The organism is uncultured Treponema sp., from assembly GCF_946187725.1.
Classification (GTDB): domain Bacteria; phylum Spirochaetota; class Spirochaetia; order Treponematales; family Treponemataceae; genus Treponema_D.
Map to the genome: position 1 here is coordinate 1 of NZ_CAMHSK010000023.1, position 42,897 is coordinate 42,897.

Here is a 42,897-nt window from a genome sequence, read left to right on the forward strand (position 1 = left end):
ACGCACGACCTTTCGCTTAGGAGGCGAATGCTCTATCCAGCTGAGCTACGGGATCATTAAACCAGAACGGAACAATAAAGTTCCGGACAGTCTTAATTTAATGAAAAAACCACCGCGCGGGGCGATGGCTTCATCCAATTCTGATAATTGAATTACTCGGCTGCTTTTGGAGCACCAGCGTTTGCAGGAACTACAGTGATTTTCTTTGTAACGAAACCTGAGCGGTAGCAGCGTGTGCAAACTTTCAATGTTTCAGTTCTTCCGAAATCTTCTGTCTTTACCTTGATGATGTTTGGTTTCCAAGTGTGGCGTGTGTGGTTGTATGATTTACTAACTCTGTTGCCGTGCTGAGAACCTTTTCCGCAAATATCACAAACTCTAGACATGATTTATACCTACCTAAATTAATATTTACAAATTAAGTTCAAGTATTTTACGAAAATACACAGTTAGTGTCAATATGCGGAGAAAGATTTATTAGACCTTTCCGCTCTCCCTTTATTTAACGACCATGACCTTTCTTGTCTCGTCGATGCCGCTTCCGCTGACACGAATGAAATAAAGACCACGCGCAACAGGATTGCCGGCGTTGTTTTTTCCGTCCCAGTAGAAATAATGCGTTCCGGCACTCAAAGTTCCCTTAGAAAGCCGCTTAACGATGTTTCCGTCAAGAGTCATGACATAAATGTTCAGGCTGCCGGATTTTTTCATATCAACTTCGATTGAGCATTTTTCTCCGATTCCGGCATTGATTACATTATTCAGGACTGAAATGCCGCCCCTCTGTCTTGTGATGTCGCTCACAGAGAATGACCACAAATCGAGGAAAGAAAAGTCTTTTGCCTTGATTTTCTCCACAGGCATTCTGAAAGCATAAAGCGGTGTTCTGCCGGTAGTTTTATCGCCGTCATGGTTTATTGTAATCGGAACAGCATCCCCGTTTTCATCAGTCTTCAGAATCTTAAAGAAGAACTGAAATTCTTCACCAGGGGCAAAATTATAATCAGCATTTGAAAGAGTCATGTTCAATAAGTTTTCAGAACCAGAAACGGCCTCAAATACAGGATTACCCGAAAGCGGCGAAGGATTGTAAGAACTTGCCAGAGAATAGAAATTTGCCTCAAGCCAGATTCGCCATTCAAGCCCGGTCAGGAGATTGAATTTGTCGCTTATCCAGGCTGTGCGGAGATTCTTTTTATTGTCGATTACAAGCTCAAGGGTGCGGTCTTTTTCAAATTGAAGCTGGAACACAATATCATGATTTGAACGCAATTTGCTGTAATTCTTTCCTTCCGCACTGAAATCATGGACGGCATAATCACTTGAAAGAGGAGCAAGACCTGTTCCATAGGCGGTTTCTTCATTCCAGCCTTCATTTTCATCAGAAAGGGAATAAGCATAAAGCACATCCACTGCATTCACGGCAAAATCACTGATTGCATGACAGGTGTGGAACGGAATTGAATTGCCGGTTCTGTCCTGGAAATATGAAGCGACCGTCACGCCCGCAAAGGTCTCAAGCAAATCGCCTTCATCGTTAACCCGAAGCCAGATTCTTTCGACATCGGAAAGGGCAATATTTCTGTTCAAGGTGAAAAGAAGAGCCGTATAATCATCAGAATGAACAGCAAGCTCAACGCTCTCCACAGAAATTGAATCGTCTCCAGAAACAAGGGCTGTCGTATCAATATCATCATCGTCCGAATACACGAATTCGACATTGCTCTTGATTTTTTCAAGCACTGAGTCCAAATCAGAATGAAGCGAAAGTTCCTGCCCTTTGTAGGCAAGAGGTTTTGTAAACACGACATAAATTTTGTTCTCGCCCAAAGGTGAAATCGTTATCGAGAATGACGGTGGCGTTATGTCCACAGATTTTATCGTTTTTACTGATTTTCCGCTGTCTGTCTGCACGAGACGATTTCCTGCCAAATCAGTGATGAATGACTTTTCAGGAGAATAGGTCACGATGAAGCCCGTGCGAATCGGAAGCTGAGAATCGCTCTCATTCAAGTTGAGCGCGATGTACAGGCCGTCATCTTCGGTTGAAGTAAGGGTCAAATTCTCATTTCTGAAAAGCATACTCTTTACATTTTGAGAAATCTCATCAGCAGCGAAATTCCTCTCCGATGAATATTCACCGTCAATTTTGTAGACATAAGTAAACGCACCAGAAGAAGAAGCAAGGCTTGAGCGTCTGAGTCCGCCGTGAGTCATATTTGAACCCGAAGAAAAGGCTCGCTGTCCACCAGTCGTTTCAGGCCCGATATGATTTTGAAGAACGGTGCCGTTAAAAGTCCAGCCCTGCTGAGAAATCCATCTGTATTCATCATCAGCGCTATAATTCTGCTTGTTGTCAAAAAGGTGCATTTCGATTTTATCAAGGTAAGCGCTCGTATTCGATTCAACGGTTCCAACAATCTCGTAAATACGGTCCTCGCCGTCACCTTCTGTCCATGAATTGCCTTCAGACGCAAGATTCGTGACATAAGGAGCAAACACTGGCGGCAAGCAATCCCAATCGCCGTAAAGAGAAGATGGCGAATCAGAAATGCGGTCATTTACAGAGATGATTCTTGACTCGTTGTTTTCATCAAGCGTGTTTTTGAGAGGATTTCCAGACTCATCTTCGGCAAGGTCCGTGATGTATGAATTTTCGCGTACAGTGACTTTTCCACCCGGAGTTTTTGAAGAATCAATATAGCCAATCCAGTTGTTAAATGAAGAAGAGCCGTACGAAACAGGATTTTCTGAATCAACATAGCCCGCAACTGAAATTCTTATGCGATTTTTGTGAACAGATTCTTCGGAATCAGCGTTAAGAGAGAATTTTCTGTAAAGAGCGTGAGGCTTTGCGTTGTCGCTCTCGTGTGAATTTCCGTTTTTCCAGCCAGAAACAAGTTCGCCTGAAGCAAAAGAAGCAAAACCCGCGACATAAAGACCGCTTCCCTCTTTTGAAATTGCACCTCCGTGAGATGAAGCGGAATCAAAATCTTTCTGAGCCTGAACATTCTGATTAAACTCTTCGCTTCCCGCGCTCAAATCACCGATATCAACCGGCTCAGAATACCTGAACTCGATAAAGTTGTGAGAATCGTAGTATTTTTGAGAAGATGCCTCACCAGTGTTCTTTGAATGAAGTTCCTGACCTGTAAACACATCCGTCAGAACAGGGCGTGCCTTATCCAGCGGTAGATATTTTTCAGCAGAATCATAAGATGAAGAATCCTCGTCTTTCCAAAGACCTGTGCCGTAATTTCTGCACATCGTTTTTCCTTCAGCGGCGTAGAAAAGGCCTTCCATCAAAGACAAATCGATTTTACGGGTGCGGTGAGTTCCGCTTCGGTCCGTGCTGTCTTCTTCACCATAAGATTTGCCAGTTGCATCCGTGTTCCAGCGGTATTCAGATGAAGCGACTTTTAGATAAAGTTTCGTTCCGGCAGGAATGTCTTTGTTTTTCCATTCAGATTCAGAAAGCGGCACCGAACATGAAGTTCCGTCGCTCTGAGTATAGAAAACGCCGTCAAAAGCAAGCTGTCCGTCATCGTAGAAAATTCCACCGTTTTCAAGAGAAGAAATCAGAGAAATCGTATTTGAAAGCTCCGAATTCGAATTTTCAAGAGCCATATCAAATGAAAGGCAAAGAACCGAATCCGAAACCGAATAAGCCGAAGTGATTTGAGGATGCGCGAACTGGAAGCCTGAATTTCCGCCCTTATCAAAAATATTCTGTGAAAGAGCCGCCGTAACGAAAGCATTTCCTGATGAAGATGCGGCCGCACAGTTCGTGACGCTTGAATTGAAAATCACTGCAAAAGGCATGCCCCACTGATTTTCCGTTGCAACCGATGAATAATTGAACTGCGGATTTGATGAAGACGAATCAGGCAAAATCAGATTGAAATCAGTAAAATCAAGTCCGTTAAGATAAAAATTGCCACCAACAGAAAGAGTTGCGCCTGAAGAAGAAAGTTTGGAATCAAAAGCAGAATGCGCCCTGTACAAAAGCGACTCCGAAAGAGGATATGCAAAACGACTGTCGCTGCCTGAATAGCGCGGATCATCTTCTCCGTAATTTTCACCGAAAGCCACGAAATTGCCGCCAACCGAAACACTTTCCGAGCAAAAAATCACTTCGCCCGAATAAACAGTGAGATTTTTTTCAAAAGATAGGGTGCTGACAATCGAAATTGAAGACAGACTGTCAATGTCAAAATAAACATCACTTGCAAATGAGAGCGAAGAAGCCGATTCAGCTTTCCATACGCGGTTTTTGTTTCCATCAGCAAGAATATAGCCCGACTGAGATTTTATGCTTACATTTCCTTTTGAAACGACATCTGCTTTAAGGTAAACATTTTTTTCTGCCGTGACATTACCGCCAAAGAACGCATCTGAAAGAATCGTGAGTGAATCCGTGCCAGCCAAAGTTGAGTCAAACGAGACAGAATTACTTGCCGCATCAAAGACAATAGCATCAGCGAGCGAGACGGATTTTTCATATTCCTGTGCACCGCTTGTTGTAACATTTCCTTCTATAATAACATCGCTTTTTACAGAGAGAGATTCGCAAGCACTCTCACCCAAAAGTCTGAATCTTTCGCCATTTGAATCCGCACCCGAAAGTACGATTTTTCCACCAGAAACGACTTCAACGCCACTGGCAAATGTATTCGCCCCAGAAAGCGTGATGTCACCGGCCGGGCTGCTCTGATTTCCCAAAATCACTTTGCCAGAGAAAATGTTTGCCCCGGAAAGAGTGATTGATTTTCCGCTTCCGTTTATGATTAAAGTTTCGCCTGAAACCGAAATTGCTGAAGAGACCGAACCTTCTGAATTTTCAGTGAATTCGAGCTCCCGATAAGCATTGCCCCAGTTGAGCGAAGTTCCGAAATTTCCGTAATATTCAAAGGTTCCAAGTGAGGCGACATCAGGCTTGTTTATTATCTCGGAAAGATTTTCTGAGCCGCTCATTCGGATTCGTGAATTTTCTGAAATATTAAAGATGTTTACGCTGAGATTTTTTCCTGCAAAATCAAAAACTGCGTCATTTTGAATGCTGAGGGTGCTTGAGACACTTCGATTTACATCAAGGCCGTCTTCAAAAACCGTAAATTCCCTTGATTCAAAGGCAAGATTTAAGTCTTCCGTGAGTTTTGGATAGTTATTGCTTTCAACAGCGGGAATTTCTACAATCGAATAGCGGCCTGGAATTACCTGAGGCATCCAGTTTGATTTTTCGCGCCATTCAGAATCAGTTGCACCAGTCCAGACATATTTTTGACCAGCAAAAATCCAGTTAGTGTTTTCACCGCCGTCGATGTTGAATTCGTCAAGCGCATAGATTATGATTTCATTTTCGCTGTTCGAGTTTTCAATCTTTGTGTGGGCGATGCTTGTATTTTCAGCAGGAACAGAGATTTTCCATTCGCCGTCACCAGTCAACAAGATTTCCTGCCCTGCACTTCCGCGCGTTATGATTTTTTCCGTGACGGTCTGAGTTTTGCCTTCAGCGAATCTGGCCGTTTTTCCAGCCCCAAGGAAGGAAAGGAGTCCGAAGGTGTTTGAATCAGAGAAGGTCGCATTACCGGAAAATTCTGCCGTGCCGAATGTGTTTTCTGCTGAAAGAATAGCGTCACCCCGGAAAGAAGCTGCATTAAATGAGTTAGATGCAGAAAGGGTCGCGTTGCCCTGAAAGTCTGCGTCATGGAATGAGTTATTGCCCAGAATCGAAGCCGTGCCACTGAAAACCGTAGCGTAAAAATCAGAATTTCCTGTAAGGGTGGTGGCATTTCCTGAGAAAAGAATTGAAGAATCTTCGTTCGCACTAAAGCTTCCCCGATTCGTCCAATTGCCAGTGACAGTAAATGAGCCTGAAGCAGAAAGAGAAGAATCAGCTGAAATTTCAAGATTTTCGAACTCAGCCGTGAGCGAAGAAGAAATTGTGATTTTCTGGGGAGAAGTGCCCTTGAAAAGGAAATTTTTATCTGCCGTAAATGTTCCGCCTGCATCCACAGAAAAATCGCCAGAAAGAGAAAATTGCTCCAAAGCAGAAAGAGTTCCGCCTTTGACAGAAAGATTGCCGCCTGCCTCAATTTCGCTTTCAGATACCGCAATTCCTGAAATCACAAGATTTGCGTAGTCCAGTCCAGAAGGAGAAAATTTTGTGACACTTTGAGGATTTTCGCTCGTGCCACCCGAATACAAAACCCTTCCGCCATGCAAAGTATCGTTTACAGGTGAATTGCCGTCCGTGATTCGCTCGGAGCCTGCATATTCAATCGTTCCGTAGTTTGAGAAAGTTCCTCCGACAGAGAGTGAAGCCGTGTCTGAAAGCAAAATGCTTCCATAAGTGATAAGGTCCTCTGTAACAGAAAGCGTTTTTGTGCCTGAAAGCGTGAGTGAAGCGTCTGTGCCGGAAACAGAACCGATTTCAAGCGATTCGAGAGTGATTCCATCGACATCAGCATGAGGATAGTTCGTTTTTCCACCCGGAATTGAAGCTGCTTTGCCGTAGGTGTTATATGAAGCAAGTCCAGGTGCAAGATATGACTCCCAGTTATCATCATCCGACCAGGAATCATTTTTTGCTCCGCTCCATACGAAGTCGAACTCATATCCAAGATTCCAGCCATTTTTGAAAACCTGAGCGAAATACAACTGTCTGTCCGTTCCATTTGCGGGTTCTGAACTGGTGTTCTCACCGGAATATGCTTTGTGAGAGCCATAGAATACCGAATCACCCTCACGGATTATGATTTTTCCACCGATTGAAAGATACTCTGCAATGAGATTTGAGGCAGGCACGACAAGTACTGAATCCGCAGCACTTGAAAGCGAAAGAAGATTTCCATCCGTGCCTTTGAGCGTGAGATTTCCGCTTACGGATTGGATTGTTCCGCTTCCGAAAGTGAGCGTTGCCCCGCCCGCCTCGCAGGTAAAGTCCGTGAATGTGTTTGAAGCAGAGAATGTCGCGTTTCCTTCAAAAAGTGCATCGTTAAAATCAGTGCTGCCTGAAAGAATGGTGTCCGCGCCTTTGAAAGTGACCGTGCTCTTGTTTGCAGTGAATGAACCGCCGTTCGTCCAGTTTCCCGCCACAGTGATTTCATAATCATCGTCCGAAGAAGAGCCGAATGCGAGCGAGCTTTCAGAATCAATCGTCAAATCAGAAGTAAAAATGATTTTTCTGTCTGAATCACTGCTTCCTGTAAACATGAGCGTAGAATCGCCTTTGAAAGTGACCGCTCCGCTGTAATTCTGACTTCCGAGCGTGCTGACATTTCCTTTCAGAACCACTGAAGTACCTGTCATGCTGCAATCGCCGCCTGCGCTTAAATTCCCTTCCAGAACCACTGAAGCACCACTCATGCTGCAATCGCCGTCTGTGCTCAGATTTCCTTGTAAAAGCACAGAATTTCCGCTCAGAGAAAGGTCATCGCTTCCAGAGGCATCAGAGGCCAGAGTGAGGTTGCCACTTGCAGAAAGTGAAACCGTGCCTGAGAAAGCAAAATCATCTTCAAAAACAAGATTTGCCGCCCCACTGATTGAAGCCGAAGTGATTTCAGAAGTTCCATTAACCGTTAAGCTTTTTCCGTTTCCGTCCAAATCAGCTGTTGCCGTAAAATCTTCCCCGACGATAATGTCTCCTGCAAGAATCGCATTGGATGAAACCACAAGATTTGCGTAATCCGAAGAGAAGTTCGTTACGATTTGAGGATTTGCGCTGCTTCCGCCCGAATAAACGACGGTTCCACCGTGAGTGCTGTCGTTCAATGGATTTGCGGTCGGTGTGGCTCTGTCCGTGATTCGCCCAGTTCCGCTGTAGGCTATCGTGCCGTAATTGATGAGCGAGCCTGTCGAAATAGAAGCCGAGCCTGAATGAGCGATTGTGCCCCAGTTTGTCAGTTCGTCTGTTATCATGAAAGAATTTGCTCCAGAAAGAGAGATTTTTGCATCAGATGAAGCTGACTCCCCGACAAGCAGAGATTTGACAGAAATTCCTTCAGTATCAACAAGAGGATAATACGCTTTGCCGCCCGGAATTGTGACTTCTACGCCCGATGTGCTGTTTGAACTTAATCCAGGTGCAAGTTCTGATTCCCAGTTTGAATCTTTTGACCATACATTGTCAGAATCTTCGCCCTTCCATCTGTAGAAAAATTCAAAACCAAGATTCCAGCCATGTTTGAAAAGTGTCGCATAATACGAAGCCAGTGAAGTTCCGCTTGCAGGTTCACTTGTTTTGTCATCCAAAAGATAAGCCGTGTGCGAGCCATAAACAACATCGCTTTCTTCGCGAATCCAGACATTTTCGCCAATTGAAAGATAAGCCGCAGTGAGATTTGAAGCAGGAACGACAATCGCAGATTCAGAATCACTTGAAAGAGAAAGAAGATTTCCGGCCGCCCCTTTGAGCGTTATGTTTCTGCTTACGGATTGGATTGTGCCGCTTCCGAAAGAGAGCGTTTTTCCGCCCGCCACGCAGGTAAAGTCCGTGAATGAGTTTGAAGCAGAGAATGTCGCGTTGCCTTTGAAAGTTGCCGTGCCGAAGGTGTTCGCTGCTGAAAGTGTTGCGTCGCCATTGAAGAGTGCCGAAGCGAATGAGTTTGAATCTGAAAGTGTCGCGCTACCCCGGAATTCTGCGTCGTGGAATGAATTCGCATCAGAAAGAATTGCGTTGCCTTCAAAAAGTGCGTCATAAAAGTCCGTGCTGCCTGAAACCGTGGTACTGCCAGTGAAAGTGACTGTGCTCTTGTTTGCAGTGAATGTGCCGCCGTTCGTCCAGCTGCCTGAAACCGTGATGCTTAATGAATCGTCCGCGTTTGCTCCTGAAGCAAATTGTGCCCCGGAAGTGATATTAATAGAAGAAAGTGAGATGTCTTGTGTCTGACGGCAAATTCCTGAAATCACGAGCTTTGCATAATCCGCAGATGAAGAAGAGAATTTCGTTACGGTTTGAGGATTTGCACTTGTGCCGCCTGAATAAACGACGGTTCCGCCGTGAGCACTGTCATTCAATGGATTTGCAGTCGGTGTGGCTCTGTCCGTGATTCGCCCGGTTCCGCTGTAGGCTATCGTGCCGTAATTGATGAGCAAACCTGTTGCAGGAGAAAGCGAGCCAGAATGTACGATTGTGCCGTAATTTGTAAGCTCATCTGTTACCGTAAAAGAGGTCGTATTTTCGAATGTAAGGGTGGCAACTGATTCAGCCTGTGTGCCGATTTCAAGGCTTTCAAGGGCAATTTCATTGACATCGACAAGAGGATAGTTGCCGCCACTGATTTCAGGAATAACGACTTTTGCGCCAGTAGAATTTTTTGAGGCAATTCCCGGAGCCAGATTTGATTCCCAGTTTGCATCGACAGACCACAAAGTCGCCCCTGAAGAAGAACCGCCAACCCATCTATAGACGAATTCAAAGCCCAAATCCCAGCCGTTTTGCAAAAGTTCTGCATAGGCAGTTCCATTGTAAGGAACGCTTGTTTTAGAAACAGAATATGCTTTATGAGAGCCGGCAACGACATCTGTGCCAGGATTCTTTATCTTAACATAGCCACCGATTGATAGGTAATCAGCCGTGAGATTTGAAGCAGGAACGACAATAAATGATTCAGAATCACTTGAAAGAGAAAGACGATTTCCATCCGCACCTTTGAGCGTGAGATTTCCGCTTACAGTCTGAGTCGTGTCGCCTGCGAAAGTGAGGCTTAGCCCGCCAGTCTCACAAGTGAAAGCACTGAATGTGTTGTCGCCACTAAGGACAGTTTCCGCATTGAAAGTCGCCGCCTGTGAGAATGTGTTGTTGCCGCTGAATGTGCTACTTCCTGCGACCGTGACCGGGCTTGAAAAAGTTATCGTGCCGGAAGCTCCGCTAATCGTTGTTGAAGAGTCAGCCGTTCCAATCGTGATTCCGCCTTGAGCCGTGACCGAATATCCGCTTTGAACAACAATTGTTCCGGTCAAAGCGAGTTTGTTATAAGTAAGATTTGTGATTGGCTTTACGGTTCCAGTTCCGTCACACGCATAATGCCATGTGCCATTCTCAACTGTAGCATCAGCAGGAAGCGAGACAGTTTCCGTGCCTTTTAGAACAATCGTGCCCGAATTTGAAAAAGAATCCGTTACAGAAAATGCCTTTCCGTTCAGCGAAAGCGAATTGCCCTTTGAGACCGTAATTTCTGCAATCGTGACATCTGTGGTAAGTTCAGGCTGACTTGCGGGAGCTAGCGCATAGACAACGATTCCAGTTTCATCTGGAACAACGCCATCTTCCCAGTTTGAAGTGTTTGCCCATGATGATGATGAAGCGGAGCCTTTCCAGGTGTAAGTAAGACCAGGAAGATTCCAACCGTTTTCGAATACAGTTGCATAATCTGCTGAAGTCGTACTGTTGGTTACAGTAAAAACTCGTGGGTCAATATTACTTGTCGAATTGCTGATTTTTATCGCACCACCCAAAGAAAGATATGAACCAGAAAAATTTAATTTATCAACAACAATCCGCCCGGTACCCTTTACATCAATACGATTTGATTCATCAGCTCCATTCAGGGTCAAAGAATTCGAACCAGCTTTAAGCATACCGTTACAAATTAAATCGCCTGAAATTACAAGATTGCTTGAAAGTGTCGTAACAGCCACAGAATCAACCGTAACCTTTTTGATTACAGAAGAAGCCAAATTGCTGACCGAAACAGCGCCGGAACCAGTAAATTCAATGAGTCCTGTTGAATTGATGGTGTCAGCAACAGTTAGCCCCTCCGTTTTGATTGTGCCAGTGTTTGTGGCACTCGTTACCGAGACAGTTGATGATGTAATCGTGCCACCGTTTGTGACATCCGTTACCGAGACAGTCGGTGATGTAATCGTGCCGTTGTTTGTGACCTTTGGACAGTTAAGAGTTGATGAAAGAACGGTGCCGCTTGAACCCACCGAAACACTAGAGGTAGCAGAAACTGTACCAAATGAAAGTGCAAGGCTGGTCGCGTCAAGAGTTCCATTTACCGTATATGAGGTGGGCATATCGTTTGGTCCATCCGTAAAAGTCTCTGTGACCTTTAGAGTCTTTCCTTCATTTATAATTACATTCGTACCACTGTGTGGATAAAGTTTTGCCGTATCAACATCGCAGTCAATAGTGAGCGTGCCTTTTACTCCACCAGTCGAACTTACACGGTCAAGTTCAAGTTTTGTACAAGTGAGTTTTCCGCTGCCGGTAATTGTGACAGAAGAATCAGTCGCTAAGTAAGGAACAACCGCAGGCTCCGTGTGCATCTGGATATCACTAACAGTAACCTCGCCAGAACCTATATCTAAAGTACTCGTATTGCCAAGATAAAGCGTATTGAAGTTTTGCTCAGTGCAAGTTGTGAATGTTTTTCCGTTTGTAAGGAAATAGATTTTTCCGTCTTTATGCTCGAAGTTTCCACTGGACATTGCCGAAAAATCAGCATTGCCATAAAAAATCGTGTTTGCACTTGATGCCGTGAATTTGGAAGAGGCACCGCCTGAATAATCACCATTAAAAATAACGGTAGCATTGCTGCAATCAATCGAACCATTATTTGTAACATTTCCATTAAATGTAAGCGAAGAACTTCCACCTATACTCGTCGTGCCAGAAATTACAAGGGAACCATTCACAGTTAAAGCCGCACTGTCTGCAAGACTAAAATCCGTGACGGCCGAAGTTGATGTAAAAACCGCCGTTTCATTGGTCACATGCCCCGGATATGTTCCCGCAGTAACTTTCTGCCATTTTCCATCGCTGTCTTTTGCACGCCAGTTTGTGCTTTCTGTCCAGGCATTGCTTGTCACACCAACCCAATAATATGTATCAGTAGAAATTTCATCATCATCTTCTGTAACAATAACACTAGACGAATCTGGAATTACATTAGAGTCTAATTGATAAGCTGCTCCATTATCTGTAGTTGCACCAGAAACATCAAAACTTCCGTTTCCAGTTATATCCGTAGTTATTCCGGCATCTCTATCAACATAATACGATCCCTCGACTTTAACGGAAGCATTATCAAGTACAAGATGAGTTTCTACATTATTCGCAACATCATACATTACAGTTATGTATAAAAGACCTGAAGAACCTGAATTTTTCAATATTAAAGTTGCTTTTTTTGTCGTAGATTCGTCATTTCTTCCACCAAGATAAAAGTTCCCGACCGTGAGCGTATACCCATTCAAATCAATCGTGACATCAGCGTGAATCCATAGATTATCAATGCTCGTGTTTCCAACCAGCCTGATAGTTGCATCGGGTGAGGTGATGTCTAAAGTTCCGCCATTTCCAAGAGTCCCACTCCACTCCGTTCCCCACCCCGCAATCGTGCACAGGAAGAAAAGCGCGGCGAAAATCATTTTCTTTCCCGCGAAGCTTTTTCGGTCTGGTGCGGGGGTTTTGGCCTGATTTGAGAAAGTTGTTTTTATCGTTGTGAGCATCGTGAATAAGGATTTTACTTTCATCAGTTATTTCCCGGGAGAATTTTGAAATTGGCTGATTCGGCTGTCCAGGTTTCGTCGGAATTGCCGCCGAGAAGAAGAACGAAATGATTCTTGTTTAAAGCGTATTCGCCGTCATAAGGAATTACGAGTCTGTTTCCGCTTGTCGTAACCCGAACATTGTCAACGCTCCATTCATAAACATCATAAGAACCAAGCGCCTCAAAAATCATCTGCTCGTTTTCATCATCAATCGTGCACTGAAGTTTGGATTCGCCAAAGAAGCTGGCCCGCTGAGTCCATTTCGCATACAAAGTCAAATCCGAATCAACATAAATTATCGCACCGTCGGTATAGGTGACATAACTTGCAAGGCTTGAAGTGCTCCATCCCGCAAAAATATTACCTGTCTTCGTAAATTCATTTTTTGGAAGTTGCTGCGGAACTCCGTAAGTGAATTCCATGCTTTCCATTGAACCTGAACTTGCGTCGTTGCCGTCAAAGGTCAGGGTGAATTTTTTGGGCTCCCATTTTGAATAAACAATCGTGTCCGAAATGATTTCCGTTGAAAAATCAAATTCATAATCAACTTCGCTCAAGTAATATGAATCAGAATCCCAGCCCAAAAAGATATAATAATCAGAAACAGGGTCTTCAGGCCTTGTTGCCCGCTGTTTCCATTGAACTGTCTGCACATCAAGTTCTGCACCAGTCGTTAAGTCAATAAAAGTTACGGTAAATTCCTTAATCTTCCACTGCGCATAAAGATTTAAGATTCCGCTCTGCCAGTTTTCGAAAGAAATCGATTCACTGTCAACATGAGCCCTTCCATTTCCTTCTGAATCCGTATTCCATGAGATAAAATCATATCCTTCCTTTTGGAATTCATTGAAATTAAGCGTAACAGGAATTTCAGAGAATTTGATGATTTGAGTGCTCATGCTGCCGGTCGCATCTTCGTCATTCGCAAAATAAGAGACGGTGCATGTCTGTTCAATCCATTTTGCGTAAATATCGATGTCTGAAGTGACAGGACTTTCAAAATCATATTCATCACCAAGCGTGATTCCGCCGTCGCTTGAAACATACCATCCCGCAAAATCGTAGCCGATGCGGTAAGGTTCAGCAGGTTCTGGCACTTTTTGATTATGAGTGATGTAATAGGTTGTACTCGGCACATCGGTCAAGTAAAAATTCACGCTATAGGTGAGGATATCCCATTGAGCATAAAGCGTCACATCTTCCGTAAACCAGTTGTATTCCGCGATTTCGGTTCCGTCGAGATAGTAATTTTTGCCGCTTCCGTCCGGCTTCGTGTTCCATCGGCTGAAAGAATAACCTTCACGGCTGAAAGCATTTTCCGAAAGATTTTTGGGCAGGTCACTGAATTTGAAGATTTGAGCGTTCATGCTGCCGGTTGCATCTTCCGCGTTCGCCACAAATGTTACGGTATAAGACTGGACATTCCATTTCGCATAAAGCACAAAGTTTTCTGAGACAGGAGTTTCAAAATCATAGGCGTTTTTGCTTAAAGTTTCGCCGCCGTCAGTTGAAGTGTACCAGCCCGCAAAATCATAGCCGGTGCGTGAAGGTGCTTCTGGAGTTCGAGCACGGCTGTTCCATTCAATAATCTGACTCTGAACAAAACTTCCGCCCTTTGAATCAAAATCCACGATATAGCTTACGATATACCATTGCGCATAAAGAGTCACGGTCTCAGATGAATGGCTCGGATAATTGCTCTTTGTGATTGATTCGCCGTCCAAATAGTAAGTTCCGCTTCCGTCCGCGCTTGTGTTCCAGCCGCCAAAAGTGTAACCGTCGCGTGAAAGTGTTGACAGAGGAAGATTTTGAGGGAGCTTGTCAAAATTGACTTCAACGCTGCTCATTGAGCCGGTTCCGCCGTTTGCGTCAAAGATAAGCTTTATGTCGTTTCGGAGCCAGAGCGCATAAAGCCGTACAGTTGAGTCTTTTTTGTCAGAAAGATTGGGGATTCCATAATCTGAATTCGGAATCACTTCGCAGTCTTCGTATAACGGACTTGATGCAGGCTGATTTTTACTCAATGCCCAGCCGTTGAACGAATAACCTTTTCGAGAAAGCCCCAGTTTTTCTGCAGAAGGCAGGGCTGTCTCTTCATCGAATACAAAAGGATATGATTCGGACTGTGATTTTTCGCCGGGGAAAGTGCCGCCGTTCGCATCAAAAACAATGTTATAAGTAATCGGAACCCATTTTTGGACATAAAAGCTTGCAGAATCAGAAGTTACGATGATTTCAGTTACATTTCCGCTTCTGTCGCCGGTGTCGGTCTTTATGTTTGCAGGAAAGTCTTTTGAAAAAGTCCGCGGATTTTCATAGAAAACCCAGCCGTTCAGCTCATATCCGGGCTTCATGAGCGCAAATCCTTCTGAATCAGTTGCTGGCAAATCCGAAGCAGAAAGTGTTTTTCCAATCGGGAATGAAAGCGTCACAGAAGAATAGCCGGAACTTTCGTCTGGCGAGCAGGAGTAGAATGTGTATTTTGCAGTAAAATCATCGTCCAAATCATAAGATAAATCAGCAGTTGCATCACATGAAAGAAAAATCACGGAAATCAGGCTTATGAATAGAGAGAAAATGAAAGCTTTTCTGAGCAAATTGAGGATTTTCACTTTTGCCCCCTAAAACCTGAATCCGACGCAGGCGAATGGCGTTAAAAAGCCCAGCTGCGAAGACGATGAAACGACATGAGAAAAATCAATGCCTGTCTCAAAGACAATGCACTTCCACGGAATGTAAAAAAGCGAGATTCCTCCGGTTAAGGCAGGATAAGTATAGCTTTTGTCCTCTGGTGAGGGCCTGCTCGGCAAAGAAGACGATGTATTGTATTTAATCGTTTTCTGAATAAAATCAGCTCCGAAGCCGGCCTTTGTGCAAAGGAACAGAGAATCAACCAGTTTATGCTGCCACAAGAATTTTACATCAAAAATTGCAGATTTCAAGTCTGCGGAATAAAAATTGTTTTCTTTTTCAAATTCAAGCCCCAGGAAATTCAGCTCAAAACCGAACCTATTCGAGTCCGTTTTTCCATAAGGAAGTGCCTTTGCCCTGAAATTCAGTGCCGGAGTCATCGATTTGTCATAATTTTCTTTTATCGTTCCGTCGTAAAGATTTAACGCATAGCCCAGGCCGCCTTCAAATGAAACATTCTTCCATATATAGGGGCGCTTTTTACGCTCTTCTTTGGCACGCTTTTTGGCCTCGGCTTTGGCCTTTTTTTCAGCGGCAATTCGTGCGAGTTCTTCAAGACGAGCCTTTTCTGCAGCCTCTTTTTCACGCGCAATCCGCTCTTCTTCACGCCGTTTTTCGGCTTCAGCCCTTTCTTCTGCAAGACGACGCTCCCTTTCAATCCGCGCAATCTCTGCCTTTTCACGCTCCGCCTTTGCCCTTTCTTCTTCAGCAAGTCGTGCCTTTTCCGCCGCTTCTTTTTCGGCAAGGATTCTCGCTTCTTCGGCCAGTTTTGCCTTTTCGGCTTCTTCTTTTTCGCGAACAATTCTTTCTACTTCACGGGCACGCTCTTCTTCAGCAACACGGATATACTCATCCATCTTGTCCGAAAATTCCTTGCGCACTAGCTCTTCACGCTCTTCAACCGCAGTCTTTTTAATCAGCTCAACTTCCGCCGCCGTGTAAGTTTTTTCGCCCTCAACAGTAATCACATCAGAAAGTGAAGAATATCCGCTCACATTCGTTACGCGAAGCCGCCATTTTCCGGGAGGCACATTCTTAAAATCAAGGTGAGTCACAGAATCCGTCTCAGAGGCAGATTTTTTCATTTTGACCCGATCGCCCGCCCGAATCGTTCCCTGCAAAGATTCACTTACAAGCTCGAATTTTGAGTTCGAATTTACATCGTCAATTTTAACATCGAGAGCAACAGCCCCGCCGTCTTTCGGAACTTTCACATTATCTTCTATATAGTTAATCTTTGGCTTGTTTGCCTTGTAGACTTCAAAATTCGTCCATGCAGAAACACCGGCTTCCTTTCCCAAAAAATCATAGGAAAAGACCCTGTAGCGGTATTTTGCAGGTGGAAGAGAAATTTCGGTCGAAGTCTTGTCCGTCGTGATGAACTGAGATTTTCCGTCCGCAAGGCTCTGAATCTCGACCTTGTATTCAAGAGCGTTTGCGTTGCTTTTCCATTCGATTTTCTGATAGAAAGTGCCTTCTTCGGCAAAAAGAGGAATCGCGCACGCAAAGAGAAGCAAAAGAATCAGCGTCTTCAAAACGGTAAGATTCAGGTGAGAAAGCTTATTTTTAAGGAGAAAGTGTTTTTTAATTTCCATACATTTTCCCCGGCTTTACGCCCTCAACTTTATCAGGAGAGGCAAAATCAATTCGGAAAATTTGAGAAGAAGCCTTTCCCCGCTGCTCAAGATAACCGTCTTTTGCATAAGAATAAGGAGTGACCGTCCATTCAAAAGTTCCGACATCAAGAATCGACAAGTCTTTTATACGGACATTCGATGCCTTTGTATTCCGCTCGCTATAAACAGTTTTTCGCGTTCCGTCTGCCTCGCGTTTGTAAAGAACGAAGGTGTATGCGGTCGCGCCCGGAACTTCTTTCCATGTAAATTCAATCGCACGGTGTTTTTTAAGATAATCGCCGCCCATGACGAAATTTGCTGCCGGTGCAACAAGTTTTGGAGAAGAAAGGGCTGGCGTTGGCCCGACGGTGAATCGCATTGTCTTTGAATCGACAGGAATTCCTTCACGCGTGCTGGCCGCAATTTTCCAGAAGTAAGTGCCTTCTGTGAGGCGGTTGAGTGAAAGCGTATTCTTTGTGGTTTCAATCGTATTTATGACTTTTAGGCTTCCGTCTCGCTGCGCTTTCGATAAAATGAAGCGGTAGACTGAAACCTTGTCTTTTCCCGAAATCCAGCTGAAAACAACAGAATTTCTGAGGGCAGAAAGTCCCTGAATTTTCGTATCATAAGCAGGACTTTGAGCAAGAATCGTTGACGGGGCACGAACGCTGAAAGAACGCTCGTTCGGAACGGAAATTCGTGTCTCAGTTGCGACTGCCTGAACAGAGCAAACATAGCTTCCATCTTCAAGAACGAACTGCGCCGAATTGTCTTTGATGCCGTCCTTTTGCTTTACGATTTCGCCGCTTGCCTTAGTGATTTTGATTGAATAAGACTCTGCATCTTCAACGGTTTTCCATGCGACAGTAACAGGAGCGTAATTGTAGACCATGATTTCCTGATTCTGTGCGGGCGAAACGATTTCGGGCGGAGAAAGTTCTGAAAGAACAGTGAACATACGGCTCTGCGTAAGGGCAGAAAGTCCGCCGTTTTCATCACGCACACCCACGCGCCACCAGTAATTTCCTGCAGGCAGGCTCATGTTGTCGAGAACAGAAGAATTTGTCGAGCGTTCAATTTGAATCTTAGTGAATGCGGGCGATGGAGAAATCTGAATGACGGAAACCGTGTTCGCCTTGTCATATTCGTCAGAAAGTTTCCACATGAAAGCCATTGCCGTAACCTTGGGGCCTTCAACACTGAAATTTTCCGGCGGATAAAGCAATTTGTTGTCCTGAATCACATAGCGCACAACGCGGAAAGAGCGGACTTCAGATTCAGGATTCATATCGTCAGCATCAAGGGAATGCCGTACAATCTTCCAGTAATAAGTTCCGTCGCGAAGCTCAGCAGGTGTAAATTCACGGTTAAAACGCGTGTCACTTGTCCTTGCTGAATAAACCGTGTTGGTGAAGGCTGAATCCCTTGCAATCATAAGTTCAAAATCAGCATCCGTGAGTTCCGATTTCCAGATGAAATTTGCGTTGATGTTGTTCTTGTAGACAAGCTGTGCATTTTCGGCCGGTGAATAAAGTTCGGGACGCTTTATTTGAGTATTCTTTTCGATTTTGAATGAAGAAATTTCACTCGCTCCGGCATAGCCCAGTCTGTTAACTGAATAAAAAGGCGTGACTTGCCACCAGTAAGTGCCCTCGCTCAAATCATCAATGCTCACAAAAGTGCCGTTAATCTCTGAATCAGTGACGACGGAACGCATGTCCGGAGTGGACGAAACAAGAAGACGGTATCGTTCGGCATATTCATTTGCGGCCCATCTGAAAGAAATACGCGGCAATGAAGTTCGGTATTTAAAAGAAGAAAATGGCGCAGGAGAAACGAGCCGTGTCTTTTCAATCTTTTCGACTGAAATTTTGCCTTCTGAAGCCTGAGACTTTGCCGACTGAGTGAATGCCCGCCAGAATACCGCGCCATTTTCAAAATGAAGCACCGCAGTGGAAGAATCAGAAAATTTTCGCTCAGAAAGAACTTTCGTAAAATTGCGTGATGCTGAAGTCTGAATCGTGACTTCCTCACCCGAAGTCGTTTTCCATTCAAATCTGACGGGGAGCGAAGAATTCGACACATTGAGAAGTTTCAGTTCCTTTGGCGGATAAATCATCACGACAGGATTTTTCTTTATTTCACGGCCCTTTTCGACATTGACCGATTCCCCTTTAGAAAGGCGAGCAGTCTGGCCGCTTTCGGTAAGGATTTGCGCATTTCCGCTTTTGACTTCAATATTCTGAACGCCATTTGCAGAATCAGAACGGGCAGCGAGCGTACTTCCTGCATCCATGTTGACCAGTGAGCCGTCATCAAGCCGTACTTCAAGCGCAGACCTTGCCGTCGAAGAATCAATCTGAATGTCGCCCGCATTAATCCAAATCTGAATTTTACCGTTTGCATTCGTTCCGACTTGAACCATAGTATTTTCACCCAAATCGACTACGGTTCCATCAGCAAGAGTCAGAATTGCCTCTGCCAAATCAGAAGTTCGGATTGTATCACCATAATAGAGTTTTGTTCCGGTGGCAATGCGTTCCCACACCACCCTGTCATCAAATTTTCTCTGGGCGATGTTGTGCTTGAATGAGATGATTCCGATTTCGTTCTTGTCACTGCGGAGCGTGAATGTGTTCAAATCATGCCAGAAAAGCCAGGCAAAAAAAGCCGCCCCCGACAGACAAAGCACAATCACGATAAAATCAAGGAGCAGCGACTTGAATCTTGTTTTCTTCCGCATCCAGATTTACCTTTTCAAAATCAGGAGTCTCGATTCCAAGTAGTTCCCGCAATTCCTTTAAGGATTTCGGACCTGCAGGACCAACCGTCCGCTCACAATCTTCATCAACTTCAAAATCTTCTTTTTCGGTTGAGAAGAATTCGGCTACATCAAAATTTGGCATGTTCACGACGCCATAAAAATGCTGTTTTCCTTTGCCTTTGACTTCAAATTCGACCGGGATTTTTTCGACGACAATCTCATTACGGATATTCGCCGGTCTGATAATGAAATTGTTTTCTTCACAGCGAATGTAGTCCTTTTTGAGAATGTCATAAGTGTCCTGCGTGATAAGAATGTCCGTTCCGCAGGGCTTGTTTGAGGCTTCCGCACGGCTTGCAAAATTCACGGAATCCCCGATTGAAGTAAACTCCATTTTGTCAAAAGAACCCATGAATCCGACGGTCGCGCGCCCGGAATTCAAGCCCGCCCCGATTCTGATGTTCGGCTTATATTTTGCGAGAGGATCGTGCCTGTGCGCTTCCGTGAACGCATTCGCGTCTTTATTGTACTTCATGAGGGAATAACGCATTGCGATACAGCAAGTAACTGCGCTCAAAGCATCAGCCTTGACATATTCGCGGTGTGCATCTTCTTTTAGGATTCTCGTTACTGAATTTTCACCCATTTTTTCCCATTCAAGATTATCGTTCCTGAGAACACCCCATGCCGCCATGATTGCGTCGCCTTCAAATTTGTCAACGATGCCGCCAGTCTTGTTGATGCAGGTGACCATGCGGCTCATGTAGTCGTTCAAAAATCCGATGATTTCAGCCGCACTGTGCTCGCCGAAGCGATTTTTGAATCCGTCCGAAATTGCCGTAAAACCGCGTATGTCGCTGAAAAAGACCGTGATATCCTTCAAATGCGGTTCAAAATCAATTTCCTTCTTTATAACAGCTTTTGTAACGCCCTTGTTGGTGAGGCGGGAAACCATGTTCAAAATTTCGCGTTCGTTCTTTGTGCTTTTTTCGAGAACGCCGATTTCATCTTTTCGGTTGAGTTTGAGTTCATCAAAAAGTTCCGTGTTGAAGTTGCCGTTATTGACCTCATTGACGATTGAAGTGAGCCGGCGCAAAGGAGTACTCAGAGATTTTGCAAAGAAATAGACAATCAAAAAGGCAAGTGCCAGAACCGCAAACATGATGTAAATATTTCTGATTGTGATTCGCTTGACGCCCTCAAGGATGACAGAAGTTTTGACAATCGTAATGATTCCGCCGTTCCCGATTCCAAGCTTGCGGAACGCACCGATAAATTCATCGCCGTTTTCATCCCTGTATGGAATCTGACCATTGTCTGCCCGGCTGGAAAGCATTTCCTGCACGATTTTTGAAGAGCTTTCGTCGGCTCCAGTTTTCATTTTTTCCAAATCACCGTGAACCAGAATGATGCCGTCATTATTTACAAAGAAAGACTGATTTATGCTGCCCGAAGCAAAACTTTCACCGATTTCAGTAGTTGAATAGAGGAAAGCGACAAATTCTCCCCCCTCATCACTCACGACCGGACAGAAAAGAGAAATCATCGGAACATTGAAGAAAGGAGAAGCGTTTAAGATTTCAAAGATGCCGCTCTTTGCCTTTTCTTCGGCTTCAGTTTCCTGTTGCATATAAGAAAGCACGGAAGATTTTTCGATTTCATTGGTAACAAGGAAAGTTTCATTGGTAAAAAGAGAACTTTTAATATTCCGGCTGAAGTAAACCGCGACAATATCTTTATGCCGGTTAAAATACAGATTTTCAACATTCAGCCTTTCTTCAGAATCCCTTGCCGTAGAAATCAAATCAAGGAACATCGTAACAGAAGAAACTGCACTGTTGATTCGGTTTTCAGTGTCAGAAGCAGTGCGTGAGTTAATCGCCAGATTGTTTTCCTCTGCATTCGAGCGGGTGTCCTGGGTTACAAAATATGATACCGCACTGGTAACGCAACCGACAGCAACCACAAGCAAAAACGAAATGATAATAAGCAGCTTTACACCGATTGGACGACGAATTCTCGCCGCGCGCTCCAGCTTTTTCTGTTCAAGCACATCATATTTTTGAAGAAGTTTGACCGCCGATTTTTCGATTTTAAGCGATTTTTTATCATCAGCAAGGAAGCGTGAGATTTCATCAAGGCGCCGAGGAACATAAGTATCAGGTTCTTCAAGAACAAAATCATTTACATCCGAAGAAAATTTTGGAGCCGCGGCTTCAGCCTGTGCCTTTATGAGCGACTTAGGTCTAACACGAACAAAAGCCCCATGAACTTCTTCGATTTTCTGAGAAACATTCTTTTTTTTAAAGGGCACAAAATCCCCGTAAGTCAGTGCATTGAGCTCAGCGCCAAATTCCATTTCAAATCCATTTTTTTAGAGATTCCCTATATTATCGGCAAAAAATCGTAAATAAACAACTGACAAATTCAACGGGATGCACAAGCTGGAGCGGCCTTTTCTGTAATTATAACAAAATATTATCTGTAGACATTGCCGAAATGTGACTTTTTTTTCAAATAAATAAGTGTAGTAAGAAGAGAAAACTCACTCCATCTCTTTTACAACTTATTTATTTGGAGGAAGTCATGAAAAAACGACTTCGTAACAAAAAGCGCAATCGCATTAGTGCATCTCGCAAACGAGCGCCTAAGCGTACTTACCGCGACAGCTTGTTCCGCACGATTTTTGGCGGCAAGGACGAACGAAGTAAACGCTGGCTTTTGTCACTTTACAATGCGCTGAGCGGAAGAAACCACACAAACATCAATGACTTGGAAATCACCACGCTCGAAGATGTGATTTATGTCTCAATGAAAAATGATTTGTCCTTTCTGATTCACTCGCAAATGTGCCTGTATGAGCACCAAAGCACAGTGAATCCGAACATGCCGCTCCGAGGGATGCTGTACTTCTCGCAACTGTACCAGCAGTACATCGACAAACACAAAAAGAACCTCTACGGCAGCGTGCTTGTAAAAATCCCCGCCCCGCAATTCATTGTGTTCTATAACGGTGACACGGAGCAAGCAGATATTGTGGAATACAAACTTTCTGATGCATTTATAAGAGATGAATCAAAAAATGCAACGGAAAGCGGGCAATCACAAATATCTTGTCAGAACACAAATGACGCAAAATTTGAATGGACCGCGACCGTGATAAATATCAACAAAAACCACAACGAAAGTCTTTCAAAAAACTGCGAGCCGTTGTATCATTATCGAGAGTTCGTAAATCAAGTAAAGGAAAACCTTTCGAGCGGAATGAGTTTTGACAGTGCGGTTAACGAGGCAGTTGACTTCGCAATCAAAAGCGACTTCCTTGAAGGATTTTTCCGGGAGAATCGCATGAAGATTTTGGATGACATTTATACCGAGTTTGACCAGGAATCTTACGATGAAACACTCCGAAACGATGGCCGCATAGAAAATGCCATCGCAAATGCGAAGAACCTTCTTTTAGAAACAGATTTATCTCCTGAGAAAATTGCTCGGTGTTGCTCGCTTCCATTGGAACAAGTGCTTACACTTAAAGAGGAAATAGAATCCGTCGCTGTCAGTCACTAAATTTGACAGTACCAAACAGGTCGTATGACAGTACCATATCGCGATATGGTACTGTCATACGGTCATTAATATTGCAGTTAATTCTCGCGAGAAATGCTCTCCATGAGTCATAGGCCGTGTTATAAGCATTTATATCATCATACCTTGGCATTCCATTTTGAAGATATTCGAATTTTCCACCGCAAAGGTAATATACAATTTTGTAGCGATTGATTACTTTGCTTATCGTGCTGTCATCAATCATAAAAGCAGTTTCATCATAAGGAGCGCCACCGACATAACCTGTATCAGTTTCATCACTTATAGAAAAATCATCGTCAAGTTTTTTTTGCGCAACATTCCTTGTCCACGAAAGGATGTCGCCCCTTCTCTTTTTGGACTAAACCCCACATGGAGGTGGGTAAGAGACGAATAATTCGCAAGAATTTTGCTTTGCAAAATTCTTGTTACGACATGGATGTCGCCCCTTCGCTCGCGCTCATTGCCAGCAAGCTGGCAACTTCGGGGTTCCATAGCGGAGCAGCCGTTTCCGTTAATTATAACAAAATATTATCTGTAGACATTGCCGAAATGTTACTTTTTTTTCAAATAAATAAGTGTAGTAAGAAGAGAAAACTCACTCCATCTCTTTTACAACTTATTTATTTGGAGGAAGTTCATGAAAAAAAGAATTAGAAACAAAAAACGCAATCGTCTTAGTTCATCTCGCAGACGAGAACCGAAACGCACCTACCGCGACAGCTTGTTCCGCACGATTTTTGGCGGCAAGGACGCGCGCAGTAAACGCTGGCTACTCTCGCTCTACAACGCCCTGAGCGGCAGGAACCACACCAACATCGAAGACCTGGAAATCACCACGCTTGAAGATGTGATTTATGTCTCGATGAAAAATGATTTGTCCTTTCTGATTCATTCGCAGATGTGCCTGTACGAGCACCAGAGCACAGTGAATCCGAACATGCCGCTCCGAGGGATGCTGTATTTCTCGCAACTGTACCAGCAGTACATCGACAAACACAAAAAGAACCTCTACGGAAGCGTGCTTGTGAAAATCCCCGCTCCACAGTTCATCGTGTTTTATAATGGCGATACGGAACAAGCGGATATTGTGGAATACAAACTTTCTGATGCATTTATAAAAGACGAATTAAACACTTTAGCGAACCTCTCTCATGAAGATAGTCAAGCGAAAATATCTTGTCAGAACCAGAATGTCACGAAATTTGAATGGACCGCAACCGTGATAAATATCAACAAAAACCACAACGAAAGCCTTTCAAAAAACTGCGAGCCGTTGTATCATTATCGAGAGTTCGTAAATCAAGTAAAGGAAAACCTTTCGAGCGGAATGAGTTTTGACAGTGCGGTTAACGAGGCAGTTGACTTCGCAATCAAAAGCGACTTCCTTGAAGGATTTTTCCGGGAGAATCGCATGAAGATTTTGGATGACATTTATACCGAGTTTGACCAGGAATCTTACGATGAAACGCTACGAAACGATGGCCGCATAGAAAATGCCATCGCAAGTGCGAAGAATCTGATTCTCATGCATATTCTTACTCCAGAGCAGATTGCACAGGCGGTTTCTCTTCCATTGGAACAGGTGCTTGCGCTCAAAGAGGAACTTACACGAGAAGTCGTTAGTGTAACGAACTAAACCAAAAGCTGTCAGTCAGTTTTTTGATGCTACGGAAACAGTTCAATCGTACTCTTTTCGCAGTACGACAAGAGCATAACAATAGTATCCGCGTACTATTATTTAAGCATCACATGAATACGGCAACAGTTTTTTGGAACTATTGCCGTATTTTTTTTCAATGCTCTTTAACATCAGAAAAAAAATGCCGCACTGCAGGATGCAATGCGGCGTATTGGTTTTACGAGAAAACCCTTTTGTTTAGAAACTAAAAATTAATAACCCCAGATTTCAATTCCAGTAAGCTGAGAGTTATTAGCATTAGTTACTTTAATAACATATACATTGCCTGCAGCCTGATATGCAGATGCAATATCATACTCATGATCTACTTTAGCACTTGTAGTCTGAGTACTTACTGCTGTGTCACCAACGAAAATATTCTGTGTAACTTTTGCTCCACCGCTAGAACTTCCTTTAACAACGATCTTTGTAGTAGTCCAGTCAAAAGCAGGAAGAGAAACATATGCTCCCTGTTTACCATAAATCAATGCATTATCCAGAGCTTTTGAACCGGCAGAAAGTTTTACCGAATAAGTTCCATATGTATAAGTTGCTTCTTCAGTCGAATAAGCATCTTTAGGAATTCCCCAAGTTGTTGCAGGATTAGTGAAATCTAATGTAGCTTTTACTACAGGTGTTACACCTGCTGCCAAAACTGTATAACTAGCACTTGAAACTTCAGAAGAATTTCCATCACTGATTGCAATTGCCTTAATTGTTACATCAGCTGTAAGGGTGATAGGTGTAGTATAAGCTGTAGAAGCAGAAGTAGGTGTATTACCATCTGTTGTATAGTAAATTGCTGCACCTGCTGTTTTACAAGTAAGTGTTACAGTTGTTCCGGAATTAACTGAAGAACCGCTTGCTACGCTGAAATCTGGTGCATAAACATATCCTGCTGGCATTGGAACAGTTCCTTCAGCTTTATGGAACATTTCAGCAAGCTGGATTGTTGCATCACCTGTTTGTGGAGTTCTGTTATATACATAACCAAAGAACGACTTAGCAGTTCCATCATCATCTTTCTGTGTATAAACAGTTGCTTTAGCATCTTTATAATCTGCCGCTTTTCCGTTTACAGCACAAAGCTGACCTGTTGTATAAGTTGTAAAGTCATCTTTTCCTGTAAGGTTGATGTAATAAATCTTATCAGTTGATTTTGGCTCAGTAACTGTGATATTAGCACCTGTAACTTCATACAAGCCGCTGTAAACGCTACCTTTAGTTACAGTAAATTCAATTTTTGAACCTACTCGTGCATTTGTTGGAAGCGAAACATTGTAGAAATAAACACCTGCGCTCTTGTCCTGAACAAGGTACTGTTTATTTGAAGATCCGTTATAAGCAACGATGTAACCTGAGTATTTTGTATCGCTTGCGTCTGTAGGCTGAGCCTTAGCAAGGGCAGCAAGATTTCCATCCAAAGCGTAGTTATTTGTTTCATCAAGTGCAACAAATGTTGTATCAAAAGCTGTAAGGTATTCGAACATCTTGACCTGTGACTTCTCGGTTCCTTTAACAGCAATTGTAAACAGAGTTACATCGTCATTGACTGTGTATGAAGATGCTTTTGTAAATTGTGTGCTAGATGGATCGAAGTCCTTTCGGGCAAATTCTGTTGTTGAATAGTAAATGTCTGCACCAGTTGTGTCACACTCAAATGTAACGACAGTTCCGGCTTCATAGTAACCAGATTTAGCTGCTTTTGATGTAGTAGCCTTAACATTTTCAACATCTGGGATATCAAGATCTGCTTCAGTTGCAGCAAGCTGAGTCCAAACACTGAACTGATACTTTGCAGAAGCATAAACAACAGGTCCGATGTTGAGTTTTAATGTTTCTACATCTGCAGCAGGGTTAGCACCTGCTGTGTAAATATTATCATAAGTTGAAGTGTGTTCATTCGCTTTTGCCACAAATCCACGAAGAAGTGTTCCAGCTCCCATAAATTCACGGAAATCAACGAAATAGCTTGGGATTTTTTTGTAGAAGATTTTTCTAGTTGCTTTTGAATCGTCTTTTTCAATAGAGCCAAAAGTTGTGATTTCTGTTACACCACTTGTTTCATAAATCATGCCAGCATTTGCACCCTGAACAGTTACATAGTCGCCAATTGCATAAGTAGTAACTGAGGTATCAATATTGTAAATCTGAATTCCGGCATTTTTGTCCTGAATATAGATATATGGTTTTCCACTGCTAACCTTGTTTGCGGCAAGAGTTACATAGCCTTTAAGCTCAAGACCATCACCGAAAGATGCACCTTCTTTTCCATTAATAGCATCTACAGCTTTAGCAATGTTTCCATTCTCTTCAAATTCACCTTCTGCATAAACAATTGAGCAGTCATAATCAACTGTTGTGACCTTTGACCAGCCGTTAGTTCCTTTTGCGATTGCAGAAAGTTTGAGAGGTTTTTCGATTTTGATTACTGCTGCTGATGTATATTCAGTACCAGCAGTGGCAGCATTAGATGCTGTAAGTTCTGTTGTTGTAGAATAGTAGATTTTTACAACATCATCTGTTACAGATGATGTTGAAGCAATTGTAACAGTCGTTCCATACGGATAAAGACCTGTATCTTTATCTGCGGGAGCACTTGGAGTAAATTCCGGCTTAGAAGGAACAGGAAGTACAACAAATTTCCATGATTTCAACTCTGATTTACGATCGTTCAATTCTGCATAAGCGTAAAGAGTGCTGTTTCCTGTAATCTGGACTTTTTTATTTGAACCAACATTCTTGAAACCAGCTTTATCAATATTTGCAGCGGTAATTTCAGTGTCGCTGAAAACATATTTGATGGCAGCGCCAGCAGTTTCACAAGAGAGAGTGACTGAATCATTCTCTGCAATTCCGTAAGTTCCATCAGCGTTCTGAGTTCCGCCGTTCATTACGACAGATGCGATTGGTTTTTCTGATTCTCCAGAATCATCGTCATCGCTGGAACAAGCGGCAATCGCAAAGATTGATGCGGCCACCAATATTCCCTTAAAAAGATTTCTAATGTTTACTTTCATAAAAAATCCTCCTTCATTATGAAAATAAGTGATTTTTACATCCAACATTTTTTAATGTGTCGGAAAAATGCTAAAGTATCAGTGTACACCATTTCTTTAATAATGCAAGAGTTTTTTTTGGGATTTATATTTGAAATTTCCTGCGGAAAGTGAATAGGCAATGTCCACAGATAATATTTTGTTATCTTTAACAGAAAAAGCCGCCAAGCTATGGAGTGGTGGCGAAAGCCAGCCACTGGACTGAGCGTAGCGAGGGAAGCGGCCGAGCGGATAGCGAGCCACGGAACAGCGTCAGACTCGCTCTGCTGCGCAAAAAAAAAGGCGTGACCGTAAAAGATCACGCCTTTAATCATGAAATATCAGCTCAGGTTTTACTCAGCAAAGAGAATCTGAGGAATTTCGCTCCAGCCTTTGCGAACGGCACCCCAGCTCTTGAGCTGTTCGATTACTGCATCACGGAATGGAATATAAGTGTTGTTTGCAGAAATTGTGCCTGCCTTGATTCCGTCAGAAATTACAGTGTATTTGTCACCGCCTTCTGCCATGAAGTCATTTACAACACAAGTGTAAGTTTCGTTATCGTTGACTGTGCGACCGTCATCAAGAACGATTCTTGTTACGCGTGAACCTTCTGGCTGGCGTGAAGAATATGAAACTTTTCCACCAGCGAACTGACCTGCTCTGAAACCAACAGAGTTAATACCGTGGTCAACGATTTTCTTGAGGTCTTTTCCTTTCAAAGTAAGAATAACGCCTGTATTGTCAAATGGAATCAATTCCCACATGTCGTTTACAGTAAGTGTTCCTGCTTTAACTGACTTGCGGAGACCGCCACCATTTGTTACAGCAAAGTCTGTTTTGTAAGCAGATTTCATTGCAGAAGCAATTGTATATCCAAGTGGAGTGACATTCGGAACAGTCTCTTCATGGCTGAGTTCATCTTCAACCTGACAAATCTTCTCGCCGAGCTGTCCGCCATATTTTGCCTTGTATTCAGCAACGAGTGAAAGAATCTCTGGGTCTTCTGTAATTGCATCTTTATTTTTGAAAACTTCGATGACATTACCTTTAGCACTCTTCAAGCCCTTTTCATTGAAAGTGAGCTTAATCTGGCTGATTGCACGGCCATAGTTGTATGCCTGAACGATTGGTTTTCCGTTGATTGTGCCGTTTACATACTCGTGGCTGTGACCGGTAATGATTGCTGCAACTCCATTAAGTTTTGCAACATCTTCAAGTTCGAACTTATCAGTAGGATCATTACTTGCAGAAACTGGGGTTCCTGAAAGGCGGTTCATGTGGCTTCCGATGTGGCTCAAAACAACTACTGCTTCTGGTGAATAAGTTGCTTCGACCTTGCGCAAAACCTTTCGAATACATTTTGCAGGGTCAAGGAACTCGAAATTCTCAATGCGCTTTTTAGCTGCGGTAAATACAGTGTCTTTTGTAGCAGAACCGATGATACAAATGAGGTGACCGCCGATGTAGCAGAGTTCATATTCTTTACACCATGACGGGATTTTTCCTGTTCGTTTGTCGATGAGGTTACAGGCAACGAAATTGAATCCGCCGTCAGCTTCCCATTTTGCGAACAAGTCATCGCCCCAGTCAAATTCATGGTTACCAATTGCACTTGTTACAAGACCGACTTTTTTGAAGAAGTCGCTCATGATTTTGCCCTGGCTGAGATTAGAGAGAGCACTACCCTGATAGTTGTCACCAGCAGAAACAAAAATGCTTTCTGGGTTAGCAAGTTTGAGCTCTTTGATTACTTCGCTGAGTTTAGCACCACCCGGATTTTTACCAGCAAGGTCTTCCTCGATTGTTCCGTGGATGTCATTCACGGCGAAAATGCTAACATATTTAGACTTTCCGTTCTCAAGGAACTGGGAAGCAGAATTTGTCGTTCCATAAGATGGAATCTTCTGTGCAAACACGCCTGCAGCAAGAAGAGCCGCAGTTAAAAAAGCTATTAATTTTTTCATATATTATACCTCGTTAATGCGATTGTCCGTTTTAGTCCAGTTTGATTCTTCCGTTTACTGTGAAGCTTGAATTGCGCTCGTCGTTATATCGTGAATAAGACGGTGAAGTTACATAAGCACAAGAAAGCTCAAGCTGTTTTACAGGGTTGAAACGGACACCTGCGCGAAGCTGTGTGAAATCAATGAATTCCTGATCTGGGAGACCTTTGTAATCATCCCATTCAGCAAGCTCAGAATTCTTATAGTAGTGAGCATTTCCGAACAATGTTACAGGAAGATTCAACAAATCCGCGAAACCAACTTCAAGACCTGCTTCAAGACCAAGACCATTCATTTTTGAATCATACATGAATGCCTCTCCGCCAAGAGTCAAATCAACGATATCAAGTGCAATGAAATACTTAGGATTGAATTCAAGTTTTCCTTTTGCAATCATAGCGTCTTTGAGGTTTGCGACATAGTAATCAGAGTCAACTGTATATCCATAGAAGCGGTCTTCTGTAGTGTTGTATGTTTTGTGGCTGAAGTACTTGCTCTTGAACTGACCTTCTCCACTGAGTTTCAATCCGAATGCACGGATGCTTGCGTTTGCAGCAGCAGAATATGCAGATTCATAATCAGCATCGTCTACTTCACGGTCTTTGTAATTGAGGAACATTCCTTCTACGCCAGCCTCAAGAGTGAGGAATCCAGCAAGACCAGCCTTTTCGAATGTAGCAAAAGCGTCTACAGCATAGTTTTTGTTTGCAACAAGTGCATCACTGTAAATTCCGTCAACACCAAAAAGAACATTCATGCTCAACGGCTCAACAAACAGGTTATATCGTGCGCCAGCCTTGAATGCAAGTTCACCCTCAAGACCTTCATAGTACTCAAGACCTGTTGTATCATAATTTTCTGGTTCCTGATCAATACCACCTGCAATACCAGATGCAAGGATTACGCTGAGACCTTTTACCAATCCCTGTTTGAGTGCAACTTCAACAGCAGCGCCACCTTCTGACTGTCCTGCAAGATAAGAATTGATGTTTTTTCCTACAGTAAGACGCTTTCCAAGGAAGTCGATACGAGTGTCTAAGATTCCACCGATGTTTGTAAATTTGATGTATGCAGAAGAAACTGCGTCCCCAAGTTCTGTAGCTGCAACGGTTCCTTTTGCAACCTTTGAGAATTCGCGTTTTGCCCGCATTTTGAGCTGAGCAGCTTTCTTAACGCTGTCAGTCTTTGTCTGATAATCAAGCTGATTTACATCAGAAGTACCAAAATCATCTTTTATGCTGGTATCGATTGCAGTTGTAATAGCATATTTGATGTCCTGATACAAAGCTTCACCGTCTGCCCATTTCTGGCTGTCCCAGACAACATTTTTTGCATCTTCAACAGTAGTGCCTTTAATGAACTGATAGCGGCCTGAAGAAGAACCGTAAGATGTTGTTGGCCACGGGCTTCCAGGGAAATTGCTAAGACCGCTGAATCTGAGGCTTGAAGGAGCCGGAAGTTTGTATTTCTGCCAGTTTGCTTCGTACCAGTCAATCATCGGCTGGATGAGAGAATAATGGTTTGTGTTGCTTGTTTCAGTGTAGCTTGAACCGCCCTTTACAGCCTTGTTAAGCACATCAAGGTCAACCCCAAGACCAACTTCATAACCAACTTCTGAACGGTCTTCAATTCCGTCTTCTTTTTCTACTGACCATTCACTTGCTTTTGAGAATGAACCTTTAATTGAAACATTCAAGTCAGCATCATAGTCATTTGAAAGACCAGGAATTTCTTTTATAGTCTCGTTCTTGTCGATGTTGAACGCACCAGCTGAGAACGAAACATCCGCACTGAATTCAGGATGAAGCGCAGTGCTTGTCTCCTGGGCAAATGCCGGCAGCACAAAAGCCGCACAAGCCAAAATTGCATAAATCTTTTTCATAAAAACCCCTTTAATCACTATTTCAATCGTTTGTAGAATACAATGTCGTAAGCATCACCAGATCCGCTGTATGAACCAAAAGCAGATTTATAATACTCAATGGCACGACCACTCTTATTCTTAATCAGTTTGGTACCATCTGCTGAACCAGCAGAAATAGTCCATTTAGCATCATCTGATGGAACTCCCACCAAAGAAAGACTTGAATTTGCGGTTGACGCGAGGAATTTGCCATTGAAAGTAAAGACATAATATTCCTCTCGCTTATTAACACAGAAAGCCGCCATACTGCCCATGTAGGTCAATGTGTCTTCAAGAGACTCACTTACAGCCTGCAGTGTTGTACCGCTTGGAGTTCCGATGAGTGATTCGTTTTTAGGATTTGCAAACAAAATAACATCACCGTCCGCGATCTCATCAAAAGCTACTTTCTGATAAGTACCACTGATATTTGAAGTCATGTTGTACTCATCTGTACTTGCAGTGATGTCATAAAGCTGTTCAGTTTCGTCTGTTGAGCTGACACAGAACTGCAATCCTTCTTCACTGAAATCAACAGGTGTTTCTCCTGAAACGAGGCTCTTGTAGAAACCGCCGTTTTTGTACAGGAAGATTGCATTGCCGTCATGGCTGACAGTAGGACACTGAATGTAGCTTGCCCCGCTTGTATAGAAAGTTACTGTAACCGTATGCTTTGATTCGTTAATTTCTACCTTATTATAGTCATTTGTAGATTCAAAACGAACATAGGTAAGGCATTTTCCAGCTTCGCTAGGTTTATAGCTTGTGGTGTTTTTCTTTGGAAGCCGTTCACCAGCCGTAGCCTTTGCATCGCCGTCTGCATTTGTAGCGTACGAAAGAATCCACTGGCTTTCATCAAACTTAGCATTTCCAAAATATGTGTTATCCTTACGCTGCATCTGTTTTTCAGCAATCCAGTTCACACCGTTTCCTGCACCATCATTCGGGCCAAGAGAATCGATGACAGTTCCTTTATAAGTGATTGTAAAGGTATCCTGGTCTGAGAACGAAATAATGCCGTTGTACGAAAAGTCGCTCTTAAATACAGCAGTATCTGTTGATTTTTCCGTGAACCATGAACAGCGCTGACTGTAAATTACAAGAGCCTTTTTAGAAGCAAGTTTTATGCCAGTAAGAGGCACGCTCTGGTCCAAATCAGAACGCCGCTTGCCTTCCTTCCATACATGGCGATTAAGGTAAACATCTGAAAGATCAAGTTCTTCATCAGAAACATTCGAAATCTCTACGAACTGATTGTTTGTCGATTTATAGTTGAAAGAAGCACCGTTATACAGTTCCGTAAAATACAAAGTGCCTCTATCAATTCTATCACCGATAGTCTTAAAGATTACTGAATAGGTCACTGTCTGACTTTTGGTTCCGACCTTGATGAGAACAGGACTGTCTTCAGAGCTAATGTCACCCAGACTTGTCAAAAGCGAAGTTCCGCTTCCACAAGAAATAGAAGGTGTACCGCTTGCCTCTGCAGAAACAGTAATAGTCTTTGCATTCTGATCGATTACGCCAGAATAGCCGCCAAGAGTAAATCTTGTGATTACAGCATCCTCGTCTTCATCCTCTGCACAAGAGACGAATAAAGCACCTGCAAGAAGGAATGCCGAAATTATGCTTAATAACTTTTTCATCTCTTCCTCCTTAGTTGAATGCTCCCGGAATGCGGATAATATCCGGGTCATGATCCGAAAGATTTATATGGTTGTTTCGTGAGAACATAGAGTTAATATGCGGAATAAAGCAATAATCCTTCCATGCCGTATTGGTCTTATCAGTTTTATCTTCAAGAGCATAAGGCTCAACTTTCTTCCACAAAGCCTCAGAAACGAAGATATGGTCAATTTCCTGCATGTTTCCACGGTAGGTATAAGAGAACTGCTCAACATAAGGCATAAGCTCTTCAACTACGCTCCACAAAACCTGCTTTTGATTCTTGGTGTCATAACCGTAGTTATCACCTTTAAGAATTCGCTGTGGTGTAGAGTAAGCGAAGTCGTTCATATCGCCGCCAACAACAATCTTTGCATTTGGGTCAAGATTGAGGATTGACTGAACGAACTCATTTACAGTACGAGCCTGTCTGTCTCGCTTGTTTTCACTAAGAAGAAGTGGCGGCTGAACGCTTCCATAGAGTGGGAAGTCACCGCGCTTAGAACCCAAGTGACAGCCGACTACGAAGAAGTTCTCGCCAGTATCATTGCCTTCGCTGTCAAGAAGCTCAAATTCCTGAACGATTGGACGGCGTGAACCATTGAACGGTTCAGCAAGAATGTGGCTTGGAGACTGTGTAAGATGAACCTTACCGTCTGTACCTTTGTAGGCAGTTGTTGATGCCTCTGCAAGAGCCCAGCCCTGTGCATGATGATTAGAAGTCTGAACTGGCCATTCGCTCTCATCAAGCAATGCTCCAGAGTAGCTGCCTCCATGAGTGTTCAAATAGTTGTTGTTAGGAAGACCGCTATCAACAGCTTTTACACGCTCGGTGTTATAAAGGAAGCCAACACGAATATTAACGCCAGCCTTACCACCACAATCCTGTTCTTTATGGTCAACACATCGGAAATCGTACTGAGGTCCGCCAAAGCTCTTAATGTCATTGATAATGCCTGAGAAATTCCTTACAGCAGTAACAACACCGTCTTTTTCACCCCAGCTGTTACCCTGGTTGTCATAATGGATTGGAGTAGCCTTGTCGTCACCCATTTCAACGATAATCAAAACATCCGGATAAAGCAGGTTGTTTTTGATGACATAAGCAACATTCTTCTGCTTGTCATTACTAGACCCCTGTGCCTCATAGTTTTCGATGTTGAATGCTGCAACCGTGAGGGAATCATGTTCTGTATTACCTTTGTCAACGCTTGATTTATCTTTCCAGCCAGGAGTAAACAATTCAGATGCGTCAAAACTTGCTGCGCCAGAACCAGTTCTCCATGGGATAGATTTTGTCGTTGATACCTTTTTAACACCAGCATCTCCATCATTAGAAATGCTTGTACCTACACCAGAATCAGCTTTATAATACCATGAATCCTTGGTATCGAAATTCCACTTCTGATTAGGAAGTGTCTGTCCAGAAACGCTTTTAAGTGCTGTGCTGTCAGTTCTTGTATAGAAAGGAGTTGAAGAGGTTTTGTAAACTTCACCTGTTACATAGCTGCTTGCCGCATTGTTCAATGGACGAGCCATGAAAATTCCGTCTACAGTGTAATCCATTACACCACGGAAAACCCTTTCATTATTTGAATCTTTGAGATAATCACCGTTCTGCGAGATGGCATAGAATGTCGTCCAGTCAACAGCCTGATAATCAACAAAAAGAAGCTCTTCGTTAAAATCCTGAACACCGTCAGTGCGTTCCCAAATTACATCGCCGCTCCATTTTTCATTGAAGGTGCGTGCATAAGAACCGCCTGTAACAGTTCCTGGTTTTGATGTTGCATCAATTCCTTTTTTGCCGCCGTCAGCAAGAACGCCAGTGATATTATAATAGGTAGAACCTACAACGAGCGGGTTGTCAATGCGAACGACCATGCCTTCAACTGATTCGAGAACTTTAATTGCCTCTTTCATCGGAGTTTTTGATTCGCTGTCAAACGGCATTACACGGTATTCACGCTTTCCGTCTGTTTCATGACCAGCAACCCAAGCCTGACCATAGCTTTCTGTATAGGTAAGCAAAACACCATCAGGATAGTAGCTTGAAGCACTGTTGTATTTTTCTTTTAAGACAACAGCATCCGCATTGATTTCAGTGCGGCTCAAAGCACCAGTTGCACTGTCAAATCGGTCAAGGTGTCGAACTTCCTCAACAGTACCGTTTACGATAACGACATCACCAGCCTGCAAATCAGTTGGAAGTCCTTCCTTCCAGTGTGATTCTTCGGTTTCATCAAAACGAGGATCATGTGTGTTTACGAAGATACCGTTTGATTTTTTGCCAGAAAGGTCCTTTTCATCAGGCAAAGCTTCCATGAAGAATCCATCATAGCTGAGCCACTGAGGAATGGTTTCACCGTCAAGGTCAGTCGTATCGTACTTGAAGTGAGGAGCACGGTGGCAAATCATTGTGACGACACCCTTGATGCCCTGAACTTCTTCGCCCTTCAACGGACTCTCTGCAGAATCGCCCTGAATGTCAGAAATTTTAAGGTCACCCTTAACAGCCACAAAATTGACATTCTCAACAACGCCATTTTTTGCACTGACTCCGACATTGACTACATTACCAGCATAAGCAGCTTCTGCGGTCAAAGCAGAAAAATTCGGTACAAAGGTGTAACCCAATTTCTTTGCCTGAACAGTAGCGCTCACCTTTCCAAGACCTTCAAGTTCATAAGAACCATCTGATTTTGTTGTGGCAGTAGCGGAGATTCCTTTTATTGAAATTTCAACGCCCGAAACAGCGGCGTTGCTTTCGTCCAAGACTACACCTTTTATGGAGTAGCGACCCGTCTTATTGTCACCGTCGATTTGCGAACATGCGGCAAAAAAAGACATAAAGGACAGAATCACAAGACCTGCCCTTAACTTGTTATATAATTTTTTTTCCATAACCTATAACAATACCCCCAGTTGCATAAAATCGTTTATCGCATTTTTCTAGCATATCATCAAATATGAATTTTGCAACAAAAAAATGTAACTTTTTTTATACTTCAGGGTTTCAATTATTTGTATTCTACCTGCAAAAAAAATCCCCGCACTGTGAAGAGCATCCAACACAATGCGGGGTTCATAATTTAGAGACTTCCTTATTTTACAGGAACACCGCAGCCTTTATGCTCATCTTCCCAGACCTGTGCAATCTGCAAAAGTCTGACTTCATCGAACATCTTACCGGCAAACTGGATTCCAACAGGCATCTGTGAAGCTGCCTTGTTTTCTTTTGAAGTGTATCCGGCAGGAACAGAAATAGAAGGAATTCGTGCCAGATTGACAAATGTGGTGTAAAGATCGCTCAAATACATTTCAAGCGGATCATCAACCTTTTCGCCGAGACGGAAACTTGCCGTCGGACAAGTCGGGCAAAGAATCAAATCGTACGACTCGAACAAAGCAGCAACTTCACGCTGAATTCGTGCACGAACGCTCATGCCCGTTTTGTATGTGGTGCCAGAAAACTGCTCAGAAAGAACATAGTTTCCGATAATGATTCGTCTCTTAACTTCAGGACCAAAGCCCTGTGAACGGGTATCAACATAAAGCTGATCATAGCCCGCACCGTTATCAACACGATGACCATAACGGATTCCATCGAAGCGGCTCAAGTTTGAAGCTGCCTCAGAAAGTGCAATTACATAATAAGAAGCAATTGAAGCGTCAAGAATCGGAAGGTCTACGGTTTCGATTTTGGCACCTTTTGAAGTGAACCATGCCTTTGTTTCTTCAAAGACCTTTTTGACATCCTCATCAAGACCTTTAGCTTCCTCGAACTGCTTTGGAACGGCAATTTTTAATGAAGCAAAGTCTTTATAACTTTCAAGAGATGCTAGTTTTTCTGAATTCGGCAAATCAGCACTCGTATCATCGTAAAAATCAACTCCACTCATAAGTGAAAGCGGAAGAGCGATATCCTGAGGTGTGTGCCCCAAAATACCGACCTGATCAAGAGATGAACCGTAAGCAACAACGCCCCATCGGCTCAGAACACCATAAGTCGGTTTGAGACCGTAAATGCCGCAGTAAGAAGCAGGCAAACGAACCGAACCGCCAGTTTCTGTTCCAAGGCCAAAGAGAGCCTGATTTGCACTAACAGCAGCAGCAGAACCACCCGAAGAACCGCCTGAAACATAGTCGCGATTGATAGGATTTCGTGTTGCGCCATAGATTGAATATTCGGTAGAAGACCCCATTGCAAATTCGTCCTGATTACAGCGACCAAGCGGAATTGCACCGGCTTCTGCCAGACGACCGATTACAGTTGCATTGTATGGAGCGACATAGCCTTCAAGGATTTTGCTTGAACAGGTAAGTTTATGACCTTTGCATGAAATATTGTCTTTGTTTGCAAAAGGAACGCCCAAAAGCGGCTTTTTCTCAAAAAGAGCATCGATTGAACCGTTTGCTCGTGCCGCAGAAATTTCTTCGTCAGCCTTTTTTGCAAGCTCAATCGCATCATCATAAATCTCAAGGAAAGCATTGAGAGGCTTTTCTGATTTCTGGTCGGCAGTGAATGTGTCGATTGACTGCTGAACCAGTTTTTCGCTGGTAGTTTCGCCCGATTTCAATGCGGCGACAGTTTCTTTGATTGTATAGTACATAATTATGCTCCCTCTCCAAGAACTTTCGGAACCTGGAAGTAGCCGTCCATGAATTTGTCAGTGACTTTTTTGACATCAGGGATATCAAGTCCCGGAACAATTGTGTCTTCGCGCAGACATTCAGCCTTGGTTGAAGGATACGCGTCATAAGGATTTTCTGAATCGTCGTACTTTGAGAGAATGTCGAAATATCCGACTATTTCATCGACCTGCTTTTTGAGCGTTGCCATGTCCGTACTTTCTGGAGACAGGCGTGAAAGATAAAGCAAGTTTTCAAGGGTTGTTTCATCAACAGTTTTCATGCTTTCATTTTAGCGAAAAACAAAAAATTGTGGTAGTAGCTGGATTTTATTTTTGGCTAATCCAGATTCTGAAGCTCGAGTGCGATTTCTTCCATTTCACGGTCAGTCATGGCGATTGTCTCTGCCACACGGAAAAGTTCACGGCGGACGCTCTCTGGAACATTCGTTGTAGTCTTATAGTGAAGTTCGTGTTCAAGGCAAGCCCAGAAGTCCATTGCAATCGTGCGCAACTGAACCTCGACTTTTACATGATGAGTTGACTCTGAAAGATAGACCGGAACTTCAATTACAAGATGAAGGCTTCGGTATCCAGATTCCTTCGGATGCTTGATGTAGTCCTTTTCTTCGAGAAGAGTGATGTCGGGCTGTTTTAGAAGCATGTCGCGCACGGAGTAAATATCCGAAATGTACGGACAGATTACGCGGACACCAGCTATATCGTGAAGATTTTCGACCATCGAGTCGAAAGTAACAGGCAGTTTCTTTTTTTCAAGTTTGCTTGCAATGCTCTGCGGCGTTTTAATTCGGGATTTTACTGTCTCAATCGGATTACGCCGACCTGAAACCTTGTTTTCTTTATTCAGAATGTCCAGCTTAGTCTCAATCTGTTTGATTGCACTCTCATAAATCATCATTATCTGGTGAAATTCGAATGCCATTTTATAAAAATTATCGGGATTGCTGACAATTTCGCGGGAAATCACTTCCGGCAACTCTACATCACTTACACTCTCAGCAGCAAGTTCATCTAGATTCAAAATTCATCTCCAGTTAAATTCTAATACTTATAACAAAATATAATGAAAATAGTTGCATTTCGGCAAGTTTTATTTACAAAGAAACACCGCACCTTTTTCTATCGGTCTTCATCATCCTTTTCATCTTCGGCCATCTCTTCATCAATGCCTGAACGGTTCCGCAAATATTGGAAGTATGAATAGCCTTTTTCGTTGCAGCGGGCGATAAAATCAAGATCCTTGCGCCCCAAATCAAGGTCAACTGCTTTCTGAAGATATCCCTTTGCAGCGGCCGTCTTTTTTGCCTCATATTGAATCTGAGACAGTGCTATGTAAACAAGATATTTTTCACCGGGGATTTCAGCACATTTGAGGGCAGATTCAAAATGCCTTCGTGCCCTTGTTTTGCCGCCACCGAAAATTCCAGGAGCGTAAAAGCACCAGTTTCCAAGGCTGACATAAGAAATTGCCCGCTTTTTGTTTGCTTCGACCGCTCTTTCGTAAAATCCTTTAACCTTCATGCCGTAAAAGAAAGTGGCCGCTACGGAACGCGTCATGTAATACGCAGTAACATCTCCGGTCAACTGAAACATCCAGTCACAAACCTGCTCATCCTTTCGCTTTTCGATGCAGGCAAAATTGTTCTTCATCAGACGCTTCATTTCGGCACGAAGTTCTTTTTGATTTCCGCTCGAATTCAGTGCATGCTCGTAATATTCAGCAAAATAAAGGCTTTCAAGAAGACATTTTTCCTGCTCAAAATCTTTTGCGTGTTCAGGAAGTTCAGCCAGAGCCTCCTTTTTGAGCTCATCGATTTTTTTCCAGGCATCCTCATGATTCACGCTTTTAAGGATTACACGGTAAGTAACAAAATCCTCAACCTTCTGCCGCGTAAATTCAGAAATCACATCTTCTGCACCAAGAGACACAGTAAAAAAAGAAACAATCAAAGCAAAAAAAATAAATCTCTTCATATCCGTTAAAAAACTCACAAATCACATAGTTACAGCTCTAGTCTTTCACAATCATCAAAACACTTTCCTGATATTTCGGCAAAAAGCGCTTGATTCCACTGTTTTCAAAGCTCACGGTAATCGCATACTCGCCTTCATCATTCGTGCTTGTATTCGCGATTATGCCATAGCCGTAATCATCATGGTAAATTTTGGCACCACGGCAATATTTCTTTTTGATTGGGTCGCTTTCAACATCAGGATGGCTCAAGCCCCGCTCGCCGTAATCGCCACCGTGAAAACCGCTCCGCCTGTAACTCGAAGGAAGATGCCCAATTGCCTTTACGCCTTCAGTTCCCATTTCAAGCAGAAAAGGACTTGCCCTCATGAACTCAATGCGGCCATACATTCGGCGGACGGCACAACTCGTAAGATACAGCTCATTCTTTGCCCGCGTAACTCCGACATAGCAAAGACGACGCTCTTCTTCCATTTCTTCTTCATCATCACCGTTACGCGGAAAAACGCCCTCTTCCATGCCAGTCATAACGACACGGTTGAATTCAAGGCCCTTCGTGTTATGCAGCGTGATTAAAGTGACGGCATCTTCAGCAACTTCTTCTTCCTCAGAAGAAAGCGTGCGGTCAAGCTGAATGTTGTCAAGGAAATCAAGCAAGCCCTGCCGTGCAAGCGGATACGGGAGCGCCGAGTTCGCAAGTTCCTGCATGTTCTCAACGCGGAAAGTATGTTCTTCTTTATCACGCTCCTCGTAATATGAGCCAAGCCCCGATTTTTTTACAATTTCTTCTATTAATATAGCAAGGCTCTTCTTTTCTTCGCGTTTTGCCAAAGGAGAATTCTGCGATTCCGAAATGACCTGCTCGGCAAGCTCACCGCCGGCACTAGTTTCTTCACCAAAGAGTGATTCAATTCCTTCTATAATATCAGCAAATTTTGAGATTTCTGATTTGGACTTGCCCGAAAGTTTAGGGAGCAGGTAACGACAGGCCGCAATTATGTCATTCGGCTCGAAACGATTGACCACAGCACCTTCTTCATTTATTGACTGAAATTCTTCCCTGGCAGCATTTACAATATTGTCCTGAGCTTTATTTCCGATTCCGCGAGCAGGCTTGTTAACGATTCGGTGGAACGCAATTTCGTTTTTGTGATTCGCAATAAGCTCAAGCCATGCCACAATATCCTTAACTTCTTCGCGTTCAAAGAATTTGAGCGAACCGACGATGACATAAGGAATCTTTTTGCGGACAAATTCACTTTCAAAACCAAGCGACTGTGCATTGGTGCGATAAAGAACCGCCCAGTCTGAATAAGGAACGCCCATCTCATGCGACTTCTGTACTAAATCAGCGCAAAAATGAACTTCATCATCCTGATTTGGAAGAAACGCAAGCACAGGCACTTTTCCACTGCCACGCACCGCACGAAGAGTCTTACCGAGGCGGCCAGAATTGTGGGAAATCACATTGTCTGCAAGAGAAAGAATTTCGCTTGTGGAACGATAATTGCTTTCGAGACGGACAATCTTAGTTCCGTCAAAAATCTTCGGAAAGTTCAGGATATTCTGGATTTCAGCGCCACGGAATTTATAAATTGACTGATCATCATCACCGACAACACAAATGTAAGTTCCGCTACCTTCATTAAAGCCCGAAAGAGCTTCAAGCAGCTTAAACTGAGCCACATTCGAATCCTGATACTCATCAACCATAATCACGCGAAAACGACGGTACATACGTTCACGCAGGGAATCATTGTGAGTAAGCGCAAGATAAGGAAGCAAAATCAAATCGCCGAAATCAACATTGCCGGTTGCACGAAGCCGCTTTTCGTAAAGAGCATACATCGAGGCAAAATCAGGCGGATTCAAAAACTCCTCACGCGTCAGAATTTCAGGCGAATCAGGAAGAAGACAATAATCCTTTGCAAGAGCGATTTTGCGTGCGTATTGAGCAGCCTCTTTTTTAGTCAGTTTAGGCTCAACCTTTTGAAGAAGGGAAACAGCGTCTTCGTCATCATAAACAGTGAAATTCGGGTCAACACCCGCTTCTTCAGCATAAACACGCAAAAACCAGGCACCAAAAGAATGGAAAGTACGGATTTGAGCATCAGCAGCCCTCGCATCCAGTGCAATTGCCCTCTCGTGCATCTCATTTGCAGCCTTTTTAGTAAAAGTCACCGCAAGAATCGAGTAAGGATTAATATTTTTTTCGCCAATGAGATAAGCGATTTTGGTCGTTATTACACGGGTTTTACCAGAGCCAGCGCCCGCCAGAATCAAAAGCGGACTACCTTCATGCACCACGGCCTCATACTGCTCCGGATTCAAAACCGAAAGATACTCCTGCGCATGAGCCGAAAGCGAGGCCTGAGAAGATGTTAGCTCCGAAAAAACTTCGTCTTCAAGTGACATGAGGGTATTTTAGCAGAAAAACACACTTTTTTCACCCACAGATTGCCGAAACATGACTTTTTTTTCAAATAAATATATGCATGGGGAAAAGAACACCTTATGCAAAACTTATTTGTAAAAAAGGTGGCGATATGAAATATCAAATCATAATCGACGATGAAGTCAAGGAACAGGCCGCACGAGCCGTCGCAGAAGGAAGAATTCTCAACCTAAAAAATGACATCGTATTCAAATCCTTCTTCTCAAAAAACTGCCGGGAATCAGCGTATTGCAGACGCAAAATGCTTTCGGCAGTAATCGGGCAGGAAGTCACGGACACAAAGGTTCTGAACCCCGAACTGCTTCCCACCCGAACAGACGGCAAGTTTCCGCGACTCGACATCCACTGCAAGCTGGCGGACGGGAGTG

Annotated in this window: 18 protein-coding genes and 1 pseudogene; 3 read left to right on the plus strand and 16 right to left on the minus strand. The window is 43.4% G+C overall.

The window, feature by feature from the left end:
• Positions 1–152: 152 nt before the first annotated feature.
• From rpmB to Q0Q74_RS09300, 6 genes are all read right to left on the minus strand, one after another.
• On the minus strand, positions 153–386 hold the full coding sequence (gene rpmB / locus Q0Q74_RS09275; protein WP_294430192.1) for a 50S ribosomal protein L28: 234 nt from the start codon (positions 384–386) through the stop codon (positions 153–155).
• 112 nt (positions 387–498) lie between these two features.
• Positions 499–12,483, minus strand: a complete 11,985-nt coding sequence (locus tag Q0Q74_RS09280; protein ID WP_294430194.1) for a FlgD immunoglobulin-like domain containing protein — start codon at positions 12,481–12,483, stop codon at positions 499–501.
• Positions 12,483–15,113, minus strand: a complete 2,631-nt coding sequence (locus tag Q0Q74_RS09285; protein ID WP_294430196.1) for an InlB B-repeat-containing protein — start codon at positions 15,111–15,113, stop codon at positions 12,483–12,485. Before Q0Q74_RS09285 ends, Q0Q74_RS09280 begins: the two co-directional genes overlap by 1 nt.
• Positions 15,114–15,122: 9 nt before the next feature.
• Positions 15,123–16,787 (minus strand): hypothetical protein, encoded by a 1,665-nt coding sequence (locus Q0Q74_RS09290; RefSeq protein ID WP_294430197.1) that lies wholly within the window; start codon positions 16,785–16,787, stop codon positions 15,123–15,125.
• Entirely contained in the window at positions 16,777–19,551 is a 2,775-nt protein-coding gene (locus tag Q0Q74_RS09295) for a hypothetical protein (RefSeq protein WP_294430199.1), read from the minus strand. The genes Q0Q74_RS09290 and Q0Q74_RS09295 overlap by 11 nt, the downstream gene beginning before the upstream one ends.
• Positions 19,514–21,931 (minus strand): adenylate/guanylate cyclase domain-containing protein, encoded by a 2,418-nt coding sequence (locus tag Q0Q74_RS09300; RefSeq protein WP_294430201.1) that lies wholly within the window; start codon positions 21,929–21,931, stop codon positions 19,514–19,516. The genes Q0Q74_RS09295 and Q0Q74_RS09300 overlap by 38 nt, the downstream gene beginning before the upstream one ends.
• 1,128 nt (positions 21,932–23,059) lie before the next feature.
• On the opposite strand from Q0Q74_RS09300, the gene Q0Q74_RS14215 reads away from it, so the two are divergent.
• Together Q0Q74_RS14215 and Q0Q74_RS09310 are read left to right on the plus strand one after the other, a co-directional pair.
• The gene (locus tag Q0Q74_RS14215; protein WP_367268342.1) at positions 23,060–23,116 is read left to right on the plus strand and encodes a hypothetical protein; all 57 of its coding nucleotides are present in this window, start codon (positions 23,060–23,062) and stop codon (positions 23,114–23,116) included.
• 681 nt (positions 23,117–23,797) lie between these two features.
• Positions 23,798–24,796, plus strand: a complete 999-nt coding sequence (locus Q0Q74_RS09310) for a hypothetical protein (RefSeq protein ID WP_294430203.1) — start codon at positions 23,798–23,800, stop codon at positions 24,794–24,796.
• A 254-nt stretch (positions 24,797–25,050) separates the two neighbouring features.
• On the opposite strand, the gene Q0Q74_RS09315 is transcribed toward Q0Q74_RS09310, so the two are convergent.
• The 10 genes from Q0Q74_RS09315 to Q0Q74_RS09360 all read right to left on the minus strand — a co-directional run bounded on the left by Q0Q74_RS09315 (position 25,051) and on the right by Q0Q74_RS09360 (position 42,489).
• Positions 25,051–27,858: a chitobiase/beta-hexosaminidase C-terminal domain-containing protein gene (locus tag Q0Q74_RS09315; RefSeq protein ID WP_294430205.1), complete on the minus strand. Its 2,808-nt coding sequence runs from the start codon at positions 27,856–27,858 to the stop codon at positions 25,051–25,053.
• Positions 27,859–28,229: 371 nt separating this feature from the next.
• Positions 28,230–29,843: a 5'-nucleotidase C-terminal domain-containing protein gene (locus tag Q0Q74_RS09320; RefSeq protein WP_294430206.1), complete on the minus strand. Its 1,614-nt coding sequence runs from the start codon at positions 29,841–29,843 to the stop codon at positions 28,230–28,232.
• 31 nt (positions 29,844–29,874) lie between these two features.
• Positions 29,875–31,764: a hypothetical protein gene (locus Q0Q74_RS09325; RefSeq protein ID WP_294430208.1), complete on the minus strand. Its 1,890-nt coding sequence runs from the start codon at positions 31,762–31,764 to the stop codon at positions 29,875–29,877.
• A gap of 17 nt (positions 31,765–31,781) precedes the next feature.
• Positions 31,782–33,431, minus strand: coding sequence for a hypothetical protein (locus tag Q0Q74_RS09330; RefSeq protein WP_294430211.1), 1,650 nt, complete (start codon positions 33,429–33,431; stop codon positions 31,782–31,784).
• A 10-nt stretch (positions 33,432–33,441) separates the two neighbouring features.
• Complete coding sequence (locus Q0Q74_RS09335; protein WP_294430213.1) at positions 33,442–36,354, minus strand: carboxypeptidase regulatory-like domain-containing protein; 2,913 nt, start codon at positions 36,352–36,354, stop codon at positions 33,442–33,444.
• A 200-nt stretch (positions 36,355–36,554) separates the two neighbouring features.
• Complete coding sequence (gene gatA / locus Q0Q74_RS09340) at positions 36,555–38,063, minus strand: Asp-tRNA(Asn)/Glu-tRNA(Gln) amidotransferase subunit GatA (protein ID WP_294430214.1); 1,509 nt, start codon at positions 38,061–38,063, stop codon at positions 36,555–36,557.
• Positions 38,064–38,065: 2 nt separating this feature from the next.
• Positions 38,066–38,365, minus strand: a complete 300-nt coding sequence (gatC, locus tag Q0Q74_RS09345; RefSeq protein ID WP_294430215.1) for an Asp-tRNA(Asn)/Glu-tRNA(Gln) amidotransferase subunit GatC — start codon at positions 38,363–38,365, stop codon at positions 38,066–38,068.
• Between the two features lie 56 nt (positions 38,366–38,421).
• Positions 38,422–39,123 carry a GTP pyrophosphokinase family protein gene (locus Q0Q74_RS09350; RefSeq protein WP_294430216.1) on the minus strand — a complete coding sequence of 234 codons (702 nt, stop codon included), beginning with the start codon at positions 39,121–39,123 and terminating at the stop codon, positions 38,422–38,424.
• Between the two features lie 98 nt (positions 39,124–39,221).
• Positions 39,222–40,076 (minus strand): hypothetical protein, encoded by an 855-nt coding sequence (locus Q0Q74_RS09355; RefSeq protein ID WP_294430217.1) that lies wholly within the window; start codon positions 40,074–40,076, stop codon positions 39,222–39,224.
• A gap of 37 nt (positions 40,077–40,113) precedes the next feature.
• Positions 40,114–42,489: an ATP-dependent helicase gene (locus Q0Q74_RS09360; RefSeq protein WP_294430218.1), complete on the minus strand. Its 2,376-nt coding sequence runs from the start codon at positions 42,487–42,489 to the stop codon at positions 40,114–40,116.
• Between the two features lie 131 nt (positions 42,490–42,620).
• On the opposite strand from Q0Q74_RS09360, the pseudogene Q0Q74_RS09365 reads away from it, so the two are divergent.
• A pseudogene (locus Q0Q74_RS09365) lies at positions 42,621–42,897 on the plus strand (hypothetical protein); the annotation flags it as partial.

Bases quoted from the DNA above. Each gene is read 5' to 3' on its own strand.
- rpmB (WP_294430192.1), bottom strand. From the start codon at position 386: ATGTCTAGAGTTTGTGATATTTGCGGAAAAGGTTCTCAGCACGGCAAC.
- Q0Q74_RS09280 (WP_294430194.1), bottom strand. From the start codon at position 12,483: ATGAAAGTAAAATCCTTATTCACGATGCTCACAACGATAAAAACAACT.
- Q0Q74_RS09290 (WP_294430197.1), bottom strand. From the start codon at position 16,787: ATGGAAATTAAAAAACACTTTCTCCTTAAAAATAAGCTTTCTCACCTG.
- Q0Q74_RS09295 (WP_294430199.1), bottom strand. From the start codon at position 19,551: ATGCGGAAGAAAACAAGATTCAAGTCGCTGCTCCTTGATTTTATCGTG.
- Q0Q74_RS09300 (WP_294430201.1), bottom strand. From the start codon at position 21,931: ATGGAATTTGGCGCTGAGCTCAATGCACTGACTTACGGGGATTTTGTG.
- Q0Q74_RS09310 (WP_294430203.1), top strand. From the start codon at position 23,798: ATGAAAAAAAGAATTAGAAACAAAAAACGCAATCGTCTTAGTTCATCT.
- Q0Q74_RS09315 (WP_294430205.1), bottom strand. From the start codon at position 27,858: ATGAAAGTAAACATTAGAAATCTTTTTAAGGGAATATTGGTGGCCGCA.
- Q0Q74_RS09320 (WP_294430206.1), bottom strand. From the start codon at position 29,843: ATGAAAAAATTAATAGCTTTTTTAACTGCGGCTCTTCTTGCTGCAGGC.
- Q0Q74_RS09325 (WP_294430208.1), bottom strand. From the start codon at position 31,764: ATGAAAAAGATTTATGCAATTTTGGCTTGTGCGGCTTTTGTGCTGCCG.
- Q0Q74_RS09330 (WP_294430211.1), bottom strand. From the start codon at position 33,431: ATGAAAAAGTTATTAAGCATAATTTCGGCATTCCTTCTTGCAGGTGCT.
- Q0Q74_RS09335 (WP_294430213.1), bottom strand. From the start codon at position 36,354: ATGGAAAAAAAATTATATAACAAGTTAAGGGCAGGTCTTGTGATTCTG.
- gatA (WP_294430214.1), bottom strand. From the start codon at position 38,063: ATGTACTATACAATCAAAGAAACTGTCGCCGCATTGAAATCGGGCGAA.
- gatC (WP_294430215.1), bottom strand. From the start codon at position 38,365: ATGAAAACTGTTGATGAAACAACCCTTGAAAACTTGCTTTATCTTTCA.
- Q0Q74_RS09355 (WP_294430217.1), bottom strand. From the start codon at position 40,076: ATGAAGAGATTTATTTTTTTTGCTTTGATTGTTTCTTTTTTTACTGTG.
- Q0Q74_RS09360 (WP_294430218.1), bottom strand. From the start codon at position 42,489: ATGTCACTTGAAGACGAAGTTTTTTCGGAGCTAACATCTTCTCAGGCC.